General features: G+C 31.7%; 60 protein-coding genes, 1 other RNA gene and 1 riboswitch (1 of these 62 running past the window's edge). Of the genes, 12 read left to right on the plus strand and 49 right to left on the minus strand.

Going from position 1 to position 57,671, the window contains the following annotated elements; translation table 11 throughout:
* Positions 1 to 418: 418 nt before the first annotated feature.
* The 12 genes from B5E58_RS09470 to yneA form a co-directional block, all read right to left on the minus strand.
* Positions 419 to 601, minus strand: a complete 183-nt coding sequence (locus B5E58_RS09470) for a hypothetical protein (RefSeq protein WP_088109432.1) — start codon at positions 599 to 601, stop codon at positions 419 to 421.
* Positions 602 to 688: 87 nt separating this feature from the next.
* Positions 689 to 2,251 (minus strand): permease prefix domain 1-containing protein, encoded by a 1,563-nt coding sequence (locus B5E58_RS09475; RefSeq protein ID WP_088109433.1) that lies wholly within the window; start codon positions 2,249 to 2,251, stop codon positions 689 to 691.
* Positions 2,235 to 2,582 (minus strand): PadR family transcriptional regulator, encoded by a 348-nt coding sequence (locus tag B5E58_RS09480; RefSeq protein WP_088109434.1) that lies wholly within the window; start codon positions 2,580 to 2,582, stop codon positions 2,235 to 2,237. Before B5E58_RS09480 ends, B5E58_RS09475 begins: the two co-directional genes overlap by 17 nt.
* 110 nt (positions 2,583 to 2,692) lie before the next feature.
* Positions 2,693 to 3,724: a flotillin-like protein FloA gene (gene floA / locus B5E58_RS09485; RefSeq protein ID WP_088109435.1), complete on the minus strand. Its 1,032-nt coding sequence runs from the start codon at positions 3,722 to 3,724 to the stop codon at positions 2,693 to 2,695.
* A 53-nt stretch (positions 3,725 to 3,777) separates the two neighbouring features.
* On the minus strand, positions 3,778 to 4,242 hold the full coding sequence (locus tag B5E58_RS09490; protein WP_158097722.1) for an NfeD family protein: 465 nt from the start codon (positions 4,240 to 4,242) through the stop codon (positions 3,778 to 3,780).
* 120 nt (positions 4,243 to 4,362) lie between these two features.
* Positions 4,363 to 5,322, minus strand: coding sequence for a porphobilinogen synthase (hemB, locus tag B5E58_RS09495; protein WP_088109437.1), 960 nt, complete (start codon positions 5,320 to 5,322; stop codon positions 4,363 to 4,365).
* A gap of 17 nt (positions 5,323 to 5,339) precedes the next feature.
* Positions 5,340 to 6,833: a uroporphyrinogen-III C-methyltransferase gene (gene cobA, locus B5E58_RS09500; protein WP_088109438.1), complete on the minus strand. Its 1,494-nt coding sequence runs from the start codon at positions 6,831 to 6,833 to the stop codon at positions 5,340 to 5,342.
* 17 nt (positions 6,834 to 6,850) lie between these two features.
* The gene (gene hemC, locus B5E58_RS09505) at positions 6,851 to 7,729 is read right to left on the minus strand and encodes a hydroxymethylbilane synthase (protein ID WP_088109439.1); all 879 of its coding nucleotides are present in this window, start codon (positions 7,727 to 7,729) and stop codon (positions 6,851 to 6,853) included.
* Entirely contained in the window at positions 7,722 to 8,327 is a 606-nt protein-coding gene (locus B5E58_RS09510; protein WP_088109440.1) for a precorrin-2 dehydrogenase/sirohydrochlorin ferrochelatase family protein, read from the minus strand. Before B5E58_RS09510 ends, hemC begins: the two co-directional genes overlap by 8 nt.
* Positions 8,324 to 9,106: a precorrin-6A reductase gene (gene cobK, locus B5E58_RS09515; RefSeq protein ID WP_158097723.1), complete on the minus strand. Its 783-nt coding sequence runs from the start codon at positions 9,104 to 9,106 to the stop codon at positions 8,324 to 8,326. Before cobK ends, B5E58_RS09510 begins: the two co-directional genes overlap by 4 nt.
* Entirely contained in the window at positions 9,099 to 9,851 is a 753-nt protein-coding gene (cobJ, locus tag B5E58_RS09520) for a precorrin-3B C(17)-methyltransferase (protein ID WP_088109442.1), read from the minus strand. The genes cobK and cobJ overlap by 8 nt, the downstream gene beginning before the upstream one ends.
* Before the next feature lie 128 nt (positions 9,852 to 9,979).
* The gene (yneA, locus tag B5E58_RS09525; protein ID WP_088109443.1) at positions 9,980 to 10,252 is read right to left on the minus strand and encodes a cell division suppressor protein YneA; all 273 of its coding nucleotides are present in this window, start codon (positions 10,250 to 10,252) and stop codon (positions 9,980 to 9,982) included.
* 157 nt (positions 10,253 to 10,409) lie between these two features.
* Here yneA and lexA point away from each other — a divergent pair, with 157 nt between their 5' ends.
* Positions 10,410 to 11,021: a transcriptional repressor LexA gene (gene lexA / locus B5E58_RS09530; RefSeq protein WP_206608571.1), complete on the plus strand. Its 612-nt coding sequence runs from the start codon at positions 10,410 to 10,412 to the stop codon at positions 11,019 to 11,021.
* A gap of 93 nt (positions 11,022 to 11,114) precedes the next feature.
* The gene (locus B5E58_RS09535; RefSeq protein ID WP_088109445.1) at positions 11,115 to 13,055 is read left to right on the plus strand and encodes an NAD(+) synthase; all 1,941 of its coding nucleotides are present in this window, start codon (positions 11,115 to 11,117) and stop codon (positions 13,053 to 13,055) included.
* A gap of 85 nt (positions 13,056 to 13,140) precedes the next feature.
* Here B5E58_RS09535 and rnpB read toward each other — a convergent pair.
* From rnpB to B5E58_RS09570, 7 genes are all read right to left on the minus strand, one after another.
* Positions 13,141 to 13,478: RNase P RNA component class A (gene rnpB / locus B5E58_RS09540), an RNA gene on the minus strand.
* A gap of 33 nt (positions 13,479 to 13,511) precedes the next feature.
* Positions 13,512 to 15,179: a nucleoside kinase gene (locus B5E58_RS09545; RefSeq protein WP_088109446.1), complete on the minus strand. Its 1,668-nt coding sequence runs from the start codon at positions 15,177 to 15,179 to the stop codon at positions 13,512 to 13,514.
* 17 nt (positions 15,180 to 15,196) lie between these two features.
* Positions 15,197 to 16,318, minus strand: coding sequence for a Nif3-like dinuclear metal center hexameric protein (locus B5E58_RS09550; protein ID WP_088109447.1), 1,122 nt, complete (start codon positions 16,316 to 16,318; stop codon positions 15,197 to 15,199).
* The gene (locus B5E58_RS09555) at positions 16,309 to 16,998 is read right to left on the minus strand and encodes a tRNA (adenine(22)-N(1))-methyltransferase (RefSeq protein ID WP_088109448.1); all 690 of its coding nucleotides are present in this window, start codon (positions 16,996 to 16,998) and stop codon (positions 16,309 to 16,311) included. The genes B5E58_RS09550 and B5E58_RS09555 overlap by 10 nt, the downstream gene beginning before the upstream one ends.
* Positions 16,999 to 17,125: 127 nt before the next feature.
* Positions 17,126 to 18,199, minus strand: coding sequence for an RNA polymerase sigma factor RpoD (gene rpoD, locus B5E58_RS09560; RefSeq protein WP_088109449.1), 1,074 nt, complete (start codon positions 18,197 to 18,199; stop codon positions 17,126 to 17,128).
* A gap of 30 nt (positions 18,200 to 18,229) precedes the next feature.
* The gene (gene dnaG, locus B5E58_RS09565) at positions 18,230 to 20,020 is read right to left on the minus strand and encodes a DNA primase (protein WP_158097724.1); all 1,791 of its coding nucleotides are present in this window, start codon (positions 20,018 to 20,020) and stop codon (positions 18,230 to 18,232) included.
* A gap of 348 nt (positions 20,021 to 20,368) precedes the next feature.
* Positions 20,369 to 21,268 carry a DUF4397 domain-containing protein gene (locus B5E58_RS09570; RefSeq protein ID WP_158097725.1) on the minus strand — a complete coding sequence of 300 codons (900 nt, stop codon included), beginning with the start codon at positions 21,266 to 21,268 and terminating at the stop codon, positions 20,369 to 20,371.
* Positions 21,269 to 21,383: 115 nt separating this feature from the next.
* Here B5E58_RS09570 and B5E58_RS09575 point away from each other — a divergent pair, with 115 nt between their 5' ends.
* Together B5E58_RS09575 and feoB are read left to right on the plus strand one after the other, a co-directional pair.
* Positions 21,384 to 21,623, plus strand: a complete 240-nt coding sequence (locus tag B5E58_RS09575) for a FeoA family protein (protein ID WP_088109452.1) — start codon at positions 21,384 to 21,386, stop codon at positions 21,621 to 21,623.
* 5 nt (positions 21,624 to 21,628) lie between these two features.
* Positions 21,629 to 23,734 (plus strand): ferrous iron transport protein B, encoded by a 2,106-nt coding sequence (gene feoB, locus B5E58_RS09580; RefSeq protein ID WP_088109453.1) that lies wholly within the window; start codon positions 21,629 to 21,631, stop codon positions 23,732 to 23,734.
* Positions 23,735 to 23,770: 36 nt separating this feature from the next.
* On the opposite strand, the gene B5E58_RS09585 is transcribed toward feoB, so the two are convergent.
* The 4 genes from B5E58_RS09585 to B5E58_RS09600 are packed head-to-tail and all read right to left on the minus strand — an operon-like array spanning position 23,771 to position 25,636.
* On the minus strand, positions 23,771 to 24,523 hold the full coding sequence (locus B5E58_RS09585; RefSeq protein ID WP_088109454.1) for a peptidylprolyl isomerase: 753 nt from the start codon (positions 24,521 to 24,523) through the stop codon (positions 23,771 to 23,773).
* 55 nt (positions 24,524 to 24,578) lie between these two features.
* Positions 24,579 to 24,863, minus strand: a complete 285-nt coding sequence (locus B5E58_RS09590; RefSeq protein ID WP_330395637.1) for an ArsR/SmtB family transcription factor — start codon at positions 24,861 to 24,863, stop codon at positions 24,579 to 24,581.
* Positions 24,864 to 25,442 carry a 4Fe-4S binding protein gene (locus B5E58_RS09595; protein ID WP_088109455.1) on the minus strand — a complete coding sequence of 193 codons (579 nt, stop codon included), beginning with the start codon at positions 25,440 to 25,442 and terminating at the stop codon, positions 24,864 to 24,866.
* Positions 25,439 to 25,636, minus strand: a complete 198-nt coding sequence (locus tag B5E58_RS09600) for a 4Fe-4S binding protein (RefSeq protein ID WP_088109456.1) — start codon at positions 25,634 to 25,636, stop codon at positions 25,439 to 25,441. The genes B5E58_RS09595 and B5E58_RS09600 overlap by 4 nt, the downstream gene beginning before the upstream one ends.
* Positions 25,637 to 25,795: 159 nt before the next feature.
* Between B5E58_RS09600 and B5E58_RS09605 the strand changes: the two genes are divergently transcribed.
* The 3 genes from B5E58_RS09605 (at position 25,796) to B5E58_RS09615 (ending at position 28,812) form a co-directional block, all read left to right on the plus strand.
* A complete protein-coding gene (locus tag B5E58_RS09605) occupies positions 25,796 to 26,077 on the plus strand; it encodes an ArsR/SmtB family transcription factor (protein WP_088109457.1) in 282 nt (93 codons plus the stop codon).
* 2 nt (positions 26,078 to 26,079) lie between these two features.
* Positions 26,080 to 27,087, plus strand: coding sequence for a permease (locus B5E58_RS09610; protein ID WP_164493552.1), 1,008 nt, complete (start codon positions 26,080 to 26,082; stop codon positions 27,085 to 27,087).
* A 132-nt stretch (positions 27,088 to 27,219) separates the two neighbouring features.
* Positions 27,220 to 28,812: a peptide chain release factor 3 gene (locus B5E58_RS09615; RefSeq protein WP_088109458.1), complete on the plus strand. Its 1,593-nt coding sequence runs from the start codon at positions 27,220 to 27,222 to the stop codon at positions 28,810 to 28,812.
* Between the two features lie 32 nt (positions 28,813 to 28,844).
* Here the strand turns inward: B5E58_RS09615 and B5E58_RS09620 are convergent, their stop codons facing one another.
* The gene (locus B5E58_RS09620; RefSeq protein WP_088109459.1) at positions 28,845 to 29,102 is read right to left on the minus strand and encodes a hypothetical protein; all 258 of its coding nucleotides are present in this window, start codon (positions 29,100 to 29,102) and stop codon (positions 28,845 to 28,847) included.
* Positions 29,103 to 29,285: 183 nt separating this feature from the next.
* Here B5E58_RS09620 and sigG point away from each other — a divergent pair, with 183 nt between their 5' ends.
* A complete protein-coding gene (gene sigG / locus B5E58_RS09625) occupies positions 29,286 to 30,059 on the plus strand; it encodes an RNA polymerase sporulation sigma factor SigG (RefSeq protein WP_088109460.1) in 774 nt (257 codons plus the stop codon).
* Positions 30,060 to 30,102: 43 nt separating this feature from the next.
* On the opposite strand, the gene brnQ is transcribed toward sigG, so the two are convergent.
* Positions 30,103 to 31,377 (minus strand): branched-chain amino acid transport system II carrier protein, encoded by a 1,275-nt coding sequence (gene brnQ, locus B5E58_RS09630; RefSeq protein WP_088109461.1) that lies wholly within the window; start codon positions 31,375 to 31,377, stop codon positions 30,103 to 30,105.
* 298 nt (positions 31,378 to 31,675) lie between these two features.
* Here brnQ and B5E58_RS09635 point away from each other — a divergent pair, with 298 nt between their 5' ends.
* Positions 31,676 to 32,371: a helix-turn-helix domain-containing protein gene (locus B5E58_RS09635; RefSeq protein WP_088109462.1), complete on the plus strand. Its 696-nt coding sequence runs from the start codon at positions 31,676 to 31,678 to the stop codon at positions 32,369 to 32,371.
* 36 nt (positions 32,372 to 32,407) lie between these two features.
* Here B5E58_RS09635 and B5E58_RS13945 read toward each other — a convergent pair whose 3' ends face one another.
* The gene (locus B5E58_RS13945) at positions 32,408 to 32,740 is read right to left on the minus strand and encodes a hypothetical protein (protein ID WP_330395638.1); all 333 of its coding nucleotides are present in this window, start codon (positions 32,738 to 32,740) and stop codon (positions 32,408 to 32,410) included.
* An 18-nt stretch (positions 32,741 to 32,758) separates the two neighbouring features.
* Positions 32,759 to 34,027: a hypothetical protein gene (locus B5E58_RS09640; protein WP_330395639.1), complete on the minus strand. Its 1,269-nt coding sequence runs from the start codon at positions 34,025 to 34,027 to the stop codon at positions 32,759 to 32,761.
* 222 nt (positions 34,028 to 34,249) lie between these two features.
* Here B5E58_RS09640 and B5E58_RS09645 point away from each other — a divergent pair, with 222 nt between their 5' ends.
* Entirely contained in the window at positions 34,250 to 34,909 is a 660-nt protein-coding gene (locus B5E58_RS09645; protein ID WP_088109463.1) for an adaptor protein MecA, read from the plus strand.
* A gap of 48 nt (positions 34,910 to 34,957) precedes the next feature.
* Here the strand turns inward: B5E58_RS09645 and B5E58_RS09650 are convergent, their stop codons facing one another.
* From B5E58_RS09650 to B5E58_RS09725, 16 genes are all read right to left on the minus strand, one after another.
* A complete protein-coding gene (locus tag B5E58_RS09650; protein ID WP_088109464.1) occupies positions 34,958 to 35,983 on the minus strand; it encodes a copper amine oxidase N-terminal domain-containing protein in 1,026 nt (341 codons plus the stop codon).
* 75 nt (positions 35,984 to 36,058) lie between these two features.
* Positions 36,059 to 36,685 carry a thiamine phosphate synthase gene (gene thiE / locus B5E58_RS09655; protein WP_242956644.1) on the minus strand — a complete coding sequence of 209 codons (627 nt, stop codon included), beginning with the start codon at positions 36,683 to 36,685 and terminating at the stop codon, positions 36,059 to 36,061.
* On the minus strand, positions 36,675 to 37,499 hold the full coding sequence (thiM, locus tag B5E58_RS09660; protein WP_158097726.1) for a hydroxyethylthiazole kinase: 825 nt from the start codon (positions 37,497 to 37,499) through the stop codon (positions 36,675 to 36,677). The genes thiE and thiM overlap by 11 nt, the downstream gene beginning before the upstream one ends.
* Complete coding sequence (gene thiD, locus B5E58_RS09665; protein WP_088109467.1) at positions 37,492 to 38,298, minus strand: bifunctional hydroxymethylpyrimidine kinase/phosphomethylpyrimidine kinase; 807 nt, start codon at positions 38,296 to 38,298, stop codon at positions 37,492 to 37,494. The genes thiM and thiD overlap by 8 nt, the downstream gene beginning before the upstream one ends.
* Before the next feature lie 20 nt (positions 38,299 to 38,318).
* The gene (thiW, locus tag B5E58_RS09670; RefSeq protein ID WP_088109468.1) at positions 38,319 to 38,810 is read right to left on the minus strand and encodes an energy coupling factor transporter S component ThiW; all 492 of its coding nucleotides are present in this window, start codon (positions 38,808 to 38,810) and stop codon (positions 38,319 to 38,321) included.
* 84 nt (positions 38,811 to 38,894) lie between these two features.
* A riboswitch (TPP riboswitch) is annotated at positions 38,895 to 39,004 on the minus strand.
* Positions 39,005 to 39,094: 90 nt separating this feature from the next.
* Entirely contained in the window at positions 39,095 to 39,409 is a 315-nt protein-coding gene (locus tag B5E58_RS09675; RefSeq protein ID WP_088109469.1) for a DUF1292 domain-containing protein, read from the minus strand.
* An 83-nt stretch (positions 39,410 to 39,492) separates the two neighbouring features.
* Positions 39,493 to 40,785 (minus strand): DEAD/DEAH box helicase, encoded by a 1,293-nt coding sequence (locus B5E58_RS09680; protein WP_088109470.1) that lies wholly within the window; start codon positions 40,783 to 40,785, stop codon positions 39,493 to 39,495.
* A gap of 86 nt (positions 40,786 to 40,871) precedes the next feature.
* On the minus strand, positions 40,872 to 42,122 hold the full coding sequence (larC, locus tag B5E58_RS09685) for a nickel pincer cofactor biosynthesis protein LarC (RefSeq protein ID WP_088109471.1): 1,251 nt from the start codon (positions 42,120 to 42,122) through the stop codon (positions 40,872 to 40,874).
* Positions 42,115 to 42,867: a nickel pincer cofactor biosynthesis protein LarB gene (gene larB / locus B5E58_RS09690; RefSeq protein WP_088109472.1), complete on the minus strand. Its 753-nt coding sequence runs from the start codon at positions 42,865 to 42,867 to the stop codon at positions 42,115 to 42,117. Before larB ends, larC begins: the two co-directional genes overlap by 8 nt.
* 4 nt (positions 42,868 to 42,871) lie before the next feature.
* Positions 42,872 to 43,690 (minus strand): ATP-dependent sacrificial sulfur transferase LarE, encoded by an 819-nt coding sequence (larE, locus tag B5E58_RS09695; RefSeq protein WP_088109473.1) that lies wholly within the window; start codon positions 43,688 to 43,690, stop codon positions 42,872 to 42,874.
* Positions 43,683 to 44,294 carry an ABC transporter ATP-binding protein gene (locus B5E58_RS09700; RefSeq protein ID WP_088109474.1) on the minus strand — a complete coding sequence of 204 codons (612 nt, stop codon included), beginning with the start codon at positions 44,292 to 44,294 and terminating at the stop codon, positions 43,683 to 43,685. Before B5E58_RS09700 ends, larE begins: the two co-directional genes overlap by 8 nt.
* Positions 44,278 to 45,216 (minus strand): oligopeptide/dipeptide ABC transporter ATP-binding protein, encoded by a 939-nt coding sequence (locus B5E58_RS09705; RefSeq protein WP_088109475.1) that lies wholly within the window; start codon positions 45,214 to 45,216, stop codon positions 44,278 to 44,280. The genes B5E58_RS09700 and B5E58_RS09705 overlap by 17 nt, the downstream gene beginning before the upstream one ends.
* Positions 45,217 to 45,220: 4 nt before the next feature.
* Positions 45,221 to 46,036, minus strand: coding sequence for an ABC transporter permease (locus B5E58_RS09710; RefSeq protein WP_088109476.1), 816 nt, complete (start codon positions 46,034 to 46,036; stop codon positions 45,221 to 45,223).
* A complete protein-coding gene (locus tag B5E58_RS09715) occupies positions 46,029 to 47,015 on the minus strand; it encodes an ABC transporter permease (protein ID WP_088109477.1) in 987 nt (328 codons plus the stop codon). The genes B5E58_RS09710 and B5E58_RS09715 overlap by 8 nt, the downstream gene beginning before the upstream one ends.
* Before the next feature lie 3 nt (positions 47,016 to 47,018).
* The gene (locus B5E58_RS09720) at positions 47,019 to 48,614 is read right to left on the minus strand and encodes an ABC transporter substrate-binding protein (protein WP_088109478.1); all 1,596 of its coding nucleotides are present in this window, start codon (positions 48,612 to 48,614) and stop codon (positions 47,019 to 47,021) included.
* Between the two features lie 231 nt (positions 48,615 to 48,845).
* Complete coding sequence (locus tag B5E58_RS09725; RefSeq protein WP_088109479.1) at positions 48,846 to 49,535, minus strand: N-acetylmuramoyl-L-alanine amidase; 690 nt, start codon at positions 49,533 to 49,535, stop codon at positions 48,846 to 48,848.
* 119 nt (positions 49,536 to 49,654) lie between these two features.
* Between B5E58_RS09725 and B5E58_RS13375 the strand changes: the two genes are divergently transcribed.
* The gene (locus B5E58_RS13375; RefSeq protein ID WP_143597254.1) at positions 49,655 to 49,828 is read left to right on the plus strand and encodes a YtxH domain-containing protein; all 174 of its coding nucleotides are present in this window, start codon (positions 49,655 to 49,657) and stop codon (positions 49,826 to 49,828) included.
* Positions 49,829 to 49,904: 76 nt separating this feature from the next.
* On the opposite strand, the gene treC is transcribed toward B5E58_RS13375, so the two are convergent.
* Both treC and treP read right to left on the minus strand, forming a co-directional pair.
* Positions 49,905 to 51,548, minus strand: coding sequence for an alpha,alpha-phosphotrehalase (gene treC, locus B5E58_RS09730; RefSeq protein WP_088109480.1), 1,644 nt, complete (start codon positions 51,546 to 51,548; stop codon positions 49,905 to 49,907).
* Positions 51,549 to 51,577: 29 nt separating this feature from the next.
* Positions 51,578 to 53,521: a PTS system trehalose-specific EIIBC component gene (treP, locus tag B5E58_RS09735; RefSeq protein WP_088109481.1), complete on the minus strand. Its 1,944-nt coding sequence runs from the start codon at positions 53,519 to 53,521 to the stop codon at positions 51,578 to 51,580.
* A gap of 253 nt (positions 53,522 to 53,774) precedes the next feature.
* Between treP and treR the strand changes: the two genes are divergently transcribed.
* Positions 53,775 to 54,494, plus strand: a complete 720-nt coding sequence (gene treR, locus B5E58_RS09740) for a trehalose operon repressor (protein ID WP_088109482.1) — start codon at positions 53,775 to 53,777, stop codon at positions 54,492 to 54,494.
* A 41-nt stretch (positions 54,495 to 54,535) separates the two neighbouring features.
* Here treR and B5E58_RS09745 read toward each other — a convergent pair whose 3' ends face one another.
* The 4 genes from B5E58_RS09745 to B5E58_RS09760 all read right to left on the minus strand — a co-directional run.
* Positions 54,536 to 54,757 carry a DUF4318 domain-containing protein gene (locus B5E58_RS09745; protein ID WP_088109483.1) on the minus strand — a complete coding sequence of 74 codons (222 nt, stop codon included), beginning with the start codon at positions 54,755 to 54,757 and terminating at the stop codon, positions 54,536 to 54,538.
* 89 nt (positions 54,758 to 54,846) lie between these two features.
* The gene (locus B5E58_RS09750; protein ID WP_088109484.1) at positions 54,847 to 55,857 is read right to left on the minus strand and encodes a GGGtGRT protein; all 1,011 of its coding nucleotides are present in this window, start codon (positions 55,855 to 55,857) and stop codon (positions 54,847 to 54,849) included.
* A gap of 20 nt (positions 55,858 to 55,877) precedes the next feature.
* Positions 55,878 to 56,570, minus strand: a complete 693-nt coding sequence (locus tag B5E58_RS09755; protein ID WP_088109485.1) for an iron-sulfur cluster assembly scaffold protein — start codon at positions 56,568 to 56,570, stop codon at positions 55,878 to 55,880.
* 472 nt (positions 56,571 to 57,042) lie between these two features.
* Positions 57,043 to 57,671, minus strand: partial view of a diguanylate cyclase gene (locus B5E58_RS09760; protein ID WP_158097727.1) — the end only. 1,618 nt of this gene lie beyond the right edge of the window; 629 of the gene's 2,247 nt are visible here — the last part of the coding sequence; its start codon lies beyond the right edge, outside the window — the gene reads right to left on this strand; the stop codon is at positions 57,043 to 57,045.

Below are 57,671 nucleotides of genomic sequence, written 5' to 3' on the forward strand. Positions count from 1 at the left end.
TTCAAAGACCAATTTTTTTCAATCTGTTCTTTAACCGAACGAGATTTATTTTAACATCTTTAGTTTATTTTGTCAAGAACTTTTTTCAAGTTTTTTTGACTTAAACCTTTATAATGTTTATCGGCTGTTACTTACGTTTCGCAGTCACGAGTATTTATTATATCAGGTTTTTTCTTTTTGTCAAGAACTTTTTTAAAAGTTTTTGTCATTTAAACCACTTTTTTGATGTTTTTTGTTGTCCTCTCTTTGGGACGTGTTATATAATACCATGATATATTAACTTTGGCAAGAGTTTTTTTTATTTTTTTTAAATTTTTTTAAAAAATCAAATAAAAGCCTATAAAATCAACATTGATAAGCCATTTAAAAGGAGCACATTTTAAAAAATGTGCTCCTTTACTACTTAATTTATAAAAAATTAATATGATTTAGATGACTGTTTTTCATTTGATTTTTTTGTTGATTTATTTGTTTTTTTCATGCTGCTTGTTGTATCCATAGAATATTCATTTGCAAACTCTGTTCTATTCATGTTTTTTTCTGAGCTTTTGTTTGTACAGTTCATACCCTTATTCATGTTTTTGTTCATATTCTTGTCCATGAGTAAATCCTCCCTTAAAATAAAAAATAATAGTATTACGAAGACTGTTTGTCTTCTGCAATACTATTATTGTTTTTTACGGATTTTTTATTCACGTTTTTTTAAATTTATAATAATCATACCATCTACATATGTTATAAACCTATTTCTATAACTATCTAATTTATAACTTGCATCAGTATATCCATCATCATACCCTTTATTATAAATTTCTTTACTCTCACTATCTTCAATAAATTGCTCTTCATCTACATCTTTACAACTTATAAAATCCCAAGCTTTAGAAAAATCAAAATTTTTATATATTCTCTCTTTAAAAATATTTTTTTCAAACACAACATCTGTATTTCTAAAAACAGAAAGTAATATACCCATAAGTATTCCATTTATAACCATAAAGTTTTTTCCATAGCCCATAAAAGGAATAAAAGATTGTACAAAATAAAATCCTAAATTATCCATAAAATAAAAAATTATTTTGCCAAAAAAAATCCCGCTTATAGATACAGCTATAAATCTTCCCATTTTATTTTTTTCTCTAAAAGAACGAATTACTATTTTAATTAAAAAAGTAAATATTAAAATAGCTAATATTAAAGCAGGAATTTTGCCGAAACGGTACATAAACATCAAAAATTCTTTTCCATCTTCAATTAATGGAAAATAATTATTAATATCAACAATATTACCGTCCAACATTACTGGATTTCCCTGACCAAACATAACACAAGATGATAAAATAGATTTTGTTACGAAAATATTATAGCCAAATCCATATTTATCACTTTCATAGTCAAAAATAGCTTCAAATCTTGCCATTCTATAAGGACTATCCAACATAATTTTAATAATAAAAAAACTTACAATAATAAGATATAATACAAAAACAACTTTTTCATACTTTTTTAAACAAAACCAATTATCTTTACAAATAGCAATTAATATAAAAAACAATCCCCAACAAGCAAAAAATCCATTTGATAAATTATTAATCATAGCAAAGCATATAAAAATGATTAAAGACATAAAAATAAATTTAATCATTCCCATAACACCTTTATTTTTCATACTATAAACTATACTTCCAACAATAGGAACAGTTATAATTAAAGCTTCAGGAATTATTCCTACATATCTTCCGTTAATATAATTAATATCTAAAACTAACGTATATATTACTACTAAAGCTATCAAAGCAATATATAATATAACAGGTTTTTTAAATATAACTGTATAATCTATAAAATATATAACAAACATACATACGAGACCTACAACACAACCTAAAATCATATTATAAGTATGATATGTTCCATAGCTGTTTCCATATATATAATGGTCTGTTATTCCAGAATAACAAAATAATTGTATTAAAACACCTATAATCATAAGTGCTAAAACTCCAAAAATTAAAGACCATTGTGGTTTTGGTCTATGTATTTTATCAAAATTTACCCCCACATCAACAGGGTCTCCCATATCAATGACTGCTTTTTCTTCAGCCTCATCATCACTCATTCCACAATCAATATAATCTTGTTTCTGTTCCATTATATGATTTAAAAGCTCATCAGAAATATTTTTTCTTACTTTTTTACATCTTATCTGTTCTATAACACTTGTAATATATTTTTTAGTAGGCTCCCTCAATTTTAAAACCTCCTATAACCTTATTTACAGCATTACTATATTCCTTCCATTCCTCCTTTTTGTCTTTAAGAAGTTTTCTCCCATTCTTTGTAATACCATAATATTTTCTTTTTCTTCCGCTTTCAGCTTCCTCCTCATAGGAAAAAATCATATCTTTTTGTTCAAGACCATGTAAAAGAGGATAAAGAGTTCCTGCTTTAAGGTCAAAAGTGTCATCAGAACGCTTTCTAAGTTCATCAATCATCTCATAACCATACATATCTTTATTTTCAATAAGTCCAAGTATAAGCAATGTCATATTTCCACCTATAACACTTTTATCAATCTTCAAAAATATCACTCCTTTATATATAGATTATCTATATATAAATTATATGTAGATTATCTATATATGTCAATAAAAAAACTGCACAGAAAATCATCTGTGCAGTTTAAAACTAATTACTTTTTATCGTCACTTTTATTTTGATTATTTTTATTTAAAATGTTTGTCAAATCAGTTTTAGCTATATTATCTTTCATGCTTGTATCAGCCAAAACATTTTGCATTTTATAATAATCAAGAACACCTATATTCCCATTTCTTAAAGCATCAGCAACAGCCATAGGAACTTCAGCCTCAGCCTCAACAACTTTAGCTTTCATTTTTTCAACTTCAGCTTTCATTTCCTGTTCCATAGCAATAGCTATTGCACGTCTTTCTTCAGCTTTAGCCTGAGCAATCTGTTTGTCAGCCTCAGCCTGTTCAATCTGAAGATGAGCACCTATATTTCTTCCAATATCTATATCGGCAATGTCTATTGAAAGTATTTCAAAGGCTGTTCCACTATCAAGACCTTTACTTAAAACTGTCTGAGATATAGAGTCAGGATTTTCCAAAACAGCTTTATGGCTTTTTGATGAACCAACTGTTGTTACAATACCCTCGCCAACTCTGGCAACAATAGTATTTTCACCAGCACCACCGACAAGTCTTGCAAGATTTGCTCTAACAGTAACTTTAGCAATAACTTTAACTTCTATACCGTCAATAGCAACAGCAGAAATCCAAGGAGTTTCAATAATTTTAGGTGTAACACTCATTCTTACAGCCTCAAAAACATCACGACCAGCAAGGTCAATGGCTGCAGCTCTCTCAAAAGACAAATCGAGGTTTGCTCTATGGGCTGCAATAAGAGCATCAACAACATTATCAACACGACCACCAGAAAGAAGATGGGACTCAAGCTGATTTACATTTACATTCATTCCTGCCTTTTGAGCTTTTATAAGTGGTTTTATAATTCTATCAGGTCTTACACGTCTAAGACGCATACCAACAAGTGAAAATATACTTATTTTAACACCTGCTGCCATAGCAGAAATCCAAAGACCAACAGGAACAAAGCTCAAAAATACACTGACAATTATAACTAATACTACAAGACCAAAAACACCACCAATAAGTCCTGCAAATTCAAAACCGCCATACATATTTAACACCCGCCTTTTTATATTTTTTATATATTTTATAATTTATTAAATATTTAATTTTTAATCTCTCTAACTATAACATTTTTACCACTTACAGTTATAACTTCAACCTGCTTTCCCTCAGGTATGTACCCCCCATTAGAAAATGCTTCAACAATCTCACCGTCAAAATCAACTTTTCCAAAAGGTTTAAGAGGTGTGAGACAAACTCCCCTTTTACCTAAAAGAGGTTTTATACTCTCCTCATCAAAATCTTTTCCGGTAAGAGTTTCCGTAAGCACAACTTTATTGTAAATCTTATTCTTTTTAATAAAGTAAAATGCTATGAAAGCTATAATTATTATAATTGCAATAGCCATACACATATAAGGAATTCCATAGCTTACAGCAGTTAGTATGACAGCAACCCCAAATGAGAATATTCCAAGTATTCCGAATATTCCAAAACCTGGAAGAAAAAGCTCAGCAACAAGGAGAGCAATTCCTATGCAAAACAACAAAAATATCCACGGAAACATAAAAAACACCTCCCTCATTAATATTAATTTATTATAATGATATCACTATATATCACTAAATTCCATTAAATAAATCTTACAATAAAAAACCATACAGATATATATCTGTATGGTTTTTTATTAATAAAGTTCACCTTTAGCAAACTCTTTAGCAAAGTATGTAATTATAATATCCGCTCCAGCTCTTTTTATAGATACAAGACTTTCCATAGCTGCTTTTTTGCCATCAAGCCAACCCATTTTGTCAGCAGCTTTAATCATTGAATATTCACCACTTACATTATAAGCACAGACAGGAACATTAACATTCTCTCTAGCTGTTTTTATTACATCAAGATAAGGCAATGCTGGTTTAACCATAATAATATCAGCACCCTCATCAATATCAGCCAAAATCTCTTTTAAAGCCTCTCTGCCATTAGCTGGGTCCATCTGATATGTCTTTCTATCTCCAAACTTAGGAGCAGAGTCTGCGGCGTCTCTAAAAGGTCCATAAAATGCTGAACAGTATTTAGCACTATATGACATAAGAACAGTATTTACAAAACCGGCATCATCAAGAGCTTTTCTTATATAGCTAATTCGTCCATCCATCATATCAGAAGGAGCTATCATATCAGCTCCAGCCTCTGCATAAGACACAGCAGCTTTTGCAAGAAGTGGAAGGGTTTTATCATTATTTACATATCCATTTTCTATAAATCCACAATGACCATGATTTGTATATTCGCAGAGACAAACATCAGCCACAACATACATATCAGGATAATATTTTTTAATTTCAGAAATAGCCTTAGCAACAATATTTCCTTCACAATATGCACTTGTTCCAAGCTCGTCTTTATGGTCAGGTATTCCAAAAATAAGAACTCCTTTAATTCCAAGTTCATATATCTCTTTTATTTCTTCCATAAGTTTATCTATTGAAAAACGATAATTATCAGGCATTGAAGGTATTTCCTCTTTTATGCCCTCACCTTCAACAACAAAAAGAGGATATATAAGTTCCTCTTTGTGTATAACAGTTTCTCTTACCATACTTCTTATAACTTCATTAGTTCTCAGTCTTCTTCCTCTCATTTTAAAACCTCCTTTAATCAAGAGAGTACATTTAAAACAGCATCACAAAGTCCCTTAACAGTTGAAACTTCTGCTGTAATATCCACATTTACACCTAAAATTTCAAGGGTTTTTGTTGTTTTAACTCCTATTGAACATATTTTAGCTTTGCCAAACTCACCCTTTGTAATTTTCATAAAATTTTCAGCCTGTGAGGAGCTAGCAAAAGCTATTGCATCATATCCACCATTTTTAATATCATCAACAATGTTTTTATTTATTTCATCATTCAATGTATTTGTATAGGCTATAATTTTATTAACAATTCCTCCTGCTCTCTCAACAGATTTAACGATATTATCACCGGCAATATTAGAAGTAGGATATAAAACCATATCTCCATCATCAATAAATGTTTCTAATATTTTTCCGCCATCATCACTATTATATTTTTCAGGCATAGCATCAACAAAAATTCCTTTATCCTCAACAGCTTTTCTTGTTCTTTCACCTATTACAAATATTTTAATATTTGATAGACAACGTATATCTTTATGAAGTTTTTTCATTCTCATAAAAAAGCTATCAACACCATTAACACTTGTAAATACAATCCAGCTATATTTTGATATATTATATATAGCATTATCAAGTTCAGAATAGTCCTCAAGTTCACCTATTTTTATTGTTGGAAAAGGCATAACATAAGCGCCTTTTTCAGATAATATTCTCTCAATCTCTCCAGCTTTTTCAGTTGTACGTGTCACAGCTATTTTCTTTTTCCAAAGAGGTCTATATTTTTGCCATTCTATTTTTTCTCTAGCTTTTACAACATCTCCAATAACGGCAATAGCAGCATGACCTATATTTTCTTCTTTTGCTTTTTTCGCAATATCAGAAAGAACTCCCACAACAGTTTTCTGTTTAGGAGTGGTTCCCCACTGTATTACAGCAGAAGGAGTATTTTTATCCATCCCCTCTTTTACAAGCTCATCTGTTATATTTTCAAGATTTTTCATACTCATAAGAAATACAAGAGTACCTTTAAGTTTTGCTACTGATTTAAAATCTATTTCGCCATCATTCTTTTTATGACCTGTAAAAACATGAACAGATGAAGCATAATCTCTGTGAGTTACAGGAATACCAGCATAGGCACATACAGAATAAAAAGAAGATATACCAGGAACAATTTCAAATTCTATACCTTCATTAAAAAGTCTTTCGGCTTCCTCTCCCCCTCTACCAAATATAAAAGGGTCTCCACCTTTCAATCTTAAAACACTTTTATTTTCCTTAGCTTTTTCAACAAGAACAGTGTTTATTTCACTCTGTTTAAGTGTATGATTTTTAGGCTCTTTTCCTGCATATATAATTTCACAATTTTTTTTTGCATATCCCAAAAGTTTCTCAGAAGCAAGTCTGTCATAAACTATAACATCAGCATTTTCTATAAGCTCTCTACATCTGACTGTTACAAGTCTTTCATCTCCTGGCCCTGCTCCTGTTATATAAACTTTACCTTTTTCCATAATATATTTACCCCTTTTTATTTAGCTATAATTTTTTCAGCAAGTTTTTTACCTAAAATTTCAGCTTCATTAATTTTTCCTTCAATATCATCAAAAACAATTTTATCTGTATAATAAACACCTTTTATTTTTATAGTATCTCCAAAAACAGTGCAAAAAGCTCCAACAGGTGCATGACAATCTGCCCCAACAACCTTTAAAAATCCTCTCTCTGCTTTTTGGCATATTTCAGATGTTTTATCATTTATGGCAGACACATATTTTTCAACAACATCATCATTATCTCTTATCTCTATTCCAATAATTCCTTGACAAGCAGCAGGAACCATTTCATCAGCAGAAAATTCATAAGAAATCACATTAGAAAGACCAGCTCTATTAAGTCCAGCCGCCGCAAGAATAACACCGTCAACTTCTTTTCCAATTTTAGAAAGTCTTGTGTTTATATTTCCCCTTATAGGTACAATCTCAATATCATCTCTCAAATTTTTAAGTTGAACACTTCTTCTTAAACTTCCTGTTCCAATTTTTGAGCCTGAAGGCATATCAAAAAAAGAAGTTCCATCACCGGAAACAAAAACATCATGGGGATTTTCACGGGAAGTAACAGCACCAAGTTTCAATCCTTTTGGCATTTCCTCTGGCATATCCTTTAAACTATGAACAGCAATATCAATTTTTTTATCAATAAGAGCCTGTTCAATCTCCTTTACAAAAACACCCTTTCCACCGATTTTATCAATAGTTTTATCAAGTATTTTATCCCCTTGAGTTTTTATAACAACAATTTCAGTTTCTATATTTTCAAATTTTTGTTTAAGCATTTTTTCAACAATTTCAGCTTGTTTTAAAGCCAACAAACTTCCTCTTGTTCCTATTTTCAAAATATCACTCATAAAAATACCTCTTTAAAATATTTTCAGTTTTCTCAATATAATTTTCACTGTAAATAACATCATCATCTATAATTTCAGACAATATTTTTTTCTTTAAATTTTTATCAGAAACATTTTTAATTACAAACTTTCTTTTTTCCTCAAAAAAATTTATTCTATCACCTAAAGACACATCAATTTTGCTACAAAGTTTTTTTGCCAAAGCAGGATAAGCCCCGTCAGTTGACAAAGCTACTGTCAATCTATCATTTTTTTTATGAGCTGGAAAAATAAAATCACCTTTAATATCTCCACCGGAAACACTGCAAAATATGTTTTTATTTTTTGCACACTCATATACAAATTTATTTACATTACTTTCAGCTGCCGCAACAACCAAAAAAAATCCTTCAATGTCTTTTTCTTCAAAATCTTTTTTAATAATTTTAATATTTTTAAATTCAAGTATATCAATCAAAAAATCATTTGAAATAACAGTAACATCGCAATCAAAATCTATAAGTTTTTTAATCTTAATAAGGGCGGCATTTCCGCCGCCTACAACTAAAACTTTTTTATTTTCCATATTTAAAAATACAGGAAGATTTTTCAATATCATTCACCTTCCTCAATAAATTTAACAACATCAAAGATATTATCAAAAACATTTCCATATTCAATTACAGGGCGTTTTATGACAACAACAGGAATATTAAAATATTGTGCCGCTTTTATTTTGTCATCAACACCACCAATTTTTCCACTATCCTTAGTTACAACAGATTTAATATTATACTTCTTTATAACATTTACATTGTCATCAAAAGTATATATACCATTGCCCTTAAGTATTCTAAATTCATCAAGACCTATATTTTTAGCCTTCTCAAAGGATTTCTCATTATCAAGAACTCTAACAAAAATACGATTTTTAAAATCATTTAGTTTTGTATATTTCTCAATATTATTAACGCCTGTTGTTACAAGTATATTGCCACTTATATTTTCAATATAATCAACAGCACTTTCATAGTCATCAACAAACACACAATTTTCTACACCAAAAGATGAAGGTCTCTCATATCTAACATAGGGAATATTATAAATTTTACAAGCACAAATTGCAGTTTTAGAAACATTTTCAGCATAAGGGTGACTTCCGTCAACAACAATATCCGTATTATACTTATCAAAAAGTTTTATCATATCATCTGTATCAAGTCGACCTTCCGACACAGTTATATTTTCAACAGAAGAAAGCATTTTAGCCCCTTCCTCTGTGGCAACAGAAGCTATAACATTAAAACCTTTTTTTGAAAGTATTTTTATTATATCCACACTATCAGAAGTACCCGAAAACACAACAACATTTTTAACATCTTTAATATTTTTAATCAAATTTATACCCCCTGGGTGTTATTATTTTCCCCAAAGACTCATAAGACTGACTGTTGCCTATTATTATTGTTGAAAACATATCAACATGTTGTTCTTTAAGTGTATCAAGAGTACATATAGTACAACTTTCATCTTCTCTACAAGCATTTCTAACTATACCCACAGGAGTTTTTCCACTTCTATGTTTTAAAATAACATCAACAGCCATATCAACATAATCAGTGCGTTTTTTACTTTTTGGATTATATAGACATATAACAAAATCACCTTCCGCTGCAAGTCTAAGTCTTTTTTCAATAAGTCCCAAAGGTGTTAAAAGGTCACTGAGACTTATAACAGCAAAATCATGTACAACAGGTGCACCAAGGGCAGAAGCAGCAGCAGACAAAGCTGTAACTCCCGGTATAATTTCTATTTCACCATCAAAACCCATTCTGTCAGCAGTTTCAAGTAAAACTCCAGCCATTCCATATATACCGCTGTCGCCACTACTTACAAGAGAAACTGTTTTCCCCTCATCAGAAAGAGCAATATTTATTGTCTCAATACATCTATCAACTTCTTTTTTCATAGGTGATGAGATAAGTGTTTTATGATTATAATAATCCTGTAAAAGTTCAATATATTTTGAATATCCTATTATTACATCACTATCTTCAAGGGCATCAATACATCTTAATGTCATATTCTCTCTGTTTCCTGGTCCCATACCCACAACATAAATTTTTGGTATCAAAAAACTCATCTCCTTTTTTGGTTTATTATCTAAGTTTAAATGTATATATAAAAAAGTCAATAATGTTTTATATTACAATATTTTATTGAATTATAAAAAATATTTTTAAAAAATAAAGGCTGTAAAACACAGCCCTATTATTTATATATGGGAACAATAATTCTATGCCCACTTACTATTTTATCACTTTTCATATTATTAATTTTCATTATTTCATTACAATATTTATTTATATCAATCCGACCATCAGAATATTTTGACGCTATACTCCATATTGTATCGCCGCTTTCAATAGTGATTTCATCATAATATACGAGAAATTCATCTAAATTATTTTCATATCCCAACACTAAACCATAAAAACCTAAAACCACAACAGTTGTAATAATAACAAATATAATATTTTTCATAATACACCTCCGTCGAACAATCGTTTGTTTTTATATCTCTATAATAATAGAACTTAAGTTCTAAGTCAATAGTTTTCCAAAAACTTTTCGAACATAGGTTTGAATTGATTTTTGTTTTATGTTATACTATATTAAAGATTAGAATAGAGGTGATATTATGGGCGATTTATCAGAAAAACAGAGACAAATTCTTGAATATATGAAAAAAGAAGTAAGGGAAAAAGGCTATCCCCCTTCAGTTCGTGAAATCTGTGAAGCTGTTGGTTTAAAGTCAACATCAACAGTTCATGGTCATCTTGCACGCCTTGAAAAAAAGGGCTATATAAGACGTGACAAGACAAAACCTCGTGCCATAGAAATTCTTGAAGGTGTTTCAGAAAATTCTTCTCCAAGAGAGTATGTAAATGTTCCTATCATAGGCAATATAACAGCAGGTTTACCTGTATTAGCTGTTGAGAATATAGAAGATACGTTCCCAGTTCCTGTGGAGTATGTTCATAATGATGATGTTTTTATGCTCAAAGTAAAAGGTGAAAGTATGATTGAAGCGGGAATATATGACAAAGACCTTATACTTGTTCGTCAGCAGAACACAGCTCAAAACGGTGATATAGTTGTTGCTCTTATAGAAGAATATGCAACGGTAAAAAGATTTTTCAAAGAGGAAAACTATATAAGACTTCAGCCTGAAAATCAAGCAATGTCTCCTATACTTGTAAGAGATGTAACAGTATTAGGAAAAGTAATAGGATTGTTCAGAAAATTTTAATTATGCACAAAAAAGGATTGTTATATAGTAACAATCTTTTTTTGTATTATTTTTGTGGTATAATATACAAAAAAACAAAAAGGAGCAAACAAAATGTACAGTTTCATAAGAACAGCCGCTGCCGTACCTGTTCTCAAGGTGGCTGACTGTGTATATAATACAGAGGAAATAATAAAACTTATAGATGAAGCATCAAAAAAAGATGTTAAAATTTTAGCTTTTCCTGAATTATCAATAACATCTTACACTTGCGGAGACCTTTTCGCTCAGTCAACATTAATTGAGTATGCAGAAAAGAGCCTTGAGAAAATAGCAGAATTTTCAAAGGACAAAGATATGTTTATAACAGTTGGACTTCCTGTATGCTGTGACAATCAGACATTTAACTGTATAGCAGGAATTTCAAAGGGAAAAATATTGGGACTTATACCAAAAACAAATCTTCCAAATTACAGTGAATTTTACGAAGAAAGATGGTTCTCATCAGCAGATGACCTTATTTCAGACGAAATAACAATATGCGGACAAACTGTTCCAATAGGTTCAGATATACTTTTTACAGTTGAAAACATCAAAAATCTTACAATAGGTATTGAAGTATGTGAGGACCTTTGGAGCCCTATTCCACCAAGCTCATATCAGAGTATATTCGGAGCAACAGTTATAATAAACGGTTCAGCAAGTAATGAGCTGGCAACAAAACATGAATATAGAAGAAATCTTGTAGCACAGCAATCATCACGCTGTATATGTGGGTATATATACTCATCAGCAGGAACAGGAGAGTCAACACAGGACACAGTTTTCAGCGGTCACAGTATGATATGTGAAAACGGAAATATGCTTAGTGAGTCAAAAAGATTTTTAAGAGAGGGAAGTCTCACAATAGCTGACATAGACTTAGAACTTCTCGCCAACGACAGAAAGAAAAACACAAGTTTTATGACACAGTTAAGAAAGAATGAAGGTCCATTGTTCTTTAGAAATATAAAATTCACAATGGAAGAAAACAGCATTGATGAATTTTACAGAACAGTGAAACCAGCACCTTTCGTACCTGATAACAATGCAATGTTAAATGAGAGATGTGAAGATATATTCAATATACAGGTGACAGGTCTTGCAAAGAGAATAACTCACACAAATTCAAAATCTCTTGTTGTTGGAATATCAGGAGGACTTGACTCAACATTAGCTCTTCTTGTAGCTGTAAAAGCTTGTGACTATTTAGGAATAGACCGAAAAAATGTTCACGGAATAACAATGCCAGGATTTGGAACAACAGACAGAACATATAACAACGCCCTTAATCTTATGAAATCTCTTGGTGTTACAGTAAAAGAAATATCAATAAAAGATGCAGCAATACAGCATTTTAAAGACATTGGACATGACATAAATGTTCATGATGTTACTTACGAAAACACACAGGCAAGAGAGAGAACTCAAATTCTTATGGATTATGCAAACAAAGAATGGGGAATGGTTATAGGAACAGGTGACCTTTCAGAGTTAGCTTTAGGTTGGGCAACATACAACGGAGACCATATGTCAATGTATGGAGTAAATGGTGGTGTACCAAAAACTCTTGTGCGTGTACTTGTCAAATGGGTAGCTGAAAACGAAAATCTTGGAAACAATTCAGCAGAAATACTTTTTGATGTTTTAGATACACCTGTAAGCCCTGAACTTCTTCCACCAGACAAAGACGGAAACATCAATCAGAAAACAGAAGAAATAGTTGGACCATATGAACTTCACGACTTTTTCCTTTACTATGTTGTACGTTTTGGATTTGCTCCTGCAAAAATACTTTTCCTTGCAGAAAAAGCATTTAAGGGTGAATATTCAAGAGAAACTCTTATAAAATGGATAAAGAATTTTTACAGAAGATTTTTTGCACAGCAGTTTAAACGCTCATGTCTTCCAGACGGCCCAAAAGTAGGTACAATAAGCCTTTCACCTAGAGGAGATTGGAGAATGCCAAGTGATGCCTGTGGCAGAATATGGCTTGATGAGGCAGAAAAACTTTAATATTTTAAATATTTTAATTATAATATACATCAAAAAAACACCTTCAAATGAAGGTGTTTTTGTTTTTCAAACTATTATAAAAATATATGTGAGCAAGTCTATAAGCCGGGTTCTGTGTTAAACGGTCATCTATCTTGGTACATTGTCGCCAATGTCATCATGCGGCCTTACCCGAGACGGGACGGGCAGCCCCTTATATGTCTCTCTATTGGGCCTTGCTTCAGGTGGGGTTTACATAGCCTTTTATGTTACCATAAAAGCGGTGAGCTCTTACCTCACCTTTCCATCCTTACCTGTAAAATACAGGCGGTCTATCTCTGTTGCACTATCCTTAGAGTCGCCTCCACCAGTCGTTAACTGGCACCCTGCCCTATGAAGCCCGGACTTTCCTCACTTAAAAAGCGCGACCATCTGGCTTACTCACGAAAAAGATATTATCATATTTAAAAAAATATGTCAAACATCAAAACAACTTCCGCCTAAAAATTCTTTCATAATAGCATTTTTAGGGACAATATCAGGATTTGCCCCAAGGAAATAGTCAAGGAATTTTATAATTCTCTCAGCTGTGGCAAACTCTGGCATAGAGCTATCTATTTTAAACAACAAAGGTTCTATATATGTTTTTAAAACAGCCAATTCATAAACTGTTGCAGAATTAAATATAACATCGGCATTTTCTTGGAATGGGAAAATATTATTTTCTTCCCCCCTTGTAACATAATTCCATGTTGATATTGTTTTCTGTGCACTTGTTCCTCTAAACTGATTATCTCTTACAATTCTTCTTATAAGTCTACTATCAGAAGTTGAAATTCTGTTGTGATTATCAATATTAAGCTGTGTCATAGCACTTATAAATATTTTAAATTTATTTTTATCAGGTATAGATGTAGTAACAGCATCATTAAGACCATGAATACCCTCTATAACAAATATTTCTCCCTCTTTAAGATTTATAAAATTACCGTTATACTCTCTTTTACCTGTGACAAAGTTATAGTAAGGTAATTCAACAGTCTCACCATTTATAAGTTTTAAAAGGTCAGAATTAAAAAGTTCCACATCAAGAGAGTCTAAATTTTCAAAATCTCTTTTTCCATACTCATCAAAAGGAACTTCATCACGATTTATAAAATAGTTATCCATTGATATTACATGGGGAATTATTCCATTAACTCTAAGCTGAACCATAAGTCTATTAGCAAAAGTTGTTTTTCCTGATGAAGAAGGTCCTGCTATCATAACAACTTTTATCTCATCACGTCTTTTATTTATCATATCCGCAATTTCAGCTATTTTCTTTTCATGTAAAGCCTCATTTATAAGTACAAGCTCATTAAATTTTCCATTTACAATTACATCATTAAGGTCTGAAACATTATCAACACCCATAAGATTTATCCAACGCATTTGCTCCATAAAAACAGCTGAAATTTTTTTATAATCGACAAATTTATTAATCTGCTGAGGATTTTTATCATCAGGCATTATTATAATAAAACCATTTTCATATAATTTAAGTTCAAAAAGACTTACATATCCAGCTGAAGGAGCCATATAACCATAAAAATAATCAAAAAATCCATCAAGTTCATAGAGATTTACATTTGAAGTGCGTCTATATTCAAAAAGTTTTGCTTTATCGTCCATATCAAATCTTTTTACAATATCTTTTGCATCTTTTATTTTGTAAGTTCTCTTTATAATAGGAGTATCATTTTTAATATACTCATTCATTTTCTCTGTCACTTTATAAAGAAACTCATCTGTAACTTCAACATCATTATCTCTTATTTCACAGTAAAGACTTTTATTTATAGAATGTTCAATGGCAACCCTTGCCCTCTCACCTAAAAGACTTTTAACAGCACGTATCATAACAAGAGATATTGTTCTATGATAAACACGCATACCGTCTTTATCTGTTACGTCAAGAAATTTTATATCTTCACCATCAGGAGAAACACAGCTTTCCATTTCTTTAAGACGATTTCCATGCTTTGCAACCATAATATCATAGTTTTTACCACCATAAACCATACAAGAAAGCTCTGTGTATTTAGTTCCCCTAGTAACTTCATACTCTTTTCCCTCAACAGTAACTTTGAATTTTTCTGTCATAAAACTCCTCCTGTCTATTATATATTTTTAAATGTCTGTCCATTAAATTTAGATATTATAATTTCCACTTTTTCACCTTTATTTTCAACAGCATTTTTAACATATTCAGCCATAACAGGAACAGCAATATTTTCTGTTGCATAGTGAGTACCATCAATAAGACAAAGTCCCATTGATAAAGCTTTTTGAGCCTCATGGAATTTAACATCTCCAGTAATATATACGTCAGCACCTTTAGATTTTGCTATATTAAAAAAGTCTGTTCCTGCACCAGTACAGAGAGCACATCTTTTTACAATTTTATTTTCATCACCTGTTATTCTCATACTATCAAGACCAAGTTTATTCTTAACAAATTTAGAAAATTCTATAAATGTCATTTCAGGCTTAATATTTCCAATTCTTCCTATACCCTGTTTTTCTCCCTTAATCTCCATAGGCATTATATCAATAGCCGGTTCTTCATAAGGGTGACTGTCATTTATGACTTTTATAACTTTAGATAAATTTTTCTCATTTACAACAGTCTCAATTTTAATTTCATTTACAGTCTCAATAACGCCCGTTTCACCTATATAAGGATTTGTTCCCTCAAGAGGTTTAAACTGACCTTTCCCCTCACTTGAAAATGTACAATGAGAATAATTACCAATATGACCGCAACCGCTGTCACCCATAGCTTTTCTCACATTATCAACACTATCAAAAGGAACATAGGTAGCAACTTTAAAAACTTTTTCAGCCTTTGTCTCCTGAAGAATTTCAATATCAGAAAGCTCTATAAGATTTGATAAAACATCATTTGTTCCACCATAAGCCACATCAAGGCTTGTATGGGCACAATAAAGACTTATATTATTTCTTATAAGTTTATATATTCTTCTTCCAACTTCACTGTCTGTTGTTATATTTTTTAAATCCACAAACAAAAGCATAGGGTGATGAGTAATAATCATATCAACATCATTTTCAATAGCCTCATCAATTACACTATCAACCGCATCAAGGGCAAAGAGTATTTTTTTAACAGAAGTTTCTCTGTCGCCCACATTAAGACCTGAATTGTCCCATTTTTCCTGAAGATTTTCAGGAGCAAGTTTTTTAACAACATCTATTATGTCTCCACATTTTAAAGACATTCCAAAACCTCCCTATAAAATTTACATTCAATTTCAAGTTCATTTTTTTTATTAACTGCACTTTCACTGTTATTTTCAGAAAGATTTTTAATTATATTTTCTGTTTTATTAAGCATAAATTCAGCATATTTTTTAAGAATATCTGATTTTTTATCTATAAGGCATTTACCAAAAATATAATCAATATCCCTATCATATTTTTCATTACCCTTAACAGCATTTATGACAGTATAATATTTACCCTCATCAATAAGCATTTCTTCATCTTCTATTTTAAAACCTATTGAATGTATATATCTTCTAACCTTATCAATATCAAGCTGAGGCTGTAAAACAAGCTGTTTAAGGCTCTGAACAGTATCCTTTGAATTTTTAAGTATATCAATAACAAGCATACCGCCCATGCCAGCAATAATAGCTGTATCAACCTCAAAAGGCTTTATTACAGATAACCCACTTCCAAGTCTTGTCTCTATAAAATCACTACAATTATAGTTTGAAATATTTGTTTTTGCCTTTTCAAGCGGTCCTTTATTTACATCACAGGCAAAGGCTTTTTTTGAAATACCATTTTTTATAATATAAACAGGCACATATCCATGGTCAGTTCCTATATCAGCAACAGTATCACATTTTTTAACCATACTGACAACAGCATTCATTCTTTTAGATAATTCCACACTAAATTCTCCTTGTTTTTAAATTTATTCAAAACTATTTTAAAATATTTTATCATATTCCCTAAAATATAAAAACTCCCCCCGAAACATAATGTTCCGAAAGGAGTTCTTTTAATCTTAAATAATATTATTCAAGGAAATCTTTAAGTTTTTTACTTCTGCTTGGGTGACGAAGTTTTCTTAAAGCTTTAGCCTCAATCTGACGAATACGCTCTCTTGTAACATTAAACTCTTTTCCAACTTCCTCAAGAGTTCTAGCTCTACCGTCATCAAGACCAAAACGAAGTCTTAAAACTTTCTTTTCTCTCTCTGTAAGAGTATCAAGAACCTCAATAAGCTGTTCTTTTAAAAGTGTAAAAGCAGCAGCCTCAGCCGGTGCCGGAATATCGTCATCAGGTATAAAATCACCAAGGTGGCTGTCTTCCTCCTCACCAATAGGAGTTTCCAAAGAAACAGGCTCCTGAGCAATTTTCATAATCTCACGAACTTTTTCAACAGGCATCTGCATTTCAACAGCAAGTTCCTCAGCAACAGGCTCACGACCTAACTCCTGAAGAAGCTGTCTTGAAATTCTTATGAGTTTATTTATAGTTTCAACCATATGAACAGGAATACGAATAGTTCTAGCTTGGTCTGCAATAGCTCTTGTTATAGCCTGTCTAATCCACCAAGTAGCATAAGTACTGAATTTATAGCCTTTTCTATAATCGAATTTTTCAACAGCCTTTATAAGACCAAGGTTTCCTTCCTGTATAAGGTCAAGGAACAACATTCCACGACCAACATATCTCTTAGCAATTGATACAACAAGACGAAGGTTTGCCTCTGCTAATTTCTTTTTAGCATACTCGTCACCTTCCTCCATTCTCTGAGCAAGTTCTATTTCTTCCTCAGCACTTAAAAGAGGAACTTTTCCTATTTCTTTAAGATACATACGTACAGGGTCATCAATGTTTATTCCCTCTGGAAGTGAAAGGTCTAAATCTTTGTCGATTTCTTCCTCTACGTCCATAGCTCCCAGTACGTCTATTCCCTGAGCTTCAAAGTATTCATATATTTTATCGATTTGTTCGGCTTCAAGCTCAATATCTCCGAGATAATCCATAATCTCCTTATATTCAAGCACGCCTTTTTTCTTTTTACCGATTGCAACAAGTTCCTTTAAACGGGTTATAAATGTATTTTCTTCTACGGGTTTCAAAGCAGACCTTCCTTTCTAATACACTCTATTTTAACCATTTGTAATTTTGATATACAGTTTATCAATATTTATTTTCTCCTCAACAATTTTTTTAATATCCTCAACATTATCAACAGAGGCTGTTCTCTGGTCGAGAAGTGTTCTTTTAATTAACTTTATATTTTCATTGAGAGCTTTTTCCAATTCACTTTCTTTATCATAATTAAAAGTAACTGCAAAAATCTCTGTAACAAGTTTTTGTTCTTCAACGGACTCAAAATGATTTACAATCTCCGCTGGAAAAACTCTACCGCCCTTCTCGTTTATGTCATATATAATACTAGCTGCCTTACAATACACATCTGTCACAAACTGAGAAGGCTTAATATAATTTTTTACTATATTATATACATTTATGTTTGAAGACAGAGCCGCCAAAAGCTCCCTTTGAGCCTCCATAACACCTTTTGCTTTTACGGGAATATTTGATATTTGATTATTATAAATTCTTTTTCTTTTTTTCTCTGCCTCTTTCACAAAATTAGTCTGTGCAATATTAGCAAGTTTTGAAATTTCTTTTTTTATAGAGCTTTCAGAAATTCCCGTTTCATCTGAAACCTCTTTTATATATACATCTCTTTCTATATCACTTGATAGACTTGCAAGTATTTTTGCCGCCTCAACAGTAAATTTAACTTTATGCTCAGGGTTATTTAGATTGTAATTTTTTCTTTTACACTCTATTTGGAAAGAGATATGACTTACAGCATTTACAAGAAGTTTTGAAAACTCCATTGAGCCATTATGCTTTATAAATTCATCAGGGTCTTTTCCGTCAGGGACTTGTAAAACCTTTACATTAAAGCCGTTATCAACTAAAACAGGTATAGCCCTAAGGGCTGCATTAGTGCCGGCTGTATCACTGTCATACAAAAGTATAACATCATCAACATATTTTTTAAGGACACGTGCGTGGTCATTATTAAAAGCCGTTCCCAAAGATGCACACACATTGTGAAATCCTGCCTGATATATGCTTATCATATCCATATATCCTTCAACAAGTATAATTTCCCGTCGTCTTGTATTTTTTGCAAAATTCAAACCATACAAATTACGACTTTTATTAAATATCATTGTTTCCGGAGAATTAAGATATTTAGGCTCACCACTTCCCATAACTCTACCACCAAAGCCTATTATCCTTCCTGAAACATCAATAATAGGAAACATAAGCCTGTTAAAAAACCTGTCATGGTACCCTTGTGAATTTTTATTTTCTATTACAAGACCACTTTTAAGCATATCAGAAACATTATATCCCTTTTCTAATAAATGCTTATAAAGAGAGTCCCTCAAATCCGGTGCAAAGCCTATACCGAATTTTTTTTGAATATTTGGAAGAACTCCTCTCCCATTAAGGTAATAAAGGGCTTTTTCACCGATATTTTCATGTAGACATTCATAATAATACCTTCCGGCAACTTTATGCATATCAAAAAGTATCTGACGTCTTTTTTCTTCCTCCTTCTCCTCTTTTGATTGTTCCGGTTCAGGGAGAAGTATTCCCGCTCTATCCGCAAGTATTTTCACAGCTTCAAGAAAATCACAGTTTTTAGTCTGCATAACAAAGCTATAAACATTACCAGCAGCACCACAACCAAAACAGTAATAAAATTGCTTGTCCGCACTTACAGAGAAAGATGGTGTGTTTTCATTATGAAAAGGGCAAAGTCCAAAGTATGAACCACCCTTTCTTGTAAGAGGCATAAAGTCTCCTATAACTTCCACTATGTCATTTTGAGTTCTGATTTCTTCTATCAAATCTTGAGAATATCTCATTAACGGCATCACCCTCTTTAATATATACAATTCGACATTTAAAGCAAATTTCCTTCCAACAATCATTATCTTTGTATACATCAACAAATTTATGTAAAACAATTTATATTCTATGTCGACATTATACAGAAATAATGCTCAAAAATTATTGCAAAATGTATAAAAATATATTATAATATAAAGCTGTGCTTATTAAAGTTACAAACCTTTCAACAATATGGATTATACCCTTTTTAAAGCATATTCTCACAAATACACGACAAAAATCCTATATTATATTAATACTCCATATTTTATTAAATTCCTCTTTTTTACAAAAAAATATGAGGCATAAAATGCCTCAATATTTTAAAGTCTCTCATTAATCAGAGTTAATTGTATTGGTATTGTATTATTATTGCCAGAAACATACAATCCATAACAACTTCCTCCAGAAAAATATAATTGTGGTTCCTCAACAACAACTCTCATTGTACCGGCAACAGTAAGTGTTACATTGTGAAATCCTTCTGAAAGAGTTAAATAAGAGCTTATATCGTTGTAATAAAAATCACGTATAATAATTGAACCGTCAACATAAATATCCATCAAAGTTGGATTTGGAGCTGTATTTATAAATCTAACATCAGCTCTCAAACTGTTTAACATATTGCAGTTATTCTCAATAATGTTCATTGAAAAATTGTTGTAATCACCTTGAAAAACTCCTGTATATTTTCTATTTCCTACAATTCTAAAAAATCTCTCAAAAAGTTTTCTATTTCTCTTTCCTGCACTATAAACAGTTATTCTATAATTTCCCGCTGTTCCTGAAAAATATTCTGTATATTCTCTAAATTTAAGATTTGAAACTGCAATAGTACCATTTATATATATATCAATGCTTTCTCCCGAACTATTGCTATTAAAAAACTTTATATATCCATATCGCACAACAGGTATTATAGGTATTATTGTAACTCCTGAAGAAGGCACAGTTGGTGTAACATTACCAAGTGGTCCCTGTCCAGGTGCTGCTATTACATCCCCTGGAAGTGTTGGCGTCACATTTCCCAGTGGTCCTTCTCCTGGTGCTGCTGTTACATCTCCCGGCAGTGTTGGCGTCACGTTTCCCAAAGGTCCTTCTCCCGGTGTGGCTGTCACATTATTATCAAGTATTTTTTGCAAATCAGAAAAATTTGTATATTGGTATCTTTCATCTTCAGAAGGTCCTGTTCTCATAGTATTATTATTAAAAATTATTCTCATACACATTCCCCCTTTTTATATACTATGATTTTAGAGAATGTATATTACTAAAAGTAACAATATAAAAATATTTACATAGTATATTACTAAAACATAAATATCAGGCGGAAAATTTATGGATATGACAATACCTCTTTCAAAAACAAAGGAAGGTTCAAAGTCAACAGTAATAAAACTCTGCTCAAAAGGTGTTATGAGAAGAAGGTTTCAAGATATAGGCATAACAGAAGGCACAAGAATAGAATGTATCAAAAAAAGTCCTTTAGGTGACCCTTGTGCTTATCTTATAGGAGGAACTCTTATAGCAATAAGAAACGATGATGCAAAAGATATAATTGTAAAAATCGGGAGGTGATTTATTTGAAAAATACAATTTCCTCTAAAAAAAATAAAAATTATGAAAAAGAAGTCCTTATTGCCCTTGCCGGCAATCCTAATGTAGGAAAAAGCACTATTTTTAATAAATTGACAGGCATGAAACAACATACTGGAAACTGGGCGGGAAAAACAGTATCAAATGTTACAGGAAAATGTATATATAAAGGCATAAAATATACTTTTGCAGACATTCCGGGAACATACTCACTACTTTCTCACTCAAAAGAAGAAGACGAAGCTAGGAATTTTATATGTTTCAAAAAACCTGACATTACAGTAGTTGTATGTGATGCTTCATGTATACTCAGAAATCTTAATCTTGTTCTTCAAATTATTGAAATAACAGATAATGTTATACTCTGTCTAAATTTAATGGATGAAGCAGGGAAAAAAGGTATAAAAATAAATATACCTCTTTTGGAGGAAAGGATTAAAATTCCCGTAATACCCATGACGGCATCAAAAAACAAAGGTTTTAAATTACTTATGGAAAAAATAAATTATATTACTATAAATAATAAAAAAATTAACACTATAAAAATTAAATATGACACAATAACAGAAAAAGCTATTGAAATAATATTAAATGAAATTGAAAATTATGATTTTTACGGTTTAAATAAACGCTGGCTTGCTTTAAGACTTATAGAAAGTGAATATGATTTTATAAACATTTTAAAAGAAAACACAGATATTACAGAATATGAAGTCTCTATACTATCAAAAGCCCTTGAAAAAGCCTGTGAATTTCTATACAACAACAAAATAAACAACTGTAAAATTCGTGATAAAATAGCTGACGGCATAATAAAAACATCTGAAAAAATAGGTAATGGAATAATAAATTCAAATGCTTCAGCTTACAGCTACAAAGACCGTTTTTTAGACAATATATTGACAGGAAAATACACAGCTTATCCTATAATGTTTTTAATTTTAATGATTATAATGTGGATTACAATAAAAGGGGCAAACTATCCTTCGGCTATATTATCAGACTTTCTTTTTAGCAAAGAAGATATTTTATTCAGTTTCTTTTTAGATATAGGAGTTCCAATTTATTTATGTGAAATGATTGTATTTGGTGTATACAGAGTTTTATGTTGGGTTGTATCTGTAATGCTTCCACCAATGGCAATATTTTTTCCACTTTTCACTCTATTAGAGGATTTAGGCTATTTACCAAGAATGGCATTTAACATGGATTGTTGTTTTAAAAAATGTAATGCTTGCGGGAAACAAGGTTTGTGTATGGCAATGGGTTTTGGCTGTAATGCTGTTGGGGTATCAGGTTGTAGAATAATAGACTCACCAAGAGAACGACTTATAGCTATAATAACAAACAGTTTTGTACCTTGTAACGGTCGTTTTCCAACTTTAATAGCTATAATAACCATGTTTTTTGTGGGAACAGGAGCATACACCGGATTATTTTCAGCTTTTATGCTATCATCAATTATAATATTTGGAATTATAATGACTCTTATTGTATCAAAAATTTTAGGAAACACAATTTTAAAGGGTGTACCTTCATCATTCACCCTTGAAATGCCACCATACAGAAAGCCACAGATAACAACAGTAATTATAAATTCAATATTTGACAGAACACTTTTCGTTTTAGGTCGTGCTGTATCTGTGGCCATACCGGCTGGACTTATAATATGGCTTATGTCAAACACATTTATAAACAATAACAGTATATTATCAATTGTATGTGAATTTTTAGACCCTTTTGCTTCTATTTTTGGTCTTGACGGTGTAATACTGACAGCATTTATATTGGGATTTCCTGCAAATGAAATAGTTATACCAATTATAATAATGGCATACATGGGAAATACATCTTTGACAGAAATGGAAAGCATAAATTCACTTAAATCACTTCTTATAAATAATGGTTGGACAATTCAAACAGCTTTATCAGTTATAATATTTTCACTTATGCACTGGCCTTGCTCAACAACTTGTCTAACTATAAAAAAAGAAACAGGAAGTATAAAATGGACTGTTATTTCAATAATCGTTCCTGTTATATGTGGCTTATCAATATGTGGAATTTTAAATATAATATTTAAAATAATATAAAAAGGGAAAGTCAAAGACTTTCCCTTTTTTCACTAATTAAAATACCTGAACTGAATATTTAGCTTTAAGCTCGTCCATAACAGCTTTGTATTTTTCTTCATATTTCATATTTTTAACATTTTTAATAACTTCATCTTTAACTTCATCAAAAGCTTTTGTTTTAGCCTCTGTTCTGTCATAAACTTTTATAAGGTGATAACCGAACTGAGTTTTAACAGCGTCACTAACTTCATTTAAAGGAAGTTCAAAAGCTGCATCCTCAAACTCTTTAACCATCATACCTTTACCAAACTTTCCTAAATCTCCACCCTGAGCGTTTGAAGGACAGCTTGAATATTTTTTAGCAGCATCTTCAAATGAAAGTCCGCCTTCAGCTATTTCATTTTTTATTTTTGTAGCTTCATCTTCACTGCTTACAAGTATATGTTTTGCTGAAACACTTTCTTTATCTGCAAAACCTTCTTTATGAGCATTATAAAATTCAAGAGCTTCATCATCAGAAACCTCTATACCAGCAAAAATATCATCCATAACAAATTTTGTCATAAGCTGTTCAACGATATTTTCCATCTGTTTTTTATACTCATCTCTCTTATCAATGCCCATTTCAAAACCTTTTTTCTCAAGGAGCATAAAAGCTATTTTCTGTTCAAGAAGCTGTTTCATTCCCTGTTCTGTTTCAAAATACATTCTCTGATTTGGAGGGTATTTTTCAATTATGGCATCAAGGCTCTCTTTAGTAACCTCTTTACCATCTACAACTGCAAGTACTTTGTTTGTGTTTTCCATAGTTTTCATTTTCCTTTACTTTTTATTTTTTGATATATTATATCACAACTTATGTTTATTGACAGTAATTTCTTTTAAGCAATTCAAAAAGCTCAATAACTTTTTCGTCTTTTATAAAATAATAAATATTCTGCCCTTTTTTCTCATAGTCAAGTATACCTGATGATGAAAGTACAGCTAAATGCTGAGAAACTGCTGACTGAGTTATATCAAGCTCCTTTGTTATACTGTTTACAGTCATAGGACCATCAACAAGCATACAGACTATAAGTAATCTTTTTTCATTTGAAAGAGTTTTTAAAAGTTTTGAAACTTCTTTAGCTTTCTCTTTAATATCCATTTATAAATCATCTCCTCTGTGTTTCAACTGGCATATACCCTGTGTCATTGTGCCCATAGGACAGTATACACACCAAGAACGAGGTTTGAAAAGTATCATTGTAATAATTCCTAAAACTGTTGATGTAAGCATTATACTATAAAAACCAAAAGCAAACTGATAAATCCAAGGAGAAAATACATCTGTTGAAACCCAATTCCAAGGAAGTTTAAATGTCCAAAGAAGTGTTACAACCTGTCTCATATCTTTTACACCGTCAAAAACAAGATATGTAGTAAAAAGCATATTTATAAACATAATCATAAAGAATGTAAGAAAACCATATCTAAACCATTTTGAACGCAAAAATTTTGGAATATCCTTATTTCTTGAAAGTTTTAATTTTGTTCCCAAAATCTGAAAAAGCTGACCTCTGCCACAATATCTATTGCAATAAGCCTTATTACCCTTAACTATTGAAATTATAAGGGGTATTGAGAAACACAAAAGACCAAGCCAAGCAAACATAATGTTAAAAAATCCAAGTATCAAATATAAAGCCGAAGCTATCCAAAGATAATCATTCCATTGTTTTCTCATATTCTCTCTCCTATTCTCATAACACTAGCTGGACAAACCTTAGCACACTTTCCACAGCCTATACACTTATCAGGGTCAACTTTCGCCTTTATTCCATTATTTATACTTATTGCATTTTTAGGACAGACTTTCATGCAAGTACCACAAGCAACGCACTCATCTGACACATAGCAAAGTTTAAATTTTCTTTCCATACTGTACTACACTCCTTTTATATATTAGCTTATTCTAATATACTAATATATTGTAAATTTGTCAATAGAAAAAATAACATATTGACATTTATCTATATGAGTAATAAAATAACACATAGACACATATAAATATATCAATATATTATGAGGTGATTAAATATGACAGAACCAGATTTTGCCCTTATTTTTAAGGCTTTAGGTGACAGTAACCGTCTTATGATGTTAAAAATGATTTCTGACGGTGAAAAATGTGGCTGTAAACTTTTAGAAAATTTCAATATTTCACAGCCAACACTCTCTCATCACATGAAAATTTTATGCGACTGTGGTCTTGTAAATTCCAGAAAAGAAGGAAAATGGTCTTTTTATTCATTAAACAATGAACTTTTTTCTGAAATTACAAAATATCTTAATTCTATTAAAAACATCAAGGGAGAATGACAATGGAAAATATTATAAATTTTATACAATACCAAATACTTGGTATGAAATGGCTTAATGAAATAATAGGAAACTTATTAAAATCTTTGGGAATAGATATTTCAACAAGATTGGGAGGAAGCCTTCAATTTTGGATATATGATGTTTTAAAAATATTTATACTCCTCTCTTTTCTTATATTCTTTATATCTCTTATAGAATCCTATTTCCCACCAGAAAAATGTAAAAGAATATTAGGAAAATACAAAGGAGTCTTTGCAAACACTGTTGCAGCCCTTTTGGGAACAGTAACACCTTTTTGCAGTTGTTCATCAATACCTATATTTATAGGATTTACAAATGCAGGTCTTTCAATGGGTATAACATTTTCGTTTCTTATATCCTCTCCGCTTGTGGACTTAGGTTCACTTGTACTTTTATCAAGTATATTCGGCTTTGAAATAGCATTTTTGTATGTTATTTTGGGAGTTGTCCTTGCTGTAATAGGTGGAACAATAATAGAAAAAATGTCTCTTTCAAAATACATTGAAGACGATGCAAAAGACGAACTGGCAGAACAGAGGGCAGAGTCTTGGAGATGGATACAAGAAAATAGAATTCCTTATGCTTTTAGTATTGTAAAAGGAACAATCAAAAAAGTTTATTTATATGTTCTTATAGGTGTTGGAATAGGTGCTATAATACACAACTGGATACCACAGGAAATTATAATGAAACTTTTGGGAAGCAATAACCCATTTTCAGTAATAGTTGCAACAGTTATAGGCATACCAATGTATGCTGATATTTTCGGAACAATACCTATTGCCGAAGCCCTCTATTTTAAAGGTGCTGGACTTGGTGTTGTATTAAGTTTTATGATGGGTGTAACAGCTTTATCACTTCCATCAATGATTATGCTTAGAAAAGTTGTAAAACCAAAGTTATTAGGAATATTTGTGGCAATAGTGACTGTTGGAATAATAATAACAGGATATATATTCAATTTTGTTCACTATTTTTTAGTTTAATATTTATGGAAGTATCAAAATCATTGATACTTCCCTTTTTTATGCAAAAAATTCTTCTTAAAACACATAATATATGATATAATTCAATATTGGTTATAAATTAAAAGTTTTCGTTAGAAAGGATAATAAGTAATGGCAGAGTTAAACTCAGTTGAAGCAATACAGAAAAGACGTATTTTCGGTATAATATCTCACCCTGATGCTGGTAAAACCACACTTACGGAAAAACTCCTTCTTCATGGAGGTGCCATAAGAAATGCGGGAACAGTAAAGGCTAGAGGTTCAGCAAATTATGCAAAATCAGACTGGATGGAAATAGAGAAAAAACGTGGTATCTCTGTTACATCATCAGTAATGCAATTTGAATACAGAGACAAAATAGTTTCAATCATGGATACACCGGGACATAATGACTTTGGTGAAGACACATACAGAATACTTACATCAGTTGACAGTGCAGTAATGGTTATTGACGCCGCAAAGGGTGTTGAGGCACAGACAAAGAAACTCTTTAAAGTATGTAGTATGAGAGGTATTCCTATTTTCACATTTATAAACAAACTTGACCGTCAGTCAAAAGACCCTCTTGAACTTATGGAAGATTTAGAGGATGCTTTGGGACTTCCTTCTGTGGCTGTAACATGGCCAATAGGAAACGGTCTTACATTTGAAGGAATATATGACAGACTTAAAAACAAAGTGTATCTTTACAGAAAAGACACAGAAATAGACCTTGGTGCAAACGGTGTATTTGGTGATAAATTAGACGGAATAATAAGTGAAGCAAATCTTGACACTTTAAGAAGTGAAATTGAGCTTATTGACGGTGCAGGAAATGAATTTAATATGGAACTTATATCAAAGGGAAAACTTTCACCTGTATTTTTCGGTACAGCTCTTGTTGACTTTGGTGTAACAGAATTTTTAAATCACTTCCTTGATATGTCACCATGTCCAGGACCAAGAAAGACAACAACAGGAGAAGTTTTACCAACAGATGACTTCTTCAGCGGATTTATATTCAAAATACAGGCAAATATGAACCCAGCTCATCGTGACAGACTTGCATTCCTTCGTATATGTTCTGGAACATTCGAAAGAGGAATGAACGTAACACTTTCAAGAACAGGAAAACCATTAAAACTTTCACAGTCAACACATCTTATGGCAAATGACAGAGAAACTGTTGACTTTGCAACAGCAGGAGACGTTATAGGTATATACGATACAGGTAACTATCAGATAGGAGATACTCTTACAACAAGTAAAGAAAAACTTTTCTTCGAGCCTCTCCCAACATTCCCACCTGAACTTTTTATGCGTGTTCGCCCTGTAAATACAATGAAAGCAAAACATTTCCAAAAAGGTGTAACACAGCTTGCTCAGGAAGGTGCAATTCAGGTATACAGAAATGATTTTAATGATGTAATACTTGGTGCTGTTGGACAGCTTCAGTTTGAAGTATTTGAATACAGACTTACAAACGAATACAATTCAGAAGTACGTATGGAGTCCCTTAATTACAGTGTTGCAAGATGGGTTGACACTGAAAACCCTGAAGAACTTAAAAAATACGAAAATACAAGATGTTCTCTTGTATATGATGCTTATGACAGACCAGTTTTACTTTTTGCAAATCAATATACACTTGATACATTTATTGAGAAAAACCCAGAAGTTAAACTTATTGATGCTCTTGATGTTGAAGCAGTTTACGAAAGTTAATTATAAAAAAAGACACTCTTTTGAGTGTCTTTTTATTTTTTATATACTTTTAATATTCTCTCATAATTTTCCCAAGTATCCTCTTTATCAACAGAAGCAAAAAGAGATACATACTCAGAATTTTCAGCAGCAACAAAAGTTATCTCATTAAAAACAACTTTATCCCAAACGAGAAAACCTCTTTTTTTATCAAAAACAACTTCGTCCCATTCTATAATCTCACCAAACTTTTTTCCTTGAACAGCTTCAAGAACATCAAAAAGCTCATCAGTGAAAAAATCTTCCTCCATAAAATAACACCACCTTAAAAGTATTTTATATATTTTATTTAAGTATTACACACAACAAAATATTTTTCAATGCAAATAACTGCGGATTTTGGTTATAAATTGAAAGTATATTTTTTAATCATTGGGAAAAAATTTTTGTATAGGCATAAAAAACCTTATAAAAATTTCGAAGGGACGATTGACATGATTAACAAGGTAGAGATTTGCGGTGTTAATACTTCAAAACTTCCCGTACTTAACAGCGAGGAGAAAAAGGTTCTTTTTGACAGAATACTTGAAGGCGACGAAAAGGCACGAGAGGAATATATATATGGCAATTTAAGGCTTGTTTTAAGCGTTATACAAAAGTTTTCAAACAGAGGGGAATATATGGACGACCTTTTTCAGGTAGGCTGTATAGGGCTTATAAAAGCCATAGATAATTTTGACATAACTCAAGGAGTAAAATTTTCAACTTACGCCGTACCAATGATAATAGGAGAAGTCAGAAGATACCTTCGAGACAATAATTCCATACGTGTAAGCCGTTCAATGCGTGATACAGCATATAAGGCTTTACAGATAAAAGAAAGGCTTACAAAAGAAAAATCAAGGGATATAACAATAGACGAAATAGCAAAAGAAATGGAATTACCAAAAGAACAAGTTGTTATTGCTTTAGACTCAATACAAGACCCTGTATCTCTTTTTGAACCAGTTTTCCATGATGCAGGAGGAGATGCCTTGTATGTAATGGACCAAGTAAGCGACGAAAAGAACAGAGACAGTAAATGGATAGAAAATATATCTATAAACGAGGCTATGAAAAAGCTAAGTGACAGAGAGAAAAAAATATTAAGTCTCCGTTTTTTCGAGGGAAAAACACAGACAGAAGTTTCAGAGGAAGTTGGAATATCACAAGCACAAGTTTCACGTCTTGAAAAAAGTGCTCTTAAAAGTATGAAAAAATGGGTATAAAAAAAGTACAGGCATATGCCTGTACTTTTTTTATTTATATTTCTTATTTATTATTTCCAAATTTAACAAAGTGCCCTATTATTCCAAATATAATTGTAGGTATAACCCAGCTAAATCCAATACTTGCAAAAGGCATTTTCATCATAAAATGACAAGCTATATTATTAACCATAAGTATTTCCATAATACTTGATATAAGAGCACCTAAAGCAGCAAATTTGAATACATTATCATTTTTTATTCTTTCACCGAATATTGTAAGTACAATAAGAGTGATTGCAGAAGGATATATTATACTAAGTATAGGAGATGCAACAGCTATAATATAATCAAGTCCAAGATTAGCAGTAACGGCACTAAATATACATACAAATATTACTATTCCTTTATAAGGAAGTTTACCTTTTGTAATATCATTAAAGAATGCACCTGTTGAACTTACAAGAGCTGCTGCTGTTGTTATACAAGCAAGAGCAACAACTATTGCAAATATTATTGTTCCGAAATTTCCAAAAAGCATTTTAACAATGTTTATAACAAGCTCAGAACGTGAAATTCTTCCTGTAAATAACTCTGAAGATGTTGCTCCAAGATAAGTTAAACCTCCATATATAACAAAAAGTCCTATTCCTGCAACAATTCCACTAGCACCTGTAACAAGGAACTGTTTCTTTTCTGTTGTATATCCTCTCTCTTTAACACTTTTTAAAACTATAACACCAAATATAAGAGATGCTAAAACGTCCATTGTCTGATAACCGGAAGATATACCTTCGGAAATTATATATGTTATTTTAGGCTCAGGAGAAATATTTCCAATAGGGTCAATTATGCCTTTAACTATAAGTATTATAAGCCCAGCAATTAACGCAGGTGTAAGGAATTTTCCAACAATATCAATAACAGAAGATTCATTTATGCAAAGAATTAATATAAGTAAGAAAAACAATACTGATGTGATAACAACATTTACATTCCCAAAAATAGGCATTATTGTCATTTCATGAACAGTTGCAGCAGTTCTAGGTATAGCCAAAAGAGGTCCTATACATAAAACAATAGCAGATGAAAGTATAGTTGAAGGTAATTTCCCAATTCTACCTATAACTCCTTCAATATCACTTTTACATCTAAGCATAGCAAATATTGCGAGAAGTGCAAGACCAATATCAGCAATATAATAACTTATAAAAGCACTAATCCATTCTGCTCCCGCTTGAAGTCCAAGAAAAGGTGGAAATATTACATTTCCTGCACCAAAATACATTGAAAATAATGCAAATCCTATAATTAGGATATCTTTAATTTCTTTTCTCATAAAAAAATCCTTTCACTAGAAATTTATTTTTTGTATACAATTTGCAATTATAACATAAACATTCAACATAATAAAACAAAATTTTTAGAAATTAAATAGTTTTACCATTGTATTATGTGATATACTTTGTAAATAATATACATCAACAGTATAACGTTTTATTATAAAAATCCCATTTTTTATTTATTTAACAAAAGATACACTGTATATTGTTGACAATATATTTTTACAGTCTTATAATCAATCATACTAAATTCACAATAAATTGTTTTCTCAAAAATTCGGAGGTGCTAACACAATGACAGACGATATAGCCTCCTGTATAGGACATCAAATAAGACTTTACAGGAAAGCGGCAAAAATAAGCCTTGATGAACTGGCAAAGCGTATAAACAAGAGCAAAGCTACTGTTTCAAAGTATGAAAACGGTACTATCGCTCTTGATATAACCACTCTTTACAAAATAGCCGAAGCATTAAACATTGATATCATAAACATAATAGAATACAACCGACCACCTAAAAGAATAGGTTTTAAAACATCAAACAGTTTTGAAGAATGTGACACTCTTTATCTTTACCACTATTACGAAAAAAATTATCACTGTTCTGTAATGCGTCTAAGATATGAAAATTCCACAGGTAAAATATATTCCACATTGTATTACAAAGTTTCAGATATAGAAAACACAAGTAAATGTAGTTGTATATATCATGGATATATGAGAAGCTACGACCATATTATAAACTTTGTTCTACAAAACTATTACAGTCATTCTGAAGAAACACTTTTAAACTTTTTTGTTCCTGCAAACAACACTTCAGCAATAGTTGGAATGATGATAGGAATACAAGAAAAAACTCTTAGGCCTGTAAGTTTTAAAGTTATATTGTCAAAAAAACCTCTTTCAATGGAAGAAAGAAAAGAAATGCTTTTAATACCTAAGGAAGTAATAAAAAGACTTGAAGATGACGGAGCTTTAATAATAGAATAAAAAAACTGCGATTAAATCGCAGTTTTTTTATTTTAATTATTTTATTGATGTTATTGTATAAACTCCCTCTTTTTCAGTAGGAACATACTCAATACTTACTGTATCACCTATATTTTTTGTTATAACATCAATATTATCTTTAACATAAACACTGTAAAGCCCTTCTATTCCTGAAAGCTTAATAAAATAACAAGTATTTCCATCTATTACAGCATCTTTTATAAATTCTATTGTTCCCGAAACTGTCTCTCCTGTTGTAATATCTGTTGAAACAATTCCATTACTCTTTAAATATGATTTATATGTCTTTTCGCAACTTTCAACAGTCTCACCAATGGCAACAGTTTGATATTTTTCAATATTAACCATAGCATACATTTTAACAAGTCATGCCCCGTCTTTTAATGCAAGGAAATAAGTTGGCTCTCCTGCAACATTTAAAAGTAATGGGAAAGTTGCTTTATATCCTAAGTGCTGAACTTGACCTTCTGCTGATGACATAGCAGAGAACTCCTCAGCACCTGAAATCTGATAGTATTTAGTCTCTTTTGTTCTCTGGTTCATAAGAACAAAACCAACATTTGAAAGGTCACCACTTACAGATGTAACACCTGTATAAACCCAAACATCATCATCAAGAGCCATATAATTATAGCCTTCTGTTGTTCTCAAACAATCTCTTTGACCAAAAACACTGTTTATAAAACCGTTTCTAAGTTTTCCGTAATAATCATACTGCTCTATAAGAAGCTCAGCGTCATAAACTTTATCAATCCATTGTGGAACGTCTTTTATATCATAATACTGATGTTCACCATTTACAGCATTTACAAGTACAGCTCCCTTAACATCAGTACCACCAAAAAGACCTATTGTATGGTCTATTACAGGGCAAATCCAATAAGGTGTACCATTGTCATTAATTTCAAAATTCATTCCTCTAAACATAGCTGTTGGATATCTAAAACGTATATAACGCATAAGGTCACGACCAAAATGCTCTGAAGGTGAATATTTTATACCCTCATCAAGTTTTACAAGCTCAACATCCTGAGTTGTCATATCAATTCTTATATAGGCTGGTATACCTGTTTTTCTGTTTGTAAGCCATTTTATCTCGCTGGCATACTCTAAAGGTGTAACTCTAACAGGTTTTTGATTGTAATTTATCTGTGAATAGTAATCACTAACTTCATACTGTGAAACCATATCAACCATACTACCCATTTTTCTTTCAGCCAGTATTGCAGCAGAATCTTTATCTAATATAGGTATTTTTGAATAGTTTATCTCGTCTATATCTTCCTCAAAATTTCCGTCACTTACATTTAAAAGTTCACTGTAAGATGAAGCTCTTATAATAGGTGATGAAAGTATATTTCCAGCAATATAAACAATAACAATAAGCCCAACTAAACCGAAAGCTATTTTAAACTTTTTAGGCTTATGATTATTTTCAGAGTATTCATCATTCTTTTTAAATGTGATACCTTTCAAAACACTCCACATATTTAAAATAAGTGCCACAACAACAGCTATAACCATAAACTGCCAAAATTCATTGGACTTTATGTTTATAGGTGGAAGGTACACATAAAACATAATAAACCATGCCACCAAGGTCAATATGACAGGTATAATTTTCTTTTTATTCATATTATCCTCCTATTTTTATTTTGTTGTAATAAAATATAAACCATATAAATATAGTTACGATAACAACAACTTTTTGACTGAAACATACGTAAATAAATATACAAATACCCTCTAATATCCTCTTTACATATAATCATTATTTCATTATACTATAATATATTGTTAATGTAATGACTTGACTTATTATTCTTGGTTAAAATATGAAAAAAAGGAAGTGATACTATGAAAATCGAAAAAATCAGCGACAACCAGATAAAATTCACATTATCAAAAAGCGACCTTACAGAGAGAGACCTTAAAATAGAAGATTTAACAAAAACAAATGAAAAAACAACAGCTCTTTTCCGTGAAATTATGGAGCAAGCTCTTAAAGAGTATGATTTCCATTCAGACAATACACCTTTAATGGTTGAAGCTGTTCCAGCTGCTATGGACGGTATAATGATTATAGTTACAAAACTTCAGGACAGCAAGGATAATAAAGAAGAAAATAAATTCAATATTATGAAGCAAACAAAAGAGCTTAACCGTTTTAAAAGAAAATCAATAATGAGCTTTGAACCTGAAATAAAAGCTGATGACAGCAACATCATAATATATTCATTTGAAAATTTAGATGATGTTACAAATGTATGTGATAGAATATCAAAAAGGTTCAAAGGTATAAGTTCTCTTTTTAAGTATAATGACAGATACTTTATGCTTTTTCAGAATGATATTTCAAAGGGAAATTCAAGCGACTTAAACGATATTGAAATTATTATCAGTGAGTATGGCGAAAAACATATTTCAACAGCAATATCAAAATATTTTCTTATGGAACATGGTGAAAAACTTGTTGAAAACAAAGCTGTACAATTATTATCTGCAAGTTTTGTATAATTAATTTACATAAAAAATGGTGTCTTAAAAAGACACCATTTTTTAATATTACTCTTTAACTATTGAAACAGAATAACCATTTCCTTCTACTTTAACATTATATCCCACCATAACACTAAAGGCTTCTGCTGGAACATACATATTTCCTTCATCATCAATATAAGGAGCAGCACCAAGTTTTAAAGGAGCAGTCATTCCAATCATTCCTTCAACAGAAGAATATGAAATATAACTATCATTGCCAACAGTAAAACTCATTTTACGAGTTTTATCATCAACTGTACAAGTATTTGTGCTTCCGTCCCATGTAATACTCATTCCAAAACTATCAGCCACGGCTCTAAGAGGAACAAAGGCTGTTCCATCTTTTATAATACCTTTTTTAGCAACTTCATTGTAATTTGCATATACACTTATTTCCCCGTCAGTGTATGGTGCAATAACTATTTTATTTAAAACTCCCGGATTTTCAACAGGTTGTCCATTCATATCGTATCCAGACTGATACCATGTAAAGAAACGTACTCCCGGTTTAATATCTTCAATACTTCCCTTTTTATCAGTTCCAAAGAAAGAAACTTCAACATCTTTTCCAGTTTTTAAAGTTAAATCACTTTCATCAGTTGTAATTGACAAAGTATCACCATTATCAATTACAGAATTAACAACATGATATTTTATACAACCTGCATCCATAGGTGTGTTTACTGCAACAGCATAAACATAAGTCTGTCCCGGATAACTCATAGCCATTATAGGACTGTGATAAAAATATATTCCGTCACCTTCTTTAATACTGTCAAAAGCAACTTTTTCACCTGTTCCACTATCTATAAATATTGTTTTTTCATCAATATTATAAATAGTTTCAACATCTTTAACATCTTTTGCAAGTATACTTTTATCGCTCTTTTCAACAACTGTTCCATAAGTTAAAGTTGGGTCTTGAATTTTTGCTACTTCTGTTGTTGTCACTGCAACAGTTTCGGAAACTGCTTCATCAGCATAAACAGCAACAGTTCCAAAAGACATTGTCATAGCAAGAACAATTCCTAAAAGCATTTTGAACTTCATAAAAATTACCTCCTTAAAATAATTTTTTAATTCTTAATTTTTAAGACGGTTATTTTTATAAATTGTTCCTTTTGTTTAAAATTTTAAATCAAAAAATCTTTTTGATACTCCATAAACATCATCAGCACCCATTATGCCAGATGAAACAGCAACACCCTTTATTCCTGTACCTTTAAGTTTTTCTACATTATCAATATTTATTCCACCTATTGCACAGACAGGTATATTTACAGAACTTGTTATATTTTTCAATGTATCAAGAGACATAGGTTTTGCATCGTCTTTTGTAGGTGTAGCAAAGACAGCTCCTGAACCTATATAATCAGCTCCCTGTCTTTCAGCCTCAAGGGCAAGTTCAACAGTGTTTGCAGTAGCTCCCACAATAAGTTTTCCACCTGAAATTCTTTTAACTTCACTTACAGGAATATCTTTTTGTCCCACATGAACTCCCTCAGCACCAACAGCCAAAGCAATATCAACTCTATCATTTATAATTAAAGGCACATTATATTTTTTTGTAAGCTCATGAAGTTTTAAAGCTTTTTCATAATATTCCCTTGATGTTATATTTTTTTCTCTAAGCTGAATAAGAGTAACTCCGCCCTTTAAACTTTCCTCAACAACTTCAAAAAAATCTCTACCTCTAAGTTGTCCATTATCTGTTACAACATAAACTTTTAAAAATTTTCCGTCAAAATTCAAAATGTATTCCCTCCCTAAAATCATAATGAGTATTAGCCATATTATAAACAGCGTCAAAAAGTCTAACTTTAAACATTCCAGCCCCTTCATTATCAAGCAATAATTTTTCAGCAGTCTCACCGCATAAATCCATTGTCAATATACCGAAGGCACAGGCAAGAAACATATCTTTTTCAACTGCTGCAAATCCTCCTGTAAGGGTGGAAGTCATACAGCCTGAACCGCTTATTGTTTTTAAAAACTTACTTCCTCTTGTTATAGTTATCTCTCTTTCACCGTCTGTTATATAATCCTCTGTACCTGTGACAGCAATAACAGAGCCTGTATTTTTAGCTAATATTTTTGCTGTAATTTTATCATTTTCATCAAAATTTTCAACAGAGTCAACACCCTTATTAAGTTTAGGCATACAGCCGGAAAGGACTTTTATTTCAGCAGAATTTCCCTTTATTATAGAGGGCTTTATATTCTGAAGAACAGTTTTTATACTTTCCCTTCTAAAATTAGTAGCACCAACTCCAACAGGGTCAAGTATAATTGGAATACCCTTCTTTTCAGCCTCTTTTCCTGAAATTATAACAGATTTTATTCTTTCATTATCCGGTGTACCTGTATTTAAAACAACAGAATTTGAAACAGCAGTAATTTCAGAAACCTCACCACTATAAAAAGCCATAACAGGAGAAGCCCCCAAAGCTACACATATATTAGCACAATCCTGCATAGTAACAAAATTTGTTATATGATGAACCATAGGGTTTTTCTCTTTTATAAGTTTCAAGTCTTTTTTAAATGTTTCAAAAAAATCATTCATATTTAAGACCTGCTTTTTCAAAAAGTGCATAGAAATGATTTGTAGGTCCTACACCTTTTCCTATATCAAGAGAATGTTCAATGGCAACTGTTATATATTTTTTAGCCTCTTTTACAGCCTCCTCAACAGTCATTCCATTAGCAAGATTTGACGCTATTGCAGAGGAAATTGTACAACCTGTTCCATGAGTATTTTTTGTATGTATTCTATCTGATTTAAGCATAATCATTTTTTCACCGTCAAAAAGAATGTCTGTTGCCTCATTCTCAAGATGACCACCCTTTACAAAAACATTTTTAGCTCCCATTTCATGTATCATTCTTGCAGCTTTTTCCATAGACTCAATATCATCTATTTTCATTCCTGTTATAACTTCAGCCTCAGGAAGATTAGGTGTGAGAACATAAGCAAGAGGTATAAGTCTCTTTATAAGAGCCTCTTTAGCCTCAGGCTGTAAAAGGTCAAAACCATGTTTTGAAACCATTACAGGGTCAATTACAACATTTTCAGGTTTATATTTTTCAAGTCTATCTGCTATTGTATTTATTGTGTCAATCTGTGAAACCATACCTATTTTCACAGCAGAAACTTTTATATCATCAAAAATGGCATCTATCTGAGCCCCTATTATCTCAGGAGAAATATCCTGACAGCCAAAAACTCCCTGTGTATTTTGAACAGTAACAGCTGTTATAACACTCATTCCATAAGTTCCATGGGCAGAAAATGTTTTTAAGTCAGCCTGTATTCCAGCACCTCCACAAGTATCACTTCCTGCTATGGTAAGCACATGTTTCATAAAAATTTACCTCCAAAATATCAATTTTCAATTTTCTTTCCAAGTTTAAGTATTTCTTTAGATTTAAGAACTATATATCCTATTATGCTTCCACCTATTGAGCTTATAGCAAAAGGAATAACGTATGTAAGAGCTCCAGCTTCATTGCCCAGTACAAGAACAGCAAGAGGAACAGCCATAAGACCACCTATAATTCCAGTTCCAACAACCTCACCTATTGCAGTTACAAGTTTATTTTTTGTATACTTATACAAAAGTCCCGCAAGAAGTGCACCTACCATACTTCCAGGGAAAGCCATAATTGAACCTGTTCCCATAAAGTTTCTCAAAAGTGATATACAAAAAGCGTTTACCACTCCATAAAAAGGTCCTAAAAGCACAGCAGAAATTACATTGAGAGCGTGCTGTATAGGAAAACATTTAGCAGCTCCAACAGGAATATATATAATCTGTCCTGCAAGTACTCCTATTGCTATAAACATAGCGGAAATTGTAAGTTTTTTAGTTTTCATAATTAAAACCCCTTTCTAAAAACTTTTTTTAATAAAAAAAGCCAAAATAAAATCATACATAAGTATGTTTTTATTTTGACCTTCTCCGTAAAATCATTGCTTCCCTCCGTCGGCATAATCCGAATCAGGTTCAGGAGTAAAATTTTAGGAAATTTTTCTCAGCTGTCCATTATACAGCACCCCCAGCAAAGTATTAAACTGTATTTTTAGGATAACACTTATTTTTAACATTGTAAAGATTTAATATAAAAAAGCACAGCTTAAAGCTGTGCTTTTAAAAAATATTATTCTTCCTCTTCTTCCTCATCATATAAAGCATAGAAAGCTTCAGAAACTTTGTCAAACTCCTCATCACTTTCGATAAGTCCAAGTTCAATTTCTTCTCCTTCTTCTTTATATTCATAAATAAGAACTGTCTCATCAGTTATTGGTAAAAGAGCAATATATTCTTTTCCCTCAACTTCAAAAACTCCAAGGATACCACATTCAACTTCTGTATCATCATCAAGTGTTAAAAACATTGTATCCATTTCTTCTTCATGGTCATGGTCACAACCACAGCCGCATCCACATTCTAATTCTTTATCTTTTTCGCTCATGTTAAACTCTCCTTTAAAATAGATTTTTTGCATAAGCAATAGTATGCTAATTTTATTCTATAACATAATACAACTTATAACAATTATTTTTTTATATTTTTTTGTTTTTTTAAAGATTTTTCAGCCTTTTTAGCAAAAAATCCTTTATCTTTATTTACGTTTTCTTTATCTGTTTTTACTCTTTTCATAGCTTCAAAAGGCTTTAAGTTTTTATTAATCTTTTTAGCAGGTATGTTTTTAGCCTCAACAAGCTTTCCATAGGACATTTCCATATGTTTGAACTTTATTCCCAAAGTCTTTTCATATTTTCTTATCCATTTTTTCTCAAAATCTGTAACTACTGATATACATTTTCCCTTTTCTCCTGCTCGTCCTGTTCTTCCTGCTCTGTGAAGATAATAAACAGGCTCTTCCGGTATATCAATATTTATAACATGGGTAACCCCTGGAATATCAAGTCCCCTAGCACTTAAGTCTGAAGATACAAGTATATTAACTCTACCCTCTCTCATATCCTCAATGGCATTTCTTCTGTCATATTTATGAGCCTTTCCATAAATTCCAACAGCTTTTATACCATGATAATTAAGTTTATCAACAATAACTTCTATATTTTCATTGTTATTTATAAACACAATACCTTTTTTAATATTCTCCCCATGAACAAGCTTTCTTATAACAATTATTTTTTCTCTCTGTTCTGCTGTTATATAAATATGTTCAATATTCTCAGGAAGTTTTTCATTACTTGAAACATTTAAAAATACAGGCTCTTTCATTAAAGCCATAGCTCTTTTTGAAGCCTCATCTGTAACAGAAGCTGAAAGCATTACAATCTGTCTATCTCTCAAAGTAGTTTTGACAACAGCCTCAACACCTGAAATATTAAGGTCATCAATCATTCTATCAGCTTCATCAATAACTATTGTTTTTACAGTGTGAGCCTGAATTTTTCTCTTTTTAATAAGGTCAAATATTCTACCTGATGAGCCAATTACAATCTGTGGTTTCTCTTTGAGTTTATCAATTTGACGCTGTATATTAGCACCACCTATTATAAGGGCAGATTTTACATTAACACCTGAATTTTCAGCTAAAAGCTCAGCTTGTCTATAAACTTGAACTGCCAATTCGTGAGTAGGTGTAAGTATTATAGCTTGAGTTGAGCGAAGTGTTGTATCAACATTCATAAATAAAGGTAAAAGATATGCTAATGTTTTACCTGAACCAGTATAAGACATAGCAACAATATCTTTTTTATCCATAAATGGTTTTATTATAATACTCTGTATTTCAGTTGGGATTGTTATACCTTGTTTTTCAAGACCTTTTACAAGCTCTGGCATAACTCCCGCTTTTTCAAAACTATTTTCCATTTCAAAAATCCTTTCACAAAATATACGAAACATTAACTATCGGTTAAATATTATATATTAACAAAAAGGGTATTGTCTAGGAAAAATTAAAATAAAGATTTTTTACATTCATACTTTATAGTATTAATACATTCATCAAAGCCTATATTGTTATAATCACATAATTTTTTAACATCTTCATACTCTGGATAACAATATACTTTTCCTTTTCGTCTACAAACTTTTATATTACAATTTCCAAGAGATGATTTAAAATTTATAAACTCTCTATCCATTATATCTCTATCAACTGTATATTTTCTTATGCCTATTGTTGTTAAATTTTCAAAAATAGTATCAGATAAAATTTCAACCTTCGAATAATCACAAAGTACAGAGAGCATAACAGCCGGTCTATTCTTTTTCATATAAATATTTGTAAAAAATACATCTCTTGCACCTTTTTCAAAAAGTTTATCCATTGTATAAGAGAGAGCCTCCGGTGTAGAGTCATCAACATTAGTTTCTATCATAACAACTTTTTCTTCTTCTGTTTCTTTTTCTTCTCTTAAAATCATAACTCTTAAAATATTAGCATTTTTAAAGTCTTTCTTTCCAGTTCCTATTCCTGTTTTTATTATTTTAAATTTTTTAGGAAGTTTTCTTTCTGTTGAAAGACTGGCGGCAATTCCTGCACCAGTAGGAGTTATCATTTCCCCTCTATTATCTGTAATTTTCATGCTTAAATCACAATCAGAAAATATATTTAAAACAGCAGGAACAGGAACAGGCAAAACACCATGTTGACAATTTACATAGCCTTGTCCCTCATAAATTTCAGAAAAAACAAATCTCTTTATACCTAAATTGTCAATACATACAGCTGTTGCAACAATATCAACTATTGAATCAACAGCTCCAACCTCATGGAAATGAACTTCACTCAAAGGTTTATTGTGAGCCTTTGACTCAGCCAAAGCAACTTTCATAAATATATCTTTTGAAATATTTTTTGCATTTTCTGTTATGCCACTTTTATCTATTATTTCAAAAATATCATTTACATTTCTATGGATATGGTTGTGGTGGTGATGATGTTCATGGTGGTGACTGTGTTCATGCTTATGACTATGTTCGTGTTCATGATAATGTTCTTCATCAAGTATTACATCAAATCTTCCTCCGTCAATACCACACTTTTCACGTCTGCCTATTTCAATTTTATAGCCTGAAACATTAAGACTTTCAAGGGCTTTTAATAAAACATCTTTATCAGCACCAATATCAATTAGAGCTGAAACAGTCATATCCCCGCTTATGCCTGAAAAACATTCAAAATAAAGTATATCTTCATTCATTTTTATCAACCGCCAATCTATTTATTTGTGTACTCATATATCCTGCACCGAAACCGTTATCTATATTTACAACGGCTATTCCCTCAGCACAGGAATTAATCATTGTCAAGAGAGCTGAAAGACCTGAAAAATTTGCACCATAACCTATTGATGTAGGAACAGCAATAACAGGCTTATCAACAAGTCCTGCAATAACCCCTGCCAAAGCTCCCTCCATTCCAGCAACAGCAACAACACAATTTGCCTTTCTTATATCATCTATTTTTGAAAGAAGTCTATGTATCCCCGCAACTCCCACATCATAAACTCTCGAAACTTCACTTCCAAAAAATTCTGCTGTCTGTGCTGCCTCCTCTGCAACAGGTATATCAGAAGTCCCCCCTGTACACACAGCAATAAGACCTTTTTTTATAATATTTTCATTCTGAATTTTTATTATTCTTGAAAGCTCATCATATTGTGCTTTTGGAACTATTTTTTTCACAGCTTCAAACTGTTCTTTTGATGCCCTTGTTCCCAAAACATCTATACCGTCATCATAAAAACTTTTAAATATTTTAACAAGATGTTCTGTTGTCTTTCCGCTACAATATACAACCTCGCCAAAGCCACTTCTAAGTTTTCTGTGGTGGTCAAGTTTTGCAAAGCCTAAATCTTCATAGGGAAGTTTTTTTAAAATTTCTTCACCTTCATTTATATCAATCTCACCACTTTTTATTTTTTCAAGAAATATGCGTGTATCCAAAAAATCACCCCCTACTGATTTTAATGTCCATGCTACCGCTCCTAAAACCTTCCATATCAAGAGTTACATAATCAAAACCTTTTTTCTTTATCTCTCTTGTTATAAAATCTGTGTTCTCAACAAACTTTAAAAAATCTTTTTTGTCAACTTCTATTCTTGCAATATTTCCATGGGCTCTTATTCTAACATTTTGAAAGCCTAATGATTTTATTATATTTTCACCTTCTTCAATTTTTTCAAAAAGCTCAAAATCCATTTTTGTATTATAAGGTATTCTTGTAGCAAGACATGGAGCTGACGGTCTTTCAGAAACTGAAATTCCTCTGTCTCTGGCTATTTTTCTTATCTCTGTTTTTGTAAATCCAAACTGCATAAGAGGACTTTCAACAGACAATTCTCTTATAGCCTTAATCCCCGGACGATAAAAGTTTAAATCATCATAGTTTGTTCCTTCCATGCAAACTTCCAAACCATTATTTTTAGCACAGTCCACAAGTTTTTCAAATATATGTTTTTTACATATATAACATCTATTTACAGGGTTATTTATAAGTTCAATATTTTCAGACTCATCAACCTCTATAATTATATGTTTAATATTTCTTTCATCACAAAGTTTTTTTGCTATCAAAACATCAGCCTTTGGGTGAAGTCTTGTAACAAATGTTACAGCAACAGTTTTATTTTTATCTGACATTTCACTGGCAATATCAAGCAAAAGAGCACTGTCAACACCACCAGAAAAAGCCAAACATATACCTTTTTCAGAGACTTTAGCCATATATTTTTTAAGTTCGTCTAATTTTTCAAAAGTATCATTCAAATGTCATATCCTCCAAATTTATTATTCTAGTACATATTTTTTCTGCAAGATACATATTATGAGTTACTATAATCATTCCTATATTTCTTTTTTCACATTCAGAAATTAAAAAATGCCAAATTTGAGATTGAGTGACAGCATCAAGCATTGTTGTTATTTCGTCAGCTATAATAAACTTTGTATTTTCACACAATGCTCTGGCAACAGAAAATCTTTGAAGCTCCCCTCCTGAAAGTTCTGTTGAGTATCTTTTTAGCCATTCTCTTTTTATACCTAAATTTTCAATTATATAATCATTTAAAACATTACCCTCCAAAAGAACTTTTTCCATTCTCCACATGGGATTTATAGCTTTTTCAGGATGTTGATATATAAGCTGTATGGGATTATAGCCTTTTTTTGAAACAGGCTTTCCGTCAACAGTAATTTCACCATAAATAGGTTTTTCATATCCTGCAATTATTTTTGCAAGAGTTGATTTTCCAAAACCACTTTTTGCAACAATTCCAACTCTCTCACCATAATCAACAGAAAAACTTATATTTTCAAAAAGTATATTATCTTTACTGTATCCAAAAGTTATATTTTTACACTGAATGCCCATATATGCACCTCACAAAACAACTGCCATTATCAAATACACTGACAGGTATATTTCCCCTACATTTTTCCTGTCTCTTATCACATCTGTCAAAATATATACACCCCTCTGAAACCTCATAGGGTGAAGGTTGAAAGCCTTTTACAGCCTTAAAACCATTCTGTGGCAAAGCATTATAGAGGGCTTTTGTATATGGATGATAAAGATATTTTTCACCCTTTATAAAATTTTCAGCCCTAGTAGTTTCAAGAGTTGTACCACCATAAAAAACAGATATTTTATCAGCATATTCAACAGCAATATCAATATCATGTGTTATCATTATAACAGCCTTGCCTCTATCTGCAAAATCTCTAAAATATTTTAATGTTCTATAAGCCATTTTTCTGTCAAGCCCTGGAGTAGGCTCATCTGCTATTATAACAGAAGGCTCTGTCTGTTCAGCTGTTGATATAAGAGCACGTCTAGCCATTCCTCCCGAATACTGAAATGGATATAATTTTTCAGAATTTTCACAAAGGTCATATCTCCTAAAGGCTTTTCGCATTTTTTCAAAACAACTTTTATTATTTTTAATCATAACTTGATTTCCCACTTTCATAAGGGGGTCAAGATATGAAACGGACTGAGGTATAAGACATATTTCTTTCCCTCTTATATCTTTTATTCTTTTTTCTGTAATATCCAATCCTTTATATTTCATACTTCCTGTAACAACAGCATTTTTAGGCAATATTCCCATTATAGCATGGGCAAGAAGACTTTTACCACTTCCACTAGAACCTACAACAGCCAAAACTTCGCCTTTTTCAGCTTTAAGACAAAGATTTGATATAACTTTAATATTTTTTTGTCTAAGTCCTCTGTCATACATATTAAAAGTCACAGAAAGATTTCGTATTTCTATTTCTGGTATATTATTCATATAATCACTCCTGTGAAGTATAAGGGTCAATAAGTGATTTTATATTTTCACCTAAAATATCAAAAAGTATAACTATAATAACAAGCATAAGTCCTGGGAAAAAAGCAAGCCACCAGTAACCTGTCAATATATATTTCATACTCTCCGAAAGTATAATTCCTATTGCCGGACTTTCAGGAGAAAGTCCAAAGCCTAAAAATGTTATAGATGCCTCATGTAATATAGCATGAGGGAAAAGAAGTATACCTCCCACAATAGCTTGAGGAAAAACAAAAGGAATTATATGATTTTTCATTATATAAAAACTACTTTTGCCCATTTTTCTTGATATTTTTATGTACTGCTCATTTTTTATTTGTATAACTTCCCCTCTTACAATTCTTGCAAGACTTGTCCAATGGGTAATGGCTATACCTATAAAAACTCCTTTAAATCCTCTACCTAAAGCAAATGATATAAGCATCAAAAGTACAATATGAGGTATACCCATAACAAAATCTATAAGCCAGCACACAACATTGTCTGTATATTTTGAAAGTGTTCCCGCAAGAGTTCCCAATAGGACAGCTATTATCACACTTATTATTGATGAAGCCATACCAATCATTATACTTGTTGACATACCTTTTATTGTTCTTAAAAACATATCTCGTCCCATCCAATCAGTACCAAAAATATGGTTTAATGAGGGTGCTGTATTTTTAACAGCAAAATCTGCTTTTAATGCTGTCTCCGGTATAATAGCTCCTCCAACAAAAACAGCAAATATTATTAAAATTGTAAAACATATTAAAAATATTGTTTTTCTTCTTCTATTCACTGTATACTCCCCCTTCTCTTATTTTAGGGTTAAGGACAGTATATAATATATTTGCAATAATATTTCCCACAAAAACAAAAATGCTGCTTATAATAGTTATACCAAGTAATAAAGCTATATCTCCTCTAAGTCCTGCGTCAACAGCTGCTTGTCCCATTCCAGGATATGAAAAAACTTGTTCAGCCAATATACTTCCTCCAAATATTTCACTTATAGAAGCAAACTGTAATGTAACGGCTGGAATTAGAGCATTTCTCAAAACATGTCTTTTAATAATATCAATGAGTTTTTCTCCTCTAGCTTTTGCAAAAAGTACATAATCACTTTCCATAATTTCTGTTATTTTTATTCTTGTATGTAATGCAATATTTGAAAATGATGAAAAACTCAAAGTTATAGCAGGCAAAATAGCATGATAAATTTTCTGACCTATTGTTACACTATCAGCACTGACACCAACAGGAACACTAAAACCTGTGGGAAACCAGCCTAAATTTACAGAAAATATCATAAGAAACATCATTCCAATCCAAAATGTAGGGGTTGATGAAATAACAAGACAAATTGTTTTTATTATTCTATCAACAAAACTCCCTTTAAAAACTCCCATTATTATTCCAAGTACAAATCCTAAAATACCTGAAATAATCCAAGATGTTATCATAAGTATCATTGATGATTGAAATTTTTCTCCTATAACTTCTGATACAGGTTTTCTATAAATTAAAGATGTTCCCATATCACCTTTAATAATATTTTCAAACCAATTTTCAAAACGTTCTATGGGCTTATCATTAAGTCCCCAATGTTCCGCTATTTCCTCTCTCTGTTCAGGAGTTACAGCAACACCAGCCCCAACATAACTTTGTACAGGGTCAATAGGTGATGATGTGACAAGTATAAATGAGAAAATAGTCACTGCCACAAGCAAAGTTATCATTCTTATTAAATTTTTTATTATATATTTAATTGTCATCATATTTTATTCCCATTTCCACTCTCTAAGATTTGACACAATAGGCCAAGCATGACCATGAGGGTGTATTTTTTGTTCCCCAATATTAAGTCCTTCTCTCACATAATACAAATGGTCAACATTTACAAGCCATACCCAAGGACATTCACCTTCTGTTGAAACTCCTGTTTCACCGTCCCATTGAACTTTCTTCCACAATTCATTAGCCTTATCACTGTCAGCCTCTGCCATAGCCTCATTTATATATTTATCTGTGATTTCACTTGTATAATTTTCAGGATTATAATAATCTTTAGCAACATTGTCACTGTGATATAACAAATATGTCTCAAGAGGATTTTGTGCTCCCCAACCCATAAGAACAGCGTTACTGTACATTTCTTTGTCTATAATATCCCAGCTTGTACCTTCAGTTACTATCTTTATACCTAATTTCTCAGCTTCTTGACTTACAGCTATTGAGAGAGTCTGTCTTACTGAGTCATCTGCATTATAAAGTAATTTAAACTCAGCTTTTAATCCGTTTTTCTCTCTTATTCCGTCATTATCTGTATCAATCCAGCCACTATCCTCAAGTATTTTTAAAGCCTTATCAAAATCATACTGAACAGCAGCCTCATCACTACCCCAAGGCATTCCGTCACACTCACTATAAGCAGGACTTCCAAAGCCATTTAAAACATTTTCAACAAGCATATTTCTGTCTATTCCATAGGATAAAGCCCTTCTTATGGCAATATCACTTGTAACATTATTTCCTATTTTCGCTCCTGTGTCTGTTGTTTCTCCTTTATCTGGAACAACAGGAAGTGTAAGACCTCTGTTGTCTATTGACTGTAAATTAGCTATTTTCATGCCATCAATTTCATTTTGTGCAAATCCTGCTGTTGTTACAGCAACATCAAGTTGTCCTGCCTTTGCCGCTGCAAAGGCTGCGTCCTCTGTCATAAATAATATTGTGACTTTTTTGATTTCAGGAATTTTTCCATAATAATTTTCATTGGCTTCAAGTATAATTTGTTGTCCTTTATCCCACTGTTTAAGTATAAAAGGACCACTTCCAACAGGATTTTCACCATAACTTTCATTATACAAATGAGAAGGAACTATTCCTGTTCCTGCAACAGTATATATAAAAGCTGACTGAGGATATGCTAATTTAAACTGAACTGTATCATCATCAACAGCTGTAACACTTTCCATAACTGTCAAATCAACAACAGAACCACTTGATTTTGCAGTATTAAATGTAAAAACAACATCCTCTGCTGTAAGTTTTTCTCCGTCTGTAAAATATGCATCATCTCTAATATCAAATGTCCACAAAAGTCTATCATCACTTACGCTGTAATCAACAGCAATATCATTTATTATGTTCATATCTTTATCAGTCTCAACAAGTGTACTTTGAAAAAGAGGGCTTCCATATCTTCCCCAACCTGTACATGGGTCAAAACCTTCCTCTGGCTCTGTACCTATTGCCATTACTATTTCATTTTTGTTTTCTTCTGTTTTTTCAACATTTTCAGTATTTTTTCCACAACCAGAAATAAATACAGCCATAGTTAAAAAAACTGATAAAATAAATTTTAATTTCTTCATACTTTCCTCCCCATTTTTAACATAAAAAACCACAAGAATTTTTGTACAAAAGTGTAGAAAACACCCTTGATATACACTTTAAAAGCCTATTACAAAAACCCTCGTGGTTTATAAATAATTAATTGATATTAAATTTTTAAATTATGCTTCGTGCATTTTTTATAGAAATAATATATATGTTAAAATAAAATAAGTCAAGTTTAGCATGCTAATTATTAACATTAAAATAAATTAAATTTTTTCCTTATCATAAAAATAATCTATTATACCCATATAAATTGCCCATGCAATTTTTTCTTGATATTTTTTGTCATTCAAAAGTTTTTCCTCATTACTGTTACTTAAAAAACCACACTCAACTATTATACAAGGAAGTTTCATAGCTTTTAACATATAATAATCAGTATTTGCTTTTGCAGTTCTTTTATTTTCATTATCCGCTTCAGATATAAGCCTTGATTGTACAAACTCAGCAAGTTTTTTGCTTTCCTCTGATGTTCCATAATAAAAAACTTGTGCACCCTTTGCACTCTCTTTAGGAAAAGAATTTTGATGTATACTTACAAGAATATCTCCATAACTTGAGTCAGCAATATTTTTTCTTTCTTTCATATCCTTATTTTTGCTATCTCCAAGGGCTTCATCTTCATTTCTAGTTATAACAACATTAGCTCCTGAAGTCTCAAGATATTTTTGAAGTATCTGGGAAATTTGAAGGTTTATTATTTTTTCATTTTCACCAATATTTCCCGTTTTACCTGGGTCCCAACCTCCATGTCCCGGGTCTATAACTATTGTTTTTCCCGATATAGGAAGCATTGTTGGGACTGTTATCCTATATGTATATACCAATGATGAAAATATTATAAGGCTAAAAAGAAATATCCACCTATACTCCTTTTTCAAAAAAAAATCTTTCATAATTCCCTCTTAAATATTATTTACTATATTTTATTCAAAAAAACTTGAAATATAATACAGGTATAAAGAACGTAAATAAATAAATAATAATAGTGCAACAAAAACAAAGGAGTGATATTATGAAAAGTTTCACAACAGGTCTTATTGCAGGAAGTATGGCAGCTGTGGCAGGTATGGGATATCTTCTCAGTGACAAAAAAACACAGAAAAAAATGATGAACACAGGCAAAAAAATGGTGTATAAAGCAGAAAATCTCATGGGAGATATAGCCGACACAATGGACAGAATGTAATAATGTAAAATGTAATACGAAAAAAGGGCAGATAAATATCTGCCCTTTCTCTATTCTCCCCAATATTTAATTAAATTTATTTTTTAAGCACTATTGACTCATAAGGTCTAAGTTTAAGAACTCTATCAACCTTACTATCATTATAGTTGCTTAATATACATTTATAACCTGAAAGGTCTATTTCTGTATCCCACAAAATTTCTTTTCCATAGAAATTATTTACAACTATAATTGTCTCACCATTATATTGTCTCTTATATGCAAATATTTCTTTATGATTTTCAGCCATAGACTGGAAATCTCCATAGGATATAGCATCTTCATCTTTACGAAGTTTTACAAGTTTTTTATAATATGCAAAAACTGAATTTTCATCATCAATCTGACTTTCTGCATTTATATATTTATAATTTTTTATAACCTCAATCCAAGGTGTGCCACTTGTGAAACCTGCATTTTCTCCATTATTCCACTGCATAGGAGTACGGCTGTTATCTCTTGAATGAACCTTTAATATACTATATGCATTGTCTTCTGTGAGACCTTTTTCCTGTAAAATTCTAAAATGATTAAGGCTTTCAACATCTTTATACTGAGAAATGTCTGTAAATCCTGCATTTGTCATACCTATTTCCTCACCCTGATATATATAAGGTGTACCTCTCAAACAGTGCACAACTGTTGCAAGCATTTTAGCTGACTCTTTCCAATATTTTTCAGTATTTCCGAAACGAGATACAACTCTAGGCTGGTCATGATTACACCAGAAAACAGCATTCCATGCATTATGCTGTGACATTTTTGTCTGCCACTCAAATATAATATTTTTTAATTTCTGGAAATCGAAAGGTACAAGAACCCATTTCTCATTACCCATAAAGTCAACTTTTAAGTGGTGGAAACTAAATACCATTGAAAGCTCATTGCTTTCTGCCCCTGCATACTGATAACAGTTTTCAATAGATGTACTTGACATTTCACCAACTGTTATAATCTCAGCATCTGTACCAAATGTTGTCTCATTGAGTTCTTTAAGATATTTATGAATATTAGGTCCGTCTGTGTAGAAACGTCTTCCGTCTCCCTCAAAATCGTCCTCAAAAATTCCTTTGCTTATAAGATTTACAACGTCAAATCTAAAGCCTTTTACACCTTTTTTCATCCAGAATTTAACTATATTCTGAACTTCTTTTCTTACTTCCTCATTATCCCAATTTAAGTCAGCCTGTGTAACATCAAAAAGGTGAAGATAATATTCATCAAACTTTTCAACATACTCCCAAGCATTTCCTCCAAATTTACTATCCCAGTTAGTTGGAGGAACTCCAGGCTTTTTACCTTTTTTGAATATATAGTAATTTTTGTATTTTTCATCTCCTGCCAAAGCTTTCTGGAACCATTCATGGCGTGTTGATGTATGGTTAAAAACCATATCAAGCATAAGGCGAATTCCTCTTTTTTCAGCCTCTTTTGCCAGTTCATCAAAATCTTCCATTGTTCCATATCTTGGGTCTATGTTGTAATAATCTTCTACATCATATCCATTGTCTTTCTGTGGTGATACAAAGAAAGGTGTAAGCCATATATAATCCACTCCAAGTTCTTTTATATAATCAAGTTTTGCTGTTACACCCTTTAAATCTCCAAGTCCGTCACCATCTGTGTCATAAAAAGATTTAGGATAAATCTGATAAACTGTACTTTTTCTGAAATCCGCCATATTAAACCAATCCTTTCTATATATTCAAATCAAAATTTTGCTACTACTGTTTCTCCTGCCTTTGAAGGTATACCGCTTATAAGTTCAATATTTTCAGCATTTCCATTATCTGTGATTATAAGCATTGTTGTATCTTTATATCCTGAATTTTTGATTTTCTCTTTTGAGAATTTTATAAGAGGCTGACCTTTCTTTACTTTGTCACCGCTTTTTACAAAGGTTTCAAAACCGTCACCATTCATACTTACAGTATCAATACCAACATGTATTAAAAGTTCAACTCCATTTGAAAGAGTTATACCACAAGCGTGTTTGCTTTCCTCCATAACAACACTTATTGTACCGTCACAAGGTGATACAACAGTTTCATCAGAAGGTTCAAAAGCCACACCATCACCCATTACTTTGTTTGCAAAAACTTCATCTGGAACTTCTTCAATAGGAATAACTTTTCCGCTTAATATTGCACAAAGTTCTTTTACATCACTATTTGAAACAACTGTTTCTTCCACTGTTTCCTCTGTTACTGTTTCTGAAACTTCTTCTCCTGTAAGCTCAACTGTTGAAAGTTTCTTTTTACCTACAATGTATGTAAGTACAAAAGGAATTGCAATAGCTGCTATCATAGCAAGAAGGAATTTACCCCAATACTGAGAATATATTGAAAGTATTCCTGGAAGTCCACCGACACCAATACTTACAGCTTCAACTCCAAAGCCTACTGATATTATTGCCGCAACCGCAGAGCCTGCCATACCACAGATAAGAGGGAAAACATATTTAAGGTTTACACCAAAAAGGGCAGGCTCTGTAACTCCAAGATAACAAGATATACAAGCTGGAATATTAATCTGCTGAGCTCTCTCATTTTTCTTCTGTAACATTATCATTGCAAGAACTGCTGAACCCTGAGCTATATTACTTAATGCTATCATTGGCCAAAGCATTGTTCCATTATAAAGTGTTACAAGCTGTGTATCAATAGCATTTGTCATATGATGAAGACCTGTCATAACGATAGGTGCATAAACAAAACCAAATATTGCTGCAAATATTACTTTAATCTGTGATGTAAGACCTGCATATACTATTTCGCCTATAAAATTACCGATTTTCCAGCCTATTGGACCTACAATTGTATGTGCAATTATAACGGCTGGTACAAGTGAGCAAAATGGAACTACTATCATACTTACAACTTCTGGACAGTGTTTTTTGAAGAATTTTTCAAGATAAACAAGTACAAAACCTGCCATAATAGCTGCTATTACCTGTCCCTGATAACCAATCATTGAAACTTGGAAAAATCCAAAATCCCATTTTGGAATTTCAGCTGCTGGTGTTGATGCAACAGCGAAACCATTTAAAAGCTGTCCTGATACAAGAGTAAGACCAAGAACAATACCAAGAATTTGAGTTGTTCCCATTTTCTTTGTGATAGACCATACGATACCTACTGGTAATAGATGGAATACTGCTTCACCTATAAGCCAAAGGAAATTGTAAAGTCCCATAAAGAAAGGATAAACATCAGCAAGACTTGCAGTACCATTATTTAAAAAATTAATTTCACCTATAATATTTCTAAAACCAAGTATAAGACCGCCACAGATAAGTGCTGGAATAATAGGAGCAAAAATTTCACCTAAACTTCCCATTATTCTCTGAATAACATTCTGGTTTGATTTTGCCGCACTCTTTACAGCGTCTTTGCTGACACCTTCAACTCCGGCATATTTTGTAAATTCATTATAAAATACTGAAACGTCGTTACCAATGATGACCTGATACTGACCTGCCTGAGTAAAGGTTCCCTTTACAGAAGGAAGTTTTTCAATTTCTTTTTCCTTCGCTTTTGACGGGTCATTTAATACGAAACGCATTCTTGTCATACAGTGGGAAACAGCACCTATATTCTCTTTCCCGCCTATGAGAGTTAATAATTGTTTTACATCATTTTCATACTTAGACAAATTACTTACCTCCTTTTTAAAATCACTCACTTGTTTGAACAACTTGATTATAATATAGTTGTTTAAACAAGTCAATCGGTTTTTAAAACTTTGTAAAAGCTATATATTTTTTAAAATAAAATTTTGTGCAACAATTTTTATTTTTATACTTTAAATTTAATGTGTTTAAACAACTTGACTTTTTTATCCATATTATTATAAAATAAATTATAAATGTTTAAACAAGCACTTTTTACAGGGAGATGTATTATAAATGCCTAAAGCAAAATATGACATAATTTATAAAGACCTTAAAAACAAAATAGAGTCAGAGGAATACAGTTTTCAAGAATTTCTTCCCTCTGAAAACACTCTTGTAACAGAATACAGTTGTTCAAGAAACACTATTCGCCGAGCAATGGCTGACCTTATAAAAGAAGGCTATGTTCAGGCTATACAGGGAAAAGGTGTTGTAAATATATTTCAACCGGTAGAACAATCTACATTTAAAATAGGTGGAATAGAATCATTCAAAGAGTCCGCTATAAGAAATCATCAAGTTTATTCAACAAAGGTTGTACACTTTCAATATGTTATAGCAGACAAAAAAACAGAAAAAAGAACAGGATTTTTAGAAGGTACAGAACTTATATATATACAGAGAATTCATTATTTTGACGGTAAACCTCTTATAGTAAATCACAACTATTTTTTAAAAGAGCTTATGCCAGAACTTTCAGTTGAGGTTGCAGAAAAATCAATTTATGAGTATTTAGAAAACACTCTAAACATGACAATAGTGACCAGTAAAAGAATTATGACTGTTGAAAAAATGAATAAAATTGACAGTACATATTTAGACCTTAAAGACTATAATTGTTTAGCTGTTGTAAGCAGTCAAACTTATAACAGTGATGGAATTATGTTTGAATATACACAGTCTCGTCATCACCCTGATTATTTTAGATTTATTGATATAGCAACAAGAAAATAAAAAAAGTTTCCGATTAATTCGGAAACTTTTTTATTTATTAATTATACTTCTTTACAGAGGATTTCATATCCTCCCCTTATCATATGTATTTTCACTTCATATAGAACATTACTCAAATAAAATTTAATAATTTCTTCTTTACTTTCCCATTTTAAAATTTCATTATTTTTAACAGCATATTTTTCTACAAGATTACATATTGTTTCGGCATTTGGATATTTAAGACTATCATCAAGTTCAATTATAAAACTTTTCTTAAACATAAAATCACCCTTTTTATTTTATTATATCATAAAAATAAAAAAGAGGTCGCATAAGCGACCTCTTAAAGTATAAAAGTATTTAATTCTAATTAGAATTTGCCGTTTTTAGCAGCTTCTTCAACAGCAACTGCAACAGCAACAGAAGCACCAACCATTGGGTTGTTACCCATTCCAAGGAAGCCCATCATTTCAACGTGAGCTGGAACTGATGAAGAACCTGCGAACTGTGCATCTGAATGCATACGTCCCATAGTATCTGTCATACCATAAGAAGCTGGACCTGCTGCCATGTTGTCTGGGTGAAGTGTTCTACCTGTACCACCACCAGAAGCAACTGAGAAGTATTTCTTGCCCTGTTCAACACATTCTTTTTTGTATGTTCCTGCAACTGGGTGCTGGAAACGAGTTGGGTTTGTTGAGTTACCTGTGATAGATACGTCAACACCGTTTAAGTGCATGATAGCAACGCCTTCACGAACGTCGTCAGCACCAAAACATTTAACAGAAGCTCTTTCTCCGTTTGAATATGGGATTTCTTTAACTACTGTAACTTCACCAGTTGCATAGTCGAACTGTGTCTGGCAGTATGTAAATCCGTTAATTCTTGAGATAATCTGAGCAGCGTCTTTTCCTAAACCGTTAAGGATAACTCTTAAAGGCTCTTTTCTAACTTTGTTTGCACTCTTTGCAATACCGATAGCACCTTCAGCAGCAGCGAAAGATTCGTGACCTGCAAGGAAAGCGAAACATTTTGTATTTTCATTTAAAAGCATAGAAGCAAGGTTACCATGTCCAAGACCTACTTTTCTGTCTTCAGCAACAGAACCTGGAATACAGAAAGCCTGAAGACCGATACCGATAGCTTTTGCAGCTTCTTCAGCTGTTTTGCAGCCTTTTTTGATAGCGATTGCAGCACCCATTACATAAGCCCAGCAAGCATTCTCAAAAGCGATTGGCTGAATTTCTTTTACCATTGTATATGCGTCAATTCCGGCATCTTTACAGATTTTTTCACATTCTTCAAGAGAAGCAATACCCTGCTCTGCAAGAACACCGTTTATTTTGTCAATTCTTCTTTCATAACTTTCAAATAATGCCATAGTACTTTTTCCCCTCTTTCTTATTCATGTCTTGGATCGATGTATTTAGCAGCTTCATCAAAACGTCCGTATTTACCTTTAGCTTTTTCGATAGCTTCAGCAGGCTCTACACCTTTTTTGATAAAGTCCATCATTTTTCCAAGATGGATAAACTCATATCCGATAACCTGGTCATCAGCGTCAAGAGCCATTTTTGTACAATAGCCTTCAGCCATTTCAAGGTATCTTGAACCTTTCTCTTTTGTTCCGAACATTGTACCAACCTGGCTTCTTAAACCTTTTCCAAGGTCCTCAAGGCTAGCACCGATAGGAAGTCCGCCTTCTGAGAAAGCTGTCTGAGTTCTTCCGTAAACAATCTGTAAGAATAATTCTCTCATGGCAACGTTGATAGCGTCACAAACGAGGTCTGTGTTTAATGCTTCTAAAAGAGTTTTACCTGGTAAAATTTCTGATGCCATAGCAGCTGAATGTGTCATACCACTACAACCTAATGTCTCAACAAGAGCTTCTTCAATGATACCGTCTTTTACGTTAAGAGTAAGCTTACATGCTCCCTGCTGAGGTGCACACCAGCCTACACCGTGTGTAAGACCTGAAATATCTTTAATTTCTTTTGCCTGTACCCATTTTCCCTCTTCTGGGATTGGAGCAGGACCGTGATAAGCTCCTTTTGCAACATGGCACATATTTTTTACTTCTGCTGAATAAATCATAGAAACACTCCTTCTCTAATTATACTTAAATACTGCGGCAAAAACAGTCTGCCAAGGCAGCTGTGCCTTAATATCCCAAAAACCAAGGCATACTAACTGTTTTTTACACTACCGCAAGGGAGAAGCCATTCTCTCTTCTTGAGAATTATATCATAAAAAACAAAGTACCGTCAATAATTGTAAACTAGCTAAAAACAGCATATATTCAATGAAAATATTAAAAATAAACTATAAAACAAACAAAAATGCGATTTATTTAACAAACATAATAATTTATTTTTATAAAAACAGTCATAAAACTTTATGTTTAATAATTCAACAAGATAAAATACAACAATTATTATAAAAACATAACTAAAAACCATGATTTTTTCTACAATATCTACAAAGTATTATTTTTATTAATATAATTAAAATAAAAATTAACAATAAAATAAAGCCTAAACTAAATAAAAGTCTAGGCTATATATATTTACATTTGTCTATAAAAATTATATTTACCTCTGCCACCATTTTTTGATAAATAAAGAGCTTCATCTGCTTTTTTATAAATCTCGTTATATCCATTTCCGTCATAAGGGAACTTAGCTATTCCTATACTTAATGTCAATTCTATTTCAATATCATCAACTTTATACACATATGGAGATGATAAATTTTCGGCTTTTCTAGAAACAACACTCATATCTTTTATGCCATCAATTAATACTATAAATTCATCTCCTCCAAGCCTACCAACAATATCATTTTTTCTGAACTCATTTTTTATCCTTGAAGCTGATATTTTAAGTATTTCATCTCCCACACTATGACCGTATGTATCATTTACAAACTTAAACTTGTCCACATCTATAATCATTACAACAGCTGATTTATGTTCTTCTGACATATATTCTGTGATTTTCTTTTCAACAGTAGCCCTATTAAATATGCCTGTAAGTATATCAATTTCAGCATTATATTTTAAAAGTATAGCCTGCCTTTTAGCTTTATCAATATCCTTAACATAGAAGAAACTTTTATTTATACCATATACAGGATTTTTTATAATATTTTTTATTACAGAAATCCATCTGTAATCTTCAACACCATTTTTTACAA

The sequence above is a fragment of the Tyzzerella sp. An114 genome, assembly GCF_002161055.1.
In the GTDB taxonomy this organism is placed as follows: domain Bacteria; phylum Bacillota; class Clostridia; order Lachnospirales; family Anaerotignaceae; genus Fimicola; species Fimicola cottocaccae.

Coding starts and splice junctions, on each gene's coding strand:
- B5E58_RS09470 (WP_088109432.1), bottom strand. CDS start 601: ATGGACAAGAATATGAACAAAAACATGAATAAGGGTATGAACTGTACA.
- floA (WP_088109435.1), bottom strand. CDS start 3,724: ATGTATGGCGGTTTTGAATTTGCAGGACTTATTGGTGGTGTTTTTGGT.
- B5E58_RS09490 (WP_158097722.1), bottom strand. CDS start 4,242: ATGTTTCCGTGGATATTTTTGTTGTTTTGCATAGGAATTGCTCTCCTT.
- hemB (WP_088109437.1), bottom strand. CDS start 5,322: ATGAGAGGAAGAAGACTGAGAACTAATGAAGTTATAAGAAGTATGGTA.
- cobA (WP_088109438.1), bottom strand. CDS start 6,833: ATGGAAAAAGGTAAAGTTTATATAACAGGAGCAGGGCCAGGAGATGAA.
- hemC (WP_088109439.1), bottom strand. CDS start 7,729: ATGAGTGATATTTTGAAAATAGGAACAAGAGGAAGTTTGTTGGCTTTA.
- B5E58_RS09510 (WP_088109440.1), bottom strand. CDS start 8,327: ATGATATTGAAAAATCTTCCTGTATTTTTAAATATGGAAAATAAAAAA.
- cobJ (WP_088109442.1), bottom strand. CDS start 9,851: ATGAGTTTTTTGATACCAAAAATTTATGTTGTGGGTATGGGACCAGGA.
- yneA (WP_088109443.1), bottom strand. CDS start 10,252: ATGAAAAATATTATATTTGTTATTATTACAACTGTTGTGGTTTTAGGT.
- lexA (WP_206608571.1), top strand. CDS start 10,410: ATGGGCGATTTATCAGAAAAACAGAGACAAATTCTTGAATATATGAAA.
- B5E58_RS09535 (WP_088109445.1), top strand. CDS start 11,115: ATGTACAGTTTCATAAGAACAGCCGCTGCCGTACCTGTTCTCAAGGTG.
- B5E58_RS09545 (WP_088109446.1), bottom strand. CDS start 15,179: ATGACAGAAAAATTCAAAGTTACTGTTGAGGGAAAAGAGTATGAAGTT.
- B5E58_RS09550 (WP_088109447.1), bottom strand. CDS start 16,318: ATGTCTTTAAAATGTGGAGACATAATAGATGTTGTTAAAAAACTTGCT.
- dnaG (WP_158097724.1), bottom strand. CDS start 20,020: ATGAGATATTCTCAAGATTTGATAGAAGAAATCAGAACTCAAAATGAC.
- B5E58_RS09570 (WP_158097725.1), bottom strand. CDS start 21,268: ATGAGAATAATTTTTAATAATAATACTATGAGAACAGGACCTTCTGAA.
- B5E58_RS09575 (WP_088109452.1), top strand. CDS start 21,384: ATGGATATGACAATACCTCTTTCAAAAACAAAGGAAGGTTCAAAGTCA.
- B5E58_RS09585 (WP_088109454.1), bottom strand. CDS start 24,523: ATGGAAAACACAAACAAAGTACTTGCAGTTGTAGATGGTAAAGAGGTT.
- B5E58_RS09590 (WP_330395637.1), bottom strand. CDS start 24,863: ATGGATATTAAAGAGAAAGCTAAAGAAGTTTCAAAACTTTTAAAAACT.
- B5E58_RS09595 (WP_088109455.1), bottom strand. CDS start 25,442: ATGAGAAAACAATGGAATGATTATCTTTGGATAGCTTCGGCTTTATAT.
- B5E58_RS09600 (WP_088109456.1), bottom strand. CDS start 25,636: ATGGAAAGAAAATTTAAACTTTGCTATGTGTCAGATGAGTGCGTTGCT.
- B5E58_RS09605 (WP_088109457.1), top strand. CDS start 25,796: ATGACAGAACCAGATTTTGCCCTTATTTTTAAGGCTTTAGGTGACAGT.
- B5E58_RS09610 (WP_164493552.1), top strand. CDS start 26,080: ATGGAAAATATTATAAATTTTATACAATACCAAATACTTGGTATGAAA.
- B5E58_RS09615 (WP_088109458.1), top strand. CDS start 27,220: ATGGCAGAGTTAAACTCAGTTGAAGCAATACAGAAAAGACGTATTTTC.
- B5E58_RS09620 (WP_088109459.1), bottom strand. CDS start 29,102: ATGGAGGAAGATTTTTTCACTGATGAGCTTTTTGATGTTCTTGAAGCT.
- sigG (WP_088109460.1), top strand. CDS start 29,286: ATGATTAACAAGGTAGAGATTTGCGGTGTTAATACTTCAAAACTTCCC.
- brnQ (WP_088109461.1), bottom strand. CDS start 31,377: ATGAGAAAAGAAATTAAAGATATCCTAATTATAGGATTTGCATTATTT.
- B5E58_RS09635 (WP_088109462.1), top strand. CDS start 31,676: ATGACAGACGATATAGCCTCCTGTATAGGACATCAAATAAGACTTTAC.
- B5E58_RS13945 (WP_330395638.1), bottom strand. CDS start 32,740: ATGGTTAATATTGAAAAATATCAAACTGTTGCCATTGGTGAGACTGTT.
- B5E58_RS09640 (WP_330395639.1), bottom strand. CDS start 34,027: ATGAATAAAAAGAAAATTATACCTGTCATATTGACCTTGGTGGCATGG.
- B5E58_RS09645 (WP_088109463.1), top strand. CDS start 34,250: ATGAAAATCGAAAAAATCAGCGACAACCAGATAAAATTCACATTATCA.
- B5E58_RS09650 (WP_088109464.1), bottom strand. CDS start 35,983: ATGAAGTTCAAAATGCTTTTAGGAATTGTTCTTGCTATGACAATGTCT.
- thiM (WP_158097726.1), bottom strand. CDS start 37,499: ATGAATGATTTTTTTGAAACATTTAAAAAAGACTTGAAACTTATAAAA.
- thiD (WP_088109467.1), bottom strand. CDS start 38,298: ATGAAACATGTGCTTACCATAGCAGGAAGTGATACTTGTGGAGGTGCT.
- thiW (WP_088109468.1), bottom strand. CDS start 38,810: ATGAAAACTAAAAAACTTACAATTTCCGCTATGTTTATAGCAATAGGA.
- B5E58_RS09675 (WP_088109469.1), bottom strand. CDS start 39,409: ATGAGCGAAAAAGATAAAGAATTAGAATGTGGATGCGGCTGTGGTTGT.
- B5E58_RS09680 (WP_088109470.1), bottom strand. CDS start 40,785: ATGGAAAATAGTTTTGAAAAAGCGGGAGTTATGCCAGAGCTTGTAAAA.
- larC (WP_088109471.1), bottom strand. CDS start 42,122: ATGAATGAAGATATACTTTATTTTGAATGTTTTTCAGGCATAAGCGGG.
- B5E58_RS09700 (WP_088109474.1), bottom strand. CDS start 44,294: ATGGGCATTCAGTGTAAAAATATAACTTTTGGATACAGTAAAGATAAT.
- B5E58_RS09705 (WP_088109475.1), bottom strand. CDS start 45,216: ATGAATAATATACCAGAAATAGAAATACGAAATCTTTCTGTGACTTTT.
- B5E58_RS09715 (WP_088109477.1), bottom strand. CDS start 47,015: ATGATGACAATTAAATATATAATAAAAAATTTAATAAGAATGATAACT.
- B5E58_RS09720 (WP_088109478.1), bottom strand. CDS start 48,614: ATGAAGAAATTAAAATTTATTTTATCAGTTTTTTTAACTATGGCTGTA.
- B5E58_RS09725 (WP_088109479.1), bottom strand. CDS start 49,535: ATGAAAGATTTTTTTTTGAAAAAGGAGTATAGGTGGATATTTCTTTTT.
- B5E58_RS13375 (WP_143597254.1), top strand. CDS start 49,655: ATGAAAAGTTTCACAACAGGTCTTATTGCAGGAAGTATGGCAGCTGTG.
- treC (WP_088109480.1), bottom strand. CDS start 51,548: ATGGCGGATTTCAGAAAAAGTACAGTTTATCAGATTTATCCTAAATCT.
- treR (WP_088109482.1), top strand. CDS start 53,775: ATGCCTAAAGCAAAATATGACATAATTTATAAAGACCTTAAAAACAAA.
- B5E58_RS09745 (WP_088109483.1), bottom strand. CDS start 54,757: ATGTTTAAGAAAAGTTTTATAATTGAACTTGATGATAGTCTTAAATAT.
- B5E58_RS09750 (WP_088109484.1), bottom strand. CDS start 55,857: ATGGCATTATTTGAAAGTTATGAAAGAAGAATTGACAAAATAAACGGT.
- B5E58_RS09755 (WP_088109485.1), bottom strand. CDS start 56,570: ATGATTTATTCAGCAGAAGTAAAAAATATGTGCCATGTTGCAAAAGGA.